Genomic DNA, 57,671 nt, shown 5'->3' with positions numbered 1-57,671 from the left:
CCAATAATTTTCATGATTGAGGAGCATTGTTACAGGGTCAGAGCATGCCAGATACGCGCATTTAGCTTAGATACTCATCTCGAGAATTTGGCGACTGATCTCTAATGAAACATTTTTATGTTCGCCTAGCTGTGTAAGATTATGTGATTTAAGTTGCGTAATGATGATCTCAATATCTGTCTCCCCCAGTCCATAATCGCTAAGACGAGTCGGCAATCCAAGTTGCTCAAAGAAGGCTCGAGTACGAGCAATAGCAGTATGCATACGTTGTTCTTCATCACCTTCGACAATCTGCCAGACACGAGCTGCATACTGTAGTAATTTTTCTCGCTTCTCTTGACGACGTACATGTAGATTGGCCGGCAACACAATGGCCAAGGTACGAGCATGATCAATACCATATAAAGCCGTGAGCTCATGTCCAATCAAATGGGTTGACCAATCTTGTGGTACCCCAGCTCCAATTAGCCCATTCAGTGCCATGCTAGCAGCCCACATCAAATTCGCACGCGTGTCATAATCTGCTGAATCTTCCAAGATTTTCGGTCCAATCTCAATCAGAGTTTGCAATAGACCTTCGGCAAAACGATCTTGTACTTGTGCATTCACAGGGTAAGTTAAGTACTGTTCCATGACATGAATAAATGCATCGACCACGCCATTAGCCAACTGGCGCGTCGGCAAGCTAAAAGTTTTATTCGGATCGAGTACGGAAAATTGTGGAAAAACATAGGGACTGCTAAATGACAATTTGGCTTGGGTCGATTTTCTGGTGACTACCCCACCGCTATTCATTTCTGAACCAGTTGCCGGAAGGGTGAGTACACTCGCAAAAGGCAAAGCTTGAGTAATTTTAGTACCATGGGTTTCTAAAATCTCCCATGTATCCCCTGTATAATTGACTGCTGCTGCAATAAATTTAGTACCATCAATTACCGATCCACCACCGACAGCCATCAAGAAATCTATCTTTTGTTCTCGAATCAGCTCTACAGCTTTCATGAGGGTTTCATAACTCGGATTCGGCTCAATTCCGCCAAATTCATGAATTTCTCTTGCACCTAATGCTTCACGTACCTCAGCTAAAGTACCATTCTTACGTGCACTTTCACCACCAAACAACATTAATACTTTTGCTTCTGTAGGCACATAGTCATTGATTTTAGCTATTGTATCGACACCAAAAATAATACGGGTCGGATTATAAAAGTTAAAATTCAGCATATTTTTATCCTAGGATGATCAGTTAATTGATTTGAAAAACCACCGTTATTCATCAAATAAACTTTAAAAAATTGGACAACACTGCGGCTTTTGCCTACACCATGTGGTGACTATACATAAAAATAGACCAGTCGTCTATTTTTATAAAAATTATTTCAGCTTGCAACTTTAGTGATGGTTAAAAAATCCAAGCTTGTTCTATACCGCTTTTATTATTGATGTATTTTCACGAGCGATTGTTGGATGAAAGGTATCAACACGTATGACTACTGACATGGTCATGAACGCATTGGCTAAAACAGAGGTGATTGAATATTTAAAAGCAGATTGGCACGGTTTAACAGATGTACAAATGCGACAGTAAATTAGATATATTGGTTCAATATAAAGCATGTACATGGGTGCATTCGTTTATTTACCCTGTTTTGATATTGACCCATGTAAATGATGAAATTAAGCCATCAAATAAAGTAGCCCAACTTGAATAAAAAGCCTCCGACAAACCTCACAGGGTTAAAGTGCTGCCTTTCATTCAAAATTTCAGGCAGCACACTCATACATTTAAGCGTCGGTTTAAGCTGGTAGTTTACTCGCCAAAACATCTACTTTTTCAATAGACGGTGGCTCTGAAAATAGCTCATCGGCCTGAGCCATCAAAGCAGCTGCAACCTTGCCAGATAAATGTGCTTCGCGACCCGCCTCATCAGGAAATGCATCAAAAATACCAAATGTTGTAGGTCCAAGACGTAGGCCAAACCACGCAACTGTCGCAGGTTCTTCCATTACAATAGGTAAACCGGCTTTAAGGAAAGCTTCCACTTCGTCTTCTTTACCCGGTTTAGCTTCAAGGCGGACATATAAAGCTGTTTTAAGCATGACTAAAACTCCACAATTGATTAGAATTAAAACGATTCTGACATTGCTAATGGATGCATGTCAGAAAGTTTTGTTGTATAAAAGTTAAAAAAAAATCCCATAGCTGAGCCAAAATCTGATTTTTTTATTTCGGCATAATGCTATGAATTTATTCAAGTTAATATCATTAACATTTGAATCAAAAAATTAAGATATGAGATGATTAAATTCAATCTTAGTTATATAAGGATCAATTGATTCGTCCTTAGCTTTATAAGCTGACCTCTTCATCTGGAAATTATATTGCTCAAGAGACATTCAAGAACAACATGTACATCCTCATATCTATGAAAGTTATTTAGCTAGGAATTTGCTGTGAAACTCTAGATGTTTCTCTATAAAGCTCGCAATGAAGTAATAGCTATGGTCATACCCTTCTCTTAGGTTAAGTGTAAGAGGATATTCTTGTTCCAAACAAATATCACTAAGAAGCTTAGGCCTTAACTGTTCTTCAAGAAAATCATCAGCTGTTCCCTGATCCACTAAAATAGGTAAATGAACTTCAGCGTTTTTGATTAATTCAATCGCATCATAGCTTTTCCATAAAGTTTCGGTTTCACCTAGGTAGTGTGTGAAAGCCTTTTTCCCCCAAGGTACTTGGCTAGGTGCAACAATTGGTGCAAAAGCAGAAATACTTTTATACAGCTCAGGATTTTTTAACCCAATTACTAATGCACCATGACCACCCATGCTATGCCCCATAATGCTTTGGACTTGATTGGTCGGAAAATTCAGGTCAATCAGATTTCTGAGCTCTTCCACAATATAATCATACATTTTGAAATGCTGTGACCAGGGTGCTTGTGTTGCATTCACATAGAATCCTGCGCCTTGGCCTAAATCATAATCTGCATGATCTGGTACATCCTCTCCACGTGGGCTGGTATCTGGTGCAACAATAATGACTTTATGTTCAGCCGCATACTTTTGTGCTCCGGCTTTAGTAATAAAGTTCTGTTCGTTGCAAGTCAGTCCTGATAACCAATATAAAACTGGCAACCGCTCATCTTTATCATGAGGTGGCAGATATATTGAGAATTTCATTGAACAGTTTAATGCTATTGACTGATGGCGATACACTTCTTGCGATCCACCAAAAGAAGCATGTTTCTCAATTATTTCCATAATCAATTACCTATGTTGAGCAAGACTTCATGAGAAATCGAGTAAACAAAGAGTCTGACATTCTCCACAGAGAATAGTGATAAAGATTTAAAATGTAGGCAGGTTTATTGAACCTATACACGATGCCTGCACAGTTAGATCTGTTTTACAGATAATGTGCCGTTTTAGAGGATTCCATGCATGTCATTCATGATGCACATGCATGGAATCGTATAAGGTCTGACGGAATTATTCGTAATGAATTACAGTACGAATTGACTTACCTTCATGCATTAGATCAAAGGCTTCATTGATCTGATCCAAGCCCATCGTATGTGTCACAAATGGTTCTAATTGAATTTTACCTTTCATGGCATCTTCAACCATTCCTGGAAGTTGCGTGCGACCTTTTACGCCACCAAAAGCAGAACCTAACCATTTACGACCAGTAACTAGTTGGAATGGACGGGTAGAGATTTCTTGACCTGCGCCAGCTACACCAATAATTACGGATTGTCCCCAGCCACGGTGTGCACTTTCAAGGGCTGCACGCATTACATTCACGTTACCAATACATTCAAATGAATGATCTACACCCCAGCCAGTCATTTCGACAATTACTTGCTGGATCGGTTTATCGTAGTCTTTAGGGTTCAAGAAGTCCGTTGCACCAAACTCTTTTGCCAGCGCAAATTTATCTGGATTCATGTCAACCACAATAATACGTCCTGCTTTAGCTTGACGTGCGGCTTGTACGACTGCTAGACCGATACCACCTAAACCAAAGACCGCAACACTATCACCTTCTTGTACTTTAGCGGTGTTGTGTACTGCACCGATACCCGTTGTGACACCACAACCTAGTAAGCAGACATGTTCGTGATTGGCTTCAGGATTGATTTTAGCCAATGATACTTCTGCCACTACTGTGTATTCACTGAACGTTGAGCAGCCCATATAGTGGTAAATCGGTTGACCATTATAGGAAAAACGAGTTGTGCCATCTGGCATTACGCCTCTACCTTGAGTTTCGCGAACGGAAATACACAAGTTCGATTTTCCAGATTTACAGAATACGCACTCGCCACATTCAGCGGTGTAAAGTGGAATTACATGATCACCTGGTTTGACGCTAGTCACGCCTTCACCAACCTCAACTACGACACCAGCACCTTCATGCCCGAGAATAGCCGGAAAAACACCTTCAGGATCATCGCCAGATAAAGTAAATGCGTCTGTATGACACACACCGGTATGGGAGATCTTGATTAATACTTCACCTTTCTTCGGTGGTGCAACATCAACCTCAACAATTTGAAGAGGTTGACCAGGACCAAACGCAACGGCAGCACGTGACTTCATGGAATAATTCCTTATACAAATCTATTTTAAATATGATTTTAGAATCTTGGCGATTTCAGCCAATTCTTCTTTTCGTTGTTGTTCTGTGGTTTCACCTGATACTAAAGTGTCTTTTAAATGAACCTCTAACATCTCATTCATTAAACCATTAATAGCACCACGCACAGAGCATATTTGTTGCAGAATTGCACCACATTCCACATTGTCTTCTAACGCTTTTTCAATCGCTTGCGTCTGACCTTTGATCTTTCTGACGCGTAGAAGAATCTTTTTTTTATCTTCAACCTGATTAGGCATCAGACCTCCTTATTTGCTAGCATTAATACTATAGTACCCCATAGTATAAAAAAAGCAATAATTTTTATAAATCGAAAAATCAAAAAGGTCTTTAGCGAAAATTTTCTATCCCTGTTTTTAGTTTTTTTAAATTAACATCGTAGAGCTTATGCGAAGGTCACAAAAAAATGGGACTTTTAGCTGCCATTTTTTATTTTGGCTCATGTTCTTTGTAATGCTGTGACCTTTTAGAATTATGTTTCAAATTTTAGCCACTTTGTAGATATTTTGAACGTTTCAAGCCTTGAAAATACTACCGACAGTTTAGATTAAACTGCCTTTACAGACTGTACTAGAATATTTTTAGTGAGCGGATGATATTTATTATTCATTATTTAGGAATTATTAAATCCTATAAATATCATTTATTGGATTAATTTACTTTGGTACTGTGCATATCATCCCCCAGTTAAGAATAAGGAACAACTATGAATAAGATGATGAATGCTCTTATCCTAGAAAATTTTGGTGATCATGAATTTACACGTGTAGAACTCCCTATACCTCAACCAGAGGCTGGGCAAGTTCTAATACGTATTCATGCCAGTGGTGTAAACCCTATTGATTATAAAATTCGTCTTGGTGAAGCACCATATGCTATGCCAGAGCTTCCTGCCGTGTTGGGAACAGATATGGCTGGGGTTGTAACTGCTATTGGTGAAGGTGTCACTCACTTCAACGTCGGAGATGAAGTTTACGGTCTGATTGGTGGCGTTCGTAATCTTCAAGGATCTTTAGCAGAATATGTTGTAGCAGATGCTGATCTGATCGCATTAAAGCCACGGAATATCTCTATGCGCGAGGCAGCAGTACTACCATTGACGTTCCTCACCGCTTGGGAAGGTTTAGTGGATAATGCGAAGGTCCAACCAGGGCAAACTGTACTGGTTCAAGGTGGTGCTGGTGGCGTTGGTTATATGGTGGTTCAGCTTGCAAAAGCACTTGATGCAAATGTTTGGGCGACTGGTCGTACAGCTGATCAATCACTGATTTCAGAACTCGGTGCAACACCTCTCGATTACACAACAGCATCTTCCGATGACATTATTGCTGCAAGCCCTGAGGGTCAAGGTTTTAACATTGTTTACGACACTGTGGGTGGTCCAGTACTCGAAGCTTCACTTTCCATGACAACTCACTATGGCCACATTACCAGCTGTGCTGCATTTGGTAATCATAATTTAGCGAGTTCATCTCTACGGTGTGCCACAATGTCTGGCGTATTCGTCCTAATGCCGATGTTAACAGGCAATCGCCGTGCTCATCATTGTGATATCCTTAAGATCGCGACTCGTCTCGTTGAGGAAGGTAAACTGCGTCCTATTGTTGATCCTCGTCATTTTACTCTAGACCAAGCGATTGAGGCTCATGATGCTGTTCAAGATCGCTCTGCCAATATTAAGGTAGTGATTGATGTCATTTAACGCACTTCAGGCCAAGACTTGGCGCTTCAATAGTATTGGAGATACAGATGTTCTGACATTAGAAACACTTCCTGTTGCTTTACCAGCAGCAGGAGAAGTTCTAATCCAGATGAAAACGATCGGACTCAACCGGGCTGATGTAATGTTTCGGCGTGGTACTTATATTCAAAAGGCAGTATTCCCTTCTCGTCTGGGATATGAGGGAGCAGGCATAGTTCTTGCGATAGGTGAAGATGTACGCCAATTTTCTCCAGGAGATGCAGTATCGATTCTTCCGACTGACAATCTAGCCAAATATGGGACATATACGGACAAGCTTCTGATTCCAGAAACTTTTTTAGTTCACAAACCTGATAGTTTAAGCTGGGAAGAAGCTTCTTCAATCTGGATGCAGTATTTGACGGCTTGGGGTGGTGTAATCCATGCTGGTGGAGTTTCGAAAGGAAAAACGATCTTGATCACAGCAGCTTCAAGTAGTGTAGGACTAGCTGCGATACAGATCGCTGAAGCAGCGGGTGCTAAGGTCATTGCAAGTACACAAACGATAGAGAAAAAGCAACGTTTACTGGATCTCGGTGTTAAAAATGTTATAGCCAGTGAAGATGAACCCGATTTGTATGAGGCGCTTGTTTCACGTTTGGGTGGAGAATATCTTGATGTCGCCTTTGATGCTGTAGGAGGGCCACATATTGAACAGATTGCAAAAGCGATGTCTGTGGGAGGAACTATGGTTATGCATGGTGCACTTAGCCCAGAGATCACACCATTTCCCCTTAAAGTTGCATTACGCAAGAGCTTAACCATGCGAGGTTTTTTGTTCCTTGAGGTTCTGCATGACCCTGTTCTAAGGGAGCAAGCCAGACGATTTATTCTTAGCAGTATAGGTGCAGGATATCTTCGTCCAGTGATCGACCGTTGCTTTAACTTTGAGGACATGCATGACGCTCAGCGCTATCTTGAATCAAATCAGCAAATAGGAAAAATTGTAGTTACTCTAGATACATGATGGTCTTATCTGATTCAGGTTTCTATATGGCCCAGCACTTCCACCAAGTAATCAAACAATGCTCGGATTCGCAAAGGTGTCGGGCCCCGCTGTGGACGATATAAATACAGGCGCCAAACAGGAGAGGTTTCCTCATGAAGTATCTGAATGAGCTTACCACTCCTAAGCCACGGCAAAACTAGAAATCCAGGCATGTGTCCGAATCCAACTCCAGCGAGAATAGCTTGAAATTCAGCTTCTAGATCATCTGTAATAAAACGGGGCTTTGATGGCGTAAAGCTTCGACTTTCGGTGAATGTCCATGGCCAGTAACGTCCTGTTTTATGATCGACTAATGCTGTTAGAGGGTATTTATCTAGGTCAATAATTTTTTTGGGCATTCCAACCTTATCAATTAACTCTGGCGTACCCACGGAATAAAAGTTCACTTTTGCCAATTCCCTTGCCACATATCGATTGTCCGGCAAAAATCCAAATCTGATCCCGATATCTATCCGCTCATCGATCACATCCGAGTGTGAATCTGTTAGCACACAATCCACGACAATATCTGGATAACGTGTGGCAAATTCTGCTAGTGCAGGTACTACCAATTTGCGCCCTAACACAGACGACACAGTAAGACGCACAGTCCCACGCATTTCATCTCGTTTTTCCTTGGTGTCTTTTACAAACAAAGCATCGATCGATCCCACCGCAAAACGTGCTTGCTTCGCCAGACGCTCACCATCAGCGGTAATTTTAATTTGTCGAGTACTCCTGTAAAACAGAATCTCTCCGCGCTGCTCTTCTAGCTCTTTTATTGCCCGTGTCACTAGCTGCGGGGAAATCCCCAGCTGAGTTGCTGCCTCTTTAAAATTGCGAGACTCTGCTGCGACACAAAAGATACGCATCATTTCCAATTTGTTCTGCATGTCCAATCCTGTGTTATGGCAATTATTCCGTAAATAGGAATTCTGAAAGATAATATTATTCATTTATTATATATAACAAGGCTGTAATACTTAACCCATCAAATATGATTGACAGATAGGTTGAAGGTTACTTGTATGAATAATATAGAAAATAAAGTTATTGTTATCACTGGTGCAAGTAGTGGTTTAGGTGAAGCTACTGCTCGCTTACTTGCTAAAAAAGGTGCAAAGGTTGTACTTGGTGCTAGACGTACTGAAAAATTAGAGGCTATTGTTCACGACATTCGTACTGAAGGTGGTCAAGCTGAATTTATTGGTATGGATATAACCAAACCACAGGAAGTACAAGCACTTATTGAAAAGGCATTAAGCGCATTTGGTCAAATCGATGTATTGGTAAACAATGCTGGATTAATGTCTATTGCACCATTAAGCGAGCTAAAAGTTGATGAATGGGATCGTATGATCGACATTAATATTAAAGGTGTTCTTTATGGTATAGCAGCTACCCTACCTGTTTTCCAAAAACAAAACTTTGGACACTTTATTAATCTCGCATCTGTTGCAGGGTTAAAAGTATTTAGTCCAGGAGGTACTGTTTATAGCGGTACTAAGTTTGCTGTAAGAGCCATCTCAGAAGGACTTCGTCATGAAGTTGGGGGAACAATTAGAACGACTACTATTGAGCCTGGTGCAGTTGAGTCAGAACTAAAATTTGGTTCTTCTCATAAAGAAAGTTCAGAGTTTGTCACTGATTTCTACAAACAAGCCATACCAGCTGACTCAGTCGCTCGAGCAATTGCTTATGCAATTGAACAGCCTGCGGATGTAGATATTAATGAAATTGTTTTGCGCCCAACGAGCCAAGAGTTTTAATTATTGAATAACAAAAAATGGGAGCACTTCGCTTCCATTTTTACTATATTTTTTTAAAGTTGTGGACAAATCTATGAAAGCCGTATCGTATGTTATAAATAACCATGATGATTTTAAAAATTCATTGGTAGATATTGAAAAAGCTAAGCCTACGCTTAAGGAGCGTGATGTACTGGTAAAAGTTCAGGCAATCTCTGTGAATCCAGTTGATACCAAAGTGAGAAAAAATTCGTCTGAAGCAAATAATCGTATTTTAGGTTGGGATGCCGTTGGGGAAATTATTGAAGTTGGCTCAAAAGTTACCTCGTTTAAAGTAGGAGATTCTGTTTGGTATGCTGGCGATTTAACCCGAGATGGTAGTAATGCTGAATTTCAAGCAGTCGATGAACGAATAATCAGTCTTAAACCCATTACAGTATCTAATGCAGAAGCAGCAGCATTGCCATTAACTGCAATAACGGCATGGGAAATGCTGTTTGATCGGTTTCAAATTTCAGAAACAGAAGTTGGCAGTATTCTAATTATTGGTGGTGCAGGCGGTGTAGGATCTATCGCTATCCAACTCCTAAAAGCAAAAACAAATCTGACCGTTATAGCAACAGCTTCACGTGAAGAAACGAAATCTTGGGTGGAATCACTGGGTGCCGACCATGTCATTGATCATAGCAAAGATTTAAATGCACAGATCGAGACACTAGGCATTGAAAAACCAAAATACGTATTCTCTACAAATCATACAGAAACATATACCAAGCAAATAGTTTCTGTGATTGCACCACAAGGCAAGCTTGGATTGATCGATGATCCACAAATATTTGATATTATGCCGTTTAAGACTAAATCTATTTCTATCCATTGGGAGTTGATGTTCACCCGTTCAATGTATGAAACCGATGATATTGAAAAGCAAGGTGATCTATTGCAACAGGTTGCCCAATTAGTTGACCAGCAAAAAATTAGAAGTACCCTCAACCAAAATCTAGGCAATATTAACGCTGCAAACTTGGAGAAGGCGCATAAGTTGCTTGAATCAGGTAAGTCAAAAGGCAAAATTGTACTAGAAAACTTCTAAAACAAACTCAAGGTGAAATAATGACTATTTCAGTAATTGCGAACATTAAGGCAAAATCAGATCAAAAAGAAACGTTAGAAGCGCTTTTAAAAAGTGTAATAGAGCCTACGCTTCAAGAAGAAGGATGCTTGAAATATGAGCTTTATATTAGCGAAAATGACTCGAGTAGATATTTCTTCTTAGAAGAATGGCGTAGCAGAGAGGATTTAAATATCCATCTAGCCTCTGATTATATTCAAAGTTTATTTGGTAATATCCAATCGCTCATTGAATCAAGTGATATTGTAGAAATCAAAAAAATATAGCTGTATTCGGACGTTATGATGAAGTATTCTTCAAATTAACATAGAGACTTAGAAAGCTAACAAAAAATGGGAGCTATAAGCTCCTATTTTTTCTTATTTTTTAGTAGTAACCTAGGATTCAACAAATTATGCCCCTAAGGGGAGCCCCCCCATACCCTACATTTTGACAACAATGTCATCGTTTAGAGGCAGCAAATTTACGAGCATCAGTCGGTACGACTGGTGATTCATATGATATTGCTTTGGCTGAGACTGTGAATGACTTATACAAAACAGAGGTGATTGAATATTTAAAAGCAGATTGGCGAGGTTTAGCAGATGTACAACTTGCGACACTAAACTGGGTAGATTGGTTCAATAAGGAACGTTTACATAGTGCGTTAGATTATGTGTCACCTTTTGAGTTTGTGGCCTAACTTAAATAAAAAGTCTCCGACAAACCCGGTACGGTTCAATCACATGAATAGTGCTATTTTGTAGTACCAGTATTTCAATATGATGAATCAAGGTGATATTAAAAGGCTCTCCCTTTGTATATAGAAATCAGTCCTTAAAGCTGCTTAATCAACCGTCTAACTTTCGAGGATCATATCAGGTTCGGCGGACACTTACCTGTCTACACATAGAAATTGCACCAATACCAAGTCCATCAGCGACATCTGCAAACTGTTTTTATATCAGGCATTAATTGGCTACAACCTACAGACAATTGGCGTATAAAACGATGTAGGGTTTTAATTTGAGTAAAGACTGGAATCTGGGTGGGTTGACCAGATAAATATTTTCCGTAGCCTTACCCAACGTAATCTGTACATCCAATCTTTTTAATGCCTCGAAGATCACTGCATCAGCGCCTTCTAGACAGGCTGGTATTATTTTTCCGGTCATTTGGTTTTTTCTTACTTTGGTATAAATACCATAACCCACTTTAATTAGCTCACCTTCTTGAACTAAGTTTCGCAGAGTTCTTTCAATTTGGTCATAATTTGCAATGTCATTAAAATCATTTCGCATAAATAAGTCAGTAAAACTACTTAACTGGCCGGCATTGTGGCCGGTGTCGGGTTTTCATCATCCAATTTAGGAAGCGAGCAAATTGCGTAAAACATAGTGCAAGATCCCACCTGCCTTAAAGTATTCCACCTCATTCAAGGTATCAATACGACACAACACCTGAAAATGGCTATATGTACCATCGGTATGTTGCACTTCTACATCCAGCATTTGATGCGGATGAATATCATCCGACAATCCTAGAATTGATAGGGTTTCATGCCCGGTCAGGTTCAAGATCTGCCGGTTCTGACCCTCCATAAACTGTAAAGGTAACACCTCCATGCCGACCAGATTAGAACGGTGAATCCGCTCAAAACTTTCAGCAATCACTGCTTTCACCCCCAATAGGTTGGTGCCTTTGGCCGCCCAGTCACGTGAAGAACCAGTGCCATATTCTTTCCCGGCAATAATCACGAGTGGGGTTTGTTCTGCCTGATAGCGCATTGCCGCATCATAAATCGAGAGTTTTTCTGCACTTGGAATATGCAGAGTATTGCCACCTTCCTCCCCACCCAGCATTTCGTTTTTGATGCGGATATTGGCAAAGGTGCCTCGCATCATCACCTCATGGTTGCCACGGCGGGATCCATAAGAGTTAAAGTCTTTTGCATCAACCCCCTGTTGCTGCAAATATCGTCCGGCAGGACTATCTTTTTTGATGTTGCCTGCACGGGAAATATGGTCCGTCGTGACTGAATCTCCCAATACAGCCAAAATCCGTGCCTGTTTGATCTGCTGAATTGGTCGCACCGGCTGATCAATTTCTGCAAAAAAGGGTGGATGTCGGATATAGGTCGATTGTTCATCCCAAGTATAGGTTTGACTTTGAGGAATCTGGATCGCTTTCCACTTGGCATCACCTTCAAACACTTCCGCATATTCTTTATGGAACATCTCAGTATTCAAGTTCTGCAGTGCGGCATCAATTTCCATCTGTGTCGGCCAAATATCTTTTAAATAAACTGCTTGCCCATCAAAGCCTTCACCTATCGGCTCAGCAGTGAGATCAGTTCGAATATTCCCCACCAAACCATAGGCAACAACCAAGGGGGGAGATGCTAACCAATTGGTTTTCACCAAAGGATGCACTCGTCCTTCAAAGTTACGGTTTCCGGAAAGCACTGAGGCTACATTCAAATCGAAACATTGCACAGCTTCTTCAATCGCTTCAGGTAAAGGTCCCGAATTACCAATACAGGTGGTACAACCATAACCTACCAGGTTATAACCCAGTTGATTCAAATAAGGCGTCAACCCTGCTGCATTGAGATAATCGGTAACCACTTTGGAACCTGGAGCCAGTGAACTTTTCACCCAGGGTTTCCGCTGCAAACCTTTTTCGATTGCCTTTTTGGCCAATAGCCCTGCTGCCAACATGACACTGGGATTCGAAGTGTTAGTACAGGAGGTAATCGCTGAAATCACCACGTCACCATGCTGCAACGGATATTTTTTACCCTCAATCATACAAAAAACATTTTCATGGGGCAGGTTGGCCTGTCTCGCTTCAACAGCCGTACCTCCCCCTCCTTCATTTTCCAGACGCTCTTTTTCTTCTTTGACCGGTTTCAAGGTCAGATCCATGAAGGCATCAAAGGTTCTCGGCACTTGTGACAATAGTACACGATCCTGTGGGCGTTTCGGACCCGCTAGACTGGCTTCTACCGTCGACATATCTAAAGCCAGCGTATCTGTAAAGACGGGTTCATCCCCCGGATTGCGCCATAATCCTTGCAACTTGCTATAAGCCTCTACCAAGGCAATTCTTTCCGGCTGACGTCCTGTTAAACGTAAATAGGAAAGCGTCACCTCATCAACCGGGAAAAAGCCACAGGTAGCGCCATACTCCGGTGCCATATTGGCAATCGTGGCACGGTCCGCCAAGGGTAAATCGGCCAGGCCATCACCATAAAATTCGACAAATTTTCCAACTACGCCTTTTTGGCGCAGCATCTGGGTAATGGTCAGCACCAGATCAGTTGCTGTAATCCCTTCTTTGAGTTTACCGGTAAGCTTAAAGCCGATCACTTCCGGAATCAGCATGGAGATCGGTTGGCCTAGCATGGCCGCTTCCGCCTCAATACCACCTACCCCCCAGCCTAACACACCTAAGCCATTGATCATGGTGGTATGTGAATCGGTACCGACCAAGGTATCAGGAAAGGCAAAGCGCTGCCCATCGACCTCATTGCTCCAGACCACTTGTGCCAGATATTCCAGATTGACTTGGTGGCAAATCCCGGTTCCTGGCGGCACCACGCGAAACTGATTGAGTGCCGCCTGCCCCCAGCGCAGAAACTGGTAGCGTTCGCCGTTGCGTTGCATCTCAATGGTAACATTCTGCTCAAAAGCTTGCGGGCTGGCAAAGTAATCGACCATCACCGAGTGATCGATGACTAAATCCACCGGTGACAACGGATTAATTTTTTCCGGATCACCGCCGGCTTTGGCCACTGCTGCACGCATTGCAGCAAGATCAACCACTGCAGGAACACCGGTAAAATCCTGCATCAGCACCCGTGCCGGACGATACTGGATTTCCTGTTCTGAAGTTCGGTCGTTAAGCCATCCTGCCAAGGCATGAATATGCTCGGTCTTCACCGTGAGCTGATCTTCAAAACGTAATAAATTTTCCAGCAAGACCTTTAAAGATTTGGGCAGCCGGGACAGGTCGCCCAACTGCACTTGCAATTTGGATAGGTTGAAAATCTGATAGTGTTCTGAACCGACGGTTAATGTTTCTAAGGTATTAAAACTATTGATATCAGTATACTTGGCCATCTAGCTTCCCTCCTGCTTGAGCTGTTATTTTTATGATCACAGTCAACCACTTCTTTACTTACTGTATGCTAACTGAGCGGTGGGTTTGTTATTATTTATTATCGGATTGCGCTAGCCAGTTAAATGCAAGGCTGCCAGGGCATTTTCCAGAGAGTTGCCGACAGTTCAAATCTGGCATCAACAACGTTTCTGCCCATCCTAAGGACATAAGCTAAATTGACCAGCGTATTACCTTGTTCTGTGTCTATAAACGTCGAAGTTTCTCTAATTCTTCGATTAAATCCAACATCATGGCTACAGCAGTAAAACTTGCATCAAAATCACGCTGTAAACGATACGCTTTTTGTGCACGTGCCACATCATCCACTAAAAAATATAAATCTGATGCATTTACGCGATTCGGCAAAATATCGTATTCAATCAGTTGCAGAATCCATTCAGGACTTTGACCACAAACTTGAGCAAAACTATTTAAATCATAACGTTGTTGCTCATCTACAACTTCTGCCTGTTGGATATCTTCTAAGACCACCTCATAATATTTAACTGTCGTCATAATTTTACTCCTTATGATGATCTCGGCTTAAATTTGGAGAATGCTGCTGCAAATGCTTCATAAGCCTGTTGTTCTTGTTCGGTTTGTGCAGGTGGTTGCACAATATCGAGGATGAGGAATAAATGCCCTGCATCTTTAGCAGGAATCCCCTGATTTTTTAAACGTAATTGTTGACCTGTTTTGGCATTTTTTGGAATTTGAATATTGAGTTGTTTACCATTGGGTAAACTTGCCGTAATCGATTGTCCAAGTGCTGCTTCCCATGGACTAATCTTCAGATGATGATAGACATCCGCGTTTTCAGCATAAGTTGAATCTGTAGCTTTATATTGGATTTCAATATACAGATCACCATTTTCACCCCCATGAATACCCGGTTGCCCCTGTCCGGTTAAACGAATTTTTTGCCCTGCTTTCATGCCTTTTGGAATTTTAATTTTTAAGACTTTACGCTGTACTTCTGCTTGCCCGTACGCATTGATAGTTGGAATCTGTAAAGTGACATTTTGAGTTGCACCATGGAATGCAACATCCAAATCTACTTCTAGAGTCGCGTGTTGATCATCACCTCTATAGGATGCTCGACCCTGATAACGCTGTTCATTGAAACCACCAAAACCGCCACCAAAGCGACCAAACAAGTCTTCAAACCCTGTAAAATCCTGTCCGCCCATATTTGAATAATATTGATGAGCATCCCTACCCTGGCTATTCTGTGGATGGTCTAATTCAAAATCATATTCTGCTTTTTTTTCATCATTACTTAACACATCGTAAGCAATGTTTAACTGTTGCATATGCTCTTCTGCATCAGCTTCTTTACTGACATCGGGATGATATTTTCTGGCAAGTTTACGATAAGCTTTTTTAATTTGCTCAACAGTTGCATCTCGAGGTACACCTAATATTTCATAATAATTCTTGGTCATCTCTGCCCTATTGGTGGTTTATGTTTTATTCATTATTCAATTTTTTTATAGCTAAAAAAACCTTTTAAAGATTTTTCTTGTTATAAATTATTTCTTTTACACAAGAAATAATTCTTTAAAATCATAGGATAATCTATATTTTTCTGACGACAGCCGCTAAATAATCTTGTCTTTTTTGAATTAGCCTGTTCGAAATCATGATTAGGATCAGTCTGCCTTTTGGTAGATAGCGCAAAATGGCTCATTTCAGGCGGTTATTTTTATCCTGCTGATCATGATCATTTTCGCGGCTGCTGGCGCATATGTGGTTGAAAACAAGGCGCAACCGGAAGTCTTTAGCTCCATCCCTGCATCCTGGTTGCCTAGTGATTAAAGATAATGAACAACAACTTACAGCCGAGGATATCCAACATTTAGGACAACGCTTCTGGCGCAAATCTGCTCAGCAGCACGGCCATGGTCTGGGACTGACATTAACCGCTAACCTGTTAAAACAATATGGTTATCTGCTCTCTTTTAATGCCCGACGGCCCTATGGGCTTCGCATTGAAATCAAGTGCGGCGTGTCTAAGCGTGACCTGCAAGCTTAGGAATATCCAGCCATACGGCTGTTGGAAAATACTGGGGCAGATACTCCTTTAAATATTGAATAGTATCCATCGCAATCGTCTGGTCCTGATGGTCATCAGTATGGTTAAATGCCACAGCATGAAGTGTGACTTTACGCTGTTTGAGTAGCTCCAGGCTCAGTAAAGTATGATTAATACTGCCCAGACGGCCTGAAGTTACCAGAATGACAGGATAATCGTGCGCTGCAATATAATCGATTGTCAGCATGTCCCGGGTCAGCGGCACCATTAATCCGCCTGCCCCTTCAAGCAAAACCCGGTCATAACGCTCGGCCAGTATAGTGGCTGCCTGCTGAATTTTTTCGAAATCGATTGAACGCCGATCTAGTTCAGATGCCAGATGCGGTGAGGCTGGATAGCTAAAAATTTCTGGCATGGTCAGCTTGTCATGATCTTCAGGCAGCAGTCCACACCCCATGATCATCCTGTGCTGCTCAATATCTTCTGAAACATCCACATTGCCAGTTTGAATCAGCTTTTGGGTAATGGTTCGAATCCCCTGTTCATTCCAGCTTCTGGCTAAAAAACCGGTGGCATAGGTCTTACCAATAGCGGTATCAATGCCGCTGACAAAATAGATTTTCAAACTCATAGAGCCTTCCGTGCAATCAGGTAAATGGGATGGTAAGTCAAAGGATAACCCTCTGTTTCCGGGATCTGGAATTGAGCATAATGGTGCTCGAACTGCGCAAGTGAGCTTTTGCTCCAACGAAAACCCTGAGCCGTTGCCTGCACACCGGTAGATTTCATGTGTTTTAACACATCTCTAGGCTGGGCAAAGTTGAGTTGGATCCGTTCTTCATTTGCCATCAGCAGTTCAAAGCCCTGTGCCTGCAAGATATTTGCTACAGTTTCCAGTGGTAAATAATCCAGACCCTGTCCTGTTAATGCTTTAATTTCTTTTAAATTGTCTTCTGCATAACTGGCAAAACAGAAGTATCCTGATGGGTTCAAGGCATTGGCCACTTTTCGGATTAAGGCTGGTAGCTCCTGAATCCACTGCAAGGCTGAACAGGACACCACCAAGTCTAAAGACTGCGGTAATGGCAACTGTTCGATATCGCCTATACCCCAGATGAATTGCTCAGTTTCAGGAAAATGCTGTTTCACTTCAGGATAAAGATCATTTAAAAACAACTGATCAACCCCATAATGCTGTAAAAAAGCATGGCTAAACAGACCTGAACCACAACCAATTTCTAGCGCACGTTGCATATGTGGTTGGGGAATATACTGTTGCATTAAATGAAGTAAATGTTGAGCGACATGGTGCTGTGCTACGGCATGCTGATCATAACTGTGCTGAGCCTGAGCAAATCGTTGTGCAATCAGTGTGTTGTTCATGGCTGATACTGCTCCAGTACACTAAAACAGTGCTGAATTTCCTGATTCTTTATTCCGTGATGCAAACATATCCGCAGTCGTGACGAGTTTTTGGGAACAGTGGGTGGACGTACAGGTAATACATAAAAACCATAATCTTGCAAATAGGCTGCTGAAGCTACGGTCTGATGCGTATCTCCAATAATGACCGGAATAATCTGGGAACTTGACGGACAGTCATAACCCAGATTTTTTACTGCCTGCTGACTGTATTGTGATAATGCAGTTAATGATTGACGTTCTGCCTGTAAGCCCTGTTGATGCTGAAAGATAAAATTTGTCCAAGCAATACAGATGGGAGGTTGGGCCGTACTGAAAATGAGCGGGCGCATTGAATTAATCAAATATTCCCGGATTATCGGTTCGCAGACCAAATAGCCACCAACCGAAGCAAGCGCTTTACCAAAGGTACCTACCAGGAAGTCGATATCCCCTATCACATTATATTGCTCGGCACAGCCCAGTCCACGTAAACCGCGTACGCCTACCGCATGCGCTTCATCAACATACAGCATGACTTTAGGATGCTGTTTTTTTAGCGCCACCAAAGCAGTTAAATCGGTTTCATCCCCATCCATACTAAAAATGGATTCTGTGACGACAATGATACGTTCGATCGTCTCATCTGAATGATATTTCAATAAAAGTTGTGCCAAGTGATCTAAATCATTATGCCGATATCGCACATAATTCGCTTTAGATAAACGGATACCATCAATCATACTGGCATGAACCAGTTTATCAGCAATGATTTGGGTTTTACTGTCTGCAAGCGCAGGTAAAATCCCGATATTCATATGATAGCCGCTATTAAACAGCAGTACCACACGGCCAAAGGCTTGCGACATGTTATGTTCAAGCTGTTCATAAGCGGGAAAATTTCCAGTCAGCAATCGGGAGGAACTGGCACTCATCTGCCGTTCAGAAACAGGAGTCATATCAAAAAATGCTTCCCGTAAATCCACTTGGCTGGCAAGACCCAGATAATCATTCGATGCCAGATTCAACATGGTTTTGCCGTTGAGTTCAAAATGGGCAGCACTGGTAATGTTGGATTTAAACTCGCGGTATTGCCCTTGTTGCTTTAATACATCAAGTTGCTGTGCAAAATGTTCGAGGTGATTCATGCTGCAAGCTCCAGGTGCTGAATCATAGCGATCATATGTTCCAGCAATGTCTGCAATTCGGCTGTAGAAATAATAAAAGGTGGCATGACATACACCATTCTGCCAAATGGACGAATCCATACACCACGACGAACACATTCTGCCTGGAATTCAGCTAGATTCACTGCCTGATGCAGCTCAACCACTCCAATTGCCCCAAGCACCCGCACATCTTTGACTACAGGATGCCCATCTAAAACATACAAAGTACTTAATTGCTGTTCAATACGCTGGATATTGGCTTGCCAGTCCTGTGCCAGTAAAAGCTGGATACTTTTTACTGCAACTGCACACGCCAACGGATTGGCCATAAAGGTCGGGCCGTGCATAAAAACGCCCGCTTCCCCCCGAGAAATGGTCTCTGCAACCTGCCTGGTGGTGAGCGTAGCAGACAAAGTCATATACCCACCGGTCAAGGCTTTACCTAAACAAAGTATGTCAGGGATGATATCGGCATGCTCATAGGCAAATAGCTTACCAGTGCGTCCAAAACCTGTCGCAATCTCATCCAGAATCAGAAGTATATCGTATTGCTTACACAAAGCTTTGGCTTGGCGTAAGTATTCAGGATGATAAAAACGCATCCCTCCCGCACCCTGAACAATCGGCTCAATAATCATGGCTGCAATCTGCTCATGCTTTTCTGCCAGTAACTGTTTCAGTGGCTGGATATCCTGCTCCTGCCATTCGCCATTGAAGCGACTTTCAGGTGCAGGAACAAAATATCGATTAGGCAGGCTTGAACCGAAGATTTGATGCATACCCGTGACGGGATCGCAAACTGACATCGCGTTCCATGTATCACCATGGTAGCCCGAACGTGTCGTGACAAAATTACTTTTTTCCGGTTGACCTTGGGCATGCCAATATTGCACCGCCATTTTCAAGGCAACTTCTACAGCAACCGAACCGGAATCAGCAAAAAAGACTTTATCAAGCTCAGATGCCGTAATCTCCAGCAGGATTTTCGCAAGTTCAATGGCAGGCTGATGGGTCAATCCGCCAAACATCACGTGTGACATCTTATTCAGCTGCTCAATGGCGGCCTGATTCAGCTCAGGATGACTGTAGCCATGAATCGTACACCACCAGGAGGACATACCATCAATCAGCGCCCTGCCATCTTCCAGATAGATCTGGGCACCGCTGGCGCTAGCGACCGGATAACATGGCAAGGGGGCAGTCATTGAGGTATAGGGATGCCAAATATGCTCTTGATCAAAAGCGTCAAACACAAAATTCATCCTGAAAAATTGTGGAAATATCGATCTTAGCCTGCTCAGTTAAAAATGCAAATGACTGAACTCTCTATCTTGCTGAAGCAACTGATAAATCATCCAGAAAATCCAGAATAGGTGTTAGCACCAATTCTGTATCGAACAGGATTGCATCATGTGCGGCCTCGATTTCTTTGACTTTGATTAAACTTTGTTGATAAAAGACAGGTTCTATGGAAACTTGGCAAGGAACTAGTGAATCTTGATTTGAAAATATAAACAGTATCTTCGTTGAACAGGTTTTTAATATCTCTACCAAATCTAATTGTTTTAAAAGATAAAGATGCTTTTCTTGATGATTTAAATCAATTAAAGACAGTTTGGATTGTAAATATTTTACCCGTTGCCGTGCATCCTTCGCTCCCATACAGACGAGATGACAAAAACGTTTCAATGTCGTTAACATGTCTAGTCGGGCGGCCTGGAGAAACTGTTCAAAATCAGTTTCAGGCATTGCTTGTTGCCAATCTTTATTGGCAACAAAACAAGGATTGGACATACAGGCAATGACAGGCTTTGCTACTCGTGTCTGCTGAAAGATTTCATTCGCCAAATATATGGCCAATTGTCCTCCTAAAGACCAGCCTATGAGCACATCATAATCTTGTGCGAGCTTTATCTTTTCCTGCAGGCTCACCGCATCAAAGGGGTCAAAAATATCAGAGATTGCTACTGTATGATCTGTCCTGAGTTTTTCAGAAAATTCTTTCAGGACGGTTGTCCCCAGTCCCCAGCCTGCAATCAATAATATATTCATCTGCTATTCCCTGTGAAAATACATTAGGCCTTCAAGCCATAAAATTTCTCGGCTAAAAATTATTGCTTTTCAAAAAAGCATGAAAATACTTTTAACCTAAAAAGAAAAAAGTGCCTGTCTTAACGCTAATAACCCAACGCCTAGATCTTTGTACGAATAAAGCGACCTAGGCCATGCCCTCTTTATTCACAATTTGGCAAGTTAGCCGATAGCTACAAGAAAAAACTGCTATCTCAGGCTGAAAAACGGGATAGTAAGAATATTCACATCGTGACGAGAACATTTAAGCCATATTCATATATAAGACAATCACACATCATGTTGTATCTTACGACTTATGACATACGGTTATGTCTTTAATCTCAAGAATAAATCTCTATACTTGAATAAATAATAATGGCATATGAAATTAATCATAGTGCTTTATATTAAAAATAATTTTTATTCTTTCTATACAAAAAATATTATTACTTCAAACTCTGAAAAACAAATATATATTTTTCATACATTATTCATGTAATTATTTCATTAACATCCTAAATTATTACTTTAAATAATTATTTTAATGGAAAAAAATTGGTTAGTAAGGACAAATCAAACTATTACCTTTTTGCCCATGGTCATAGTTATATTTATAGGACTAATTGGCTATGAATGGGTACGTACAGAACTGGTCGGAAGCTGGATTCTTTTAATTGGCTTTATTCTACTGGGACGCTTTTTAAATGTAGTTCAGTCCGTTGTACTGAGTATTGTCATTTTTATTACTCTTTTTATTTATATTTTATTTAATGTCCAGGCTGATAGCATGGATATCAATACTCGCTTCTTGCAGCTTTTTATTCTACCTTTAGCGCCACTTCTACTCAGTATTTACTATGAAATGATGTCGACCAACAGGCAAACCGACAATTTACTAGATACTTATCGTAAAAACCTGACCCATAAAACATTACCTATCAGTACTTATTTCTATACCCAAACTCAAGTTCAGGATATGTTAAATCTGAATCTGATTCCTCAATATGATGAAATTTATATAGAAATTACCAACCACAATTTATTAAGAGATATGTTGCAGGTGGATGAACTAAAACTGTTGCAACAAAAAATTATCCATGTGCTGGAAAGTAAGTTCGAAGTTCCTCATTTTTCCTTTACTGATAGCCGGCTCTCGGTCTTGCGCGTAATTATGATTGCCGATCGAGAATCTACTATTTCCAAACAACTGATTGAAAAACTCAGACAGATTGAACTGATTAAAACAGAGATTACTCATTTACCCCATCATCAGGGCCGACCCTCCTTGGAGGAACGCCTATGAGTCATATTTTGCATGTCTGCGGTCTGATCGTTTCAGTCAATACACTGCCTGACCCGGTACTGAGTTCTTATTATCAACAATATTATCAATGTGAGCTTAAAACAGTCGATCCGGTTCAGCAGCAAGATTCCTTAGATATTAAGCAAATTCCAGCCTATTTCCCAGCTCCCAGGAAGTTATGGCCGGTATTTAGCTTTGATCAAATACACTACGAAACTTATCAAAACATGAAAAATCAGGGTATTAAACCGGGTTTAATCATTCCTGAAAATTTCATGAAACCGTCAATCTACTTTCATATCAAACAGGAGGTTTCGGAAGGTGCTATCCCGATTCTTGATCTAAGCAGTATCGAACCGAATCGTTTTCGCGGACTTGCGACCCTCGCCACCAGTGCAGGTCTACGTCCCATGGCTGCCTATATACAGGATGGCTGGAATCCGAATCTAAAAACTTTACCTGCGGGACTTTACATTGTTCAGGCCAATCCAGGACAACTGCCTTTACCCGCCCGTTTAATTCAATCTGGTCAGCAACAATTTTACACCGCCTACCCACAAACTGCTTTCAATGGTACCGGAATTATCCTGAATCCTCAGGGGCCACTTGCCGAAAATGAGATTGCTTATCCTGAATTGGGAATTTCCTGGACCTTTTTAAATACACGCTTTGACAGCCAACTGAACCGGGTGCATACCAATCCACTCGGCTATGTCTTGCTCTCAGCAGGAATCGTAATCTTGCCATTACATCTGGTACTCTCGACCCATTACCCTAATTTATTAAGCTTCTGGGGTACCTCAACTTCCTGGGCATCCGTTGTTGTGATCGTTATCTTAATGCTCATCCTCCTGATCACCATGTTATGGCGGAGGTTCAAAAAATCATGAGCATGATCGATATTCTGTTTATTACCGGCTTTATCGGGATCTGGATTCCACAGGCCTTTTGGGCCTGGCTCAGCTTTTCTGCCTGGCGCTATTCGATTCGTGCCAGTCAGGAACTGACCAATTTACCAATACCTGAACGTTGGCCGATGCTGAGTGTGCTGGTGCCGGCATATAACGAAGCACTGGTGATTGAAGATACCTTACGCTCTCTAGCTGCACAGGATTATCCGGCTGAAAGTTATGAAGTACTGCTAATTAATGATGCCTCCAAAGACAATACCCAGGAAATTGCCGATCGTATGGCAGCCGAATTTCCAGTCATTCGGGTCATCAATGTGCCTAAAGGTCAAGGTGGTAAAGGTAAATCCAGAACTTTGAATAACGGACTCAAACACGCCCGCGGAGAATTGATTGCGGTTTATGATGCGGACAGTACGCCAGAGCCGGATTGTGTACGGCTGATTGCCCAGACCTTGCTGGCAGATTCTAGTTTGGTCGCAGTGAATGGCAAAGTCCGTACCCGCAACTGGAAAGACAGCCCCCTTAGTACCTTTATCGCTATCGAGTTTATCTATTTTCAGTGGATTTTTCAGGGTGGACGCTGGCTGCGTTTCCGTCTTTCCACCCTAATGGGAACCAATTATGTGATCTGGCGAGATGCACTCGATATTCTAGGCGGATTTGACGAAAAATCCTTGGTCGATGATACCGAAATGAGTTACCGGATTTTTCTAGGACATAAACGGATTAAATGGGTGCCTTATGCCGTAGGCTGGCAACAGGATCCGGGCGACCTGAATATTTTTATCAAACAACGCTCGCGTTGGACTCAAGGTAACTTTTATGTAACCCGTAAATATTTAAGAACAGCGCTCCGGCATCCTTTTCCAATCGGAATGGAGATCGGCAACAATATTATGTGTTACATCATTTTTGTGCCAGCCCTGTTCTTAAGTCATATGACGCTGGTGGTTGGCCTACTCGGTATTGATGGCACCACGATTCCTGGCCCATTTACCTTACTCTTCATTTTGGCGTTTATTCTTTATCTGGTCCAGATCTGGTTCACCCTCAGTCTGGAAAAAGAAGTGCCTAAACGATTTTACTTCTATGCCTTTATTGCCTATTTCACCTATTCACAAATCTTTCTCCTGATTGTCTTTAAAGCTGCCTGGGACATGTTAAAAGGCAAAATCAAAGGTGAAGGAATTACCTGGTACAAGACAGAACGAAAGAAGGAAAAAAAATGATCATGCACATAAAAACAGCTCCTTTGAGATTAATGTCTTCACTTATCTTGGCATTGTCTAGTGCACATCTCTATGCGGCCATCTGGAAGCTTGATGATGTAGTTGCGCGGCATGTAGAGCAAACTACGCCTTACTTTTTTTATGTTGGAAAAGGTGAAAGCTGGCAGGATGTCCAGTTCAGCAGTCAGTTCAATGTACAGGGTAGCAGTACGGTGATTGTCCGGTATGACAATCAGCTGATTCATCAACAAAATTTGAGTGGTAAAGGCACATTAAATTTTAGCCTCCCCCCTGCCGATAGCGGTTTTCATCGGCTGGATATCAGTATTTTACAAAAACCAGGACCTGGACAAAGTACTGCCAATATTTGTCTTGAATCAAGCAATTTACAGACTACCTTGACTCAACCAAATCTGAGTTATCAATCGCAGCGTAACAGCATGCAGCTGAATCAACTCCCGGATGTCCTGTTCAATAGTCAATTGAACCGACCAGAACCAGTACAGGCACTGCTAGGTTTTAATACGGCAAATTTCCTGGAAGCCACCATGATGAGTAGGCTGGCAACTGCCTGGAATTTTGCGACACCTGTGCAATGGCGGCTAAATACCACTCCTGAATCAGCACCTGATTTCATGATCAATATTCAGCGTTCGGCCGCAAAATTACCCGCAGCACGGATGAGTCTAAATCAGGTCAACCAGGTACCAAGTCTGACGATTGAATACTCTTCAGAATCCCAATTATTGATGGCCGTCAATGCCCTGCTCAATCAGCAATATCTAGCACAACTAAATACTGCAACAGCGAGTTTAAATGGCCCTGTCGCGCGACCAAACTGGGCCAGTGTACGCCGTTTTGAAAGCTTGGCCGATCTGGGCATTTCCGATTTCAAACTCGGCAATACTCCCAAAAATATTTCACTGGTCTTTCCTGCTGTTTGGGAAGTTACGGATATTTTAAAGGGTCAGCTTAATTTCCGTTCGCAAAGCGGACTCTTACAAGGCTCGACTTTACAAGTTTGGCTCAATGAAGTACTCGCAGGTAGTACCAGTCTGGCAAAACTGGATTCCAGCCCGGTTGAGCGGCAGTTTGAATTTGTAGGTGCAGATTATCCCTATACCAACAGCTTTAACATGACGGTGAGTAATAACCAGTTAAATAGCAATAATTGTCTACCTAATGCGGGTAATGCCTTATGGATTGATGCTAAAAAATCCAAGCTTAGTCTGCCTTACCAGATGAAACAGGGAGTTATCAGCCTGTCTACAGTTTTTGACAAGACTCCTGAAATTGCCATGAATACGCCTGTAGCCACCCCCATCGCGATCAGCCTGGCTCAAGTTGCCAAGAACATGCTGCTCAGTAATGATCCAATTGGTCTGAATATCACCCAGCTGAATCCAAGTACACCTAAAACTATTAATATCCTGCTGAATGCCCAGCGTTATCAATCCGAATTGCAAAAATACAGTCAGATTCTTTACTTACCTACTACCGCAAATGGTAGTTTGATCACCGTCAGAAACGGGAATTTCTGGATTTATAGCGACAACAACCTCGGGGTAGAAAATTTTGCCCGCTTCTGGCCGCAAATCCAGCAGAAAATCCCGAACAATACTGCGGCCTTGTTTATTTCTGCCCAAGGGCAAATTACCGTACTTAGTCAAACCGCTATAGAAAAAGCAGAAACCCCGATAATTGAACAGATTTCCATGCGAACTATTGCTATTATTCTAGTGATTGTTGCTGCGCTTATTATAGGGCTGCTGTTCTGGCGCAGAACCCGTAAGGCACAAAAAACCAAAGAAGAATAATGATGAAAAAATACCTAATTTTAGGCTTACTGGTGTTACTGGCAGTTCCTGCCTTGGCTTTTACTGGCTCTGCCTTTTTTATGGCACGTGCAGATGCTAAAGCGGTAACAGCGCCTAAAATTGAGGGTATTTTCTGGCAGGTTGACCAGATGAGTCACGCCTCCGGTAACTGGCACTTATTAGGCATCGATACCTTAGTCACTCAATGGAGTATTGTAGACGGACGCTCCTTTTTTAAAGAAATCCCCGGAGCCCAATGGCAACATCAGCCGGACTGGAATACGATTGCCGAACAACCCTGGTCCAAGCAGGTTATCCTAGGTCTGGCAGGGATTTTTCAGGAACCTGTGGCACGTGAAAATATTGACCAACTCTTTTTACAATCCCAACAGATTATTGAAACGTCTCTTCCAGTTCAGCCTGCTGCTTATTATTTTCCTGTAGAAGCTGATCCAAGCTGGCATGGGGTTGCCAATCTGGCACGTTATGTTGCCGAATTCCAGCGACCAGTCTGGATCAGCATTTATAGTGCAGACCGCAAATCACGGTTTTTACATTATTGGCTTGAAAGCTGGTTGCCTGATAATGCCCAAGTCTTTTTTCAGGATGGCGTCGGTGTGGGCACGCGTAGTCCCGAAGAAGCGGCGGTGATTTATCAAAATCTTAAACATCAGGTTGGTAACAAAAGAGTTGTGATTATTCTCGAAGCTTTCCGGCCTAAACCGGAAGGCGGCTTTCGTGCAGCTTATCCTTGGGAAATTGCAAAACAGTTGAAAGCTTATGCTGGAGAGCGTGTCTATATTTTTGACGGTCCACATTATTTAAATAAAGCCAGTGTGCTCTGGCTTTATTTGTGGATGAAAATCAATTACTAGGGTCTGTTGACATTTACTGTTCATAATTAAACCTATAAAGGTAGCCATAAAAATATACAGGCTAAGGCAACAGCACTTTGATAATTTCTTTTGAGCTTGTCATATCGAGTAGCTATTCCTCTAAATTGCTTTAATCTACAAAACATATTTTCAACTAAATGCCTGATTTTATATAAATACCAGTCCATATGATCATTGTTCGATTGGCTATTTATTCTCCTTGGTATAGTCGCTTTCGTCCCTGTTTTTCTGATCTGTTCACGCAGTGATTCTGAATCATAGCCTTTATCTGCGCAGACCACTTTTGTCTCTTTTAAGTCTAATGTTGATATTAAATCAGGTGCAACTTTGACATCATGTGTGGTTCCATCGGTAATCATGAAATCAACAGGATTGCCATTTGCATCAACAATCAAATGTATTTTTGAGGAGTTTCCTCCTACACTTTTAGAAATGGATTGATTCGCTATACCGGCAGAATGTTGATGAGCACGTACGTGAGAGCCATCAATAAAAATCCACTCCATATCGGGGCATGATGCTAATAATTTGAATAATCTAAGCAACTTACCACTGCTTGACCAACGATTAAAACGTTTGAAAATAGAGTTTGATTGACCGAAATAGGAAGGAATATCTCGCCACGGACAGCCTGTTCTAATTCTATAGAGAATAGCTTCAATAAAATTACGTAAATTTGAGTTGTGATGAATAGATAAATTACGCAAAATAGTTTTCAACTTTTGCCAGTGTTGATCTGTCAGCATGGTACGAGGCATAGCGAATAGTAAAATTGGGTTTGGCGATTTGATTTTACTACTTCGCTATTTTTTAAGCTAAAAGTGTCAACACACCCTAAGCTCTGACTATTAAATCTTGCAGCATCTGTTCCAAAATACGTTCCGAAGCATGACCATCACCAAATGGATTTTCGACTTCTGCATGTTGTCGATAATAGGCTGAATCATCCATGAGACGAGAAAACTCTTGTACGATTTTGGCCTGATTAGTACCGACTAGTATTCCACAACCTGCTTCAACCACTTCCGGACGTTCAGTTACATCCCGCAGTATGAGCACCGGTTTTTGATAGGTGGGGCTTTCTTCCTGAATACCGCCTGAATCGGTCATAATAAAATAGGCTGCACCTAAAACAGCCAGTAAGTCCGGATAATCCAGAGGTTTTAACAAATGTACCTGCGGATGATCCAGAAACTCGCGATAAGCAATTTCATATACCTGCGGATTGAGATGCACAGGCCAGGCAAAATGCAGCTCTGGATAACGGCGACATAGTGCATGGATGGCGGCACAGATATTTTGAATACCTTCACCAAAATTTTCCCGTCGATGTGCGGTCAGCAAGACCAGTTTATCTTGTTCACTTAATTTCAGCCCCATTCGCTCTAACCTTTGCTGAGACTGCTGAGAAGAAGATTGCATTAAATCACGGGCATGATAAATAGCATCAACCACGGTATTACCGGTAATAAAAATCTGCGGGTCTGGAATATTTTCCTGACGCAAGTTTTCTGCAGAACGTCGGGTTGGTGCGAAATGCCAGTGAGCCAAGCGGGAAACCAGTTGCCGGTTTCCTTCTTCCGGAAATGGATGCATCAGATCAAAAGAGCGTAATCCGGCTTCAACATGCGCCAGATGAATATTCAGGTTAAAGGCCACCAGAGCACCTGCAAGTACAGTGGTGGTATCCCCTTGCACTACAATTACATCACATTTCGGCATGTCACGATATACTTGATCCAGTTCGGTCAATGCCTTGCTTAATAGAATATTTAGACTTTTGCCGGGTTGCATGATTTGCAGATGATGATCAATCTTGATTTGGAAAAACTCGATCGCATCCTGTACCAATTCCAGATGCTGACCGGTAAATACCACATTGACTCTAAATCGTGAATCTTGCTGGGCTTTTAAGATGACTGGTGCTAATTTAATCAGCTCAGGGCGGGTACCAAAAATAAAAGAAAGATCAATCAGCATGGTTAAAAGCTCCAGTAATAAGTCAGTTCCACTCGGGTATTATCAAAAGTTCTTTTTCCAGACTCAGGTGCCCCATTTACATATTTGCCATACATCTGTTCAACACGTAGCTTGACCGGGAAGTCTGCAGGTTGCCAGGCTATACCCGGCCCCAACTCTGCCAGGTTGTTATAAAATTCGTTATTGGAATCATTAATCGTATGTAACTTCAGATAAGTCTGGATATTGCCTAGATGATCCCGGTTAAAGTTCCAACCGGTACGCAGGCGCAGGTCGCCAATTACATTATAATCTTCACGTGAATAGCTCGCTGCATTGCCATACAGTTCGGCAAAATACTGAGTTTTCTGGGTAATCGGACTATGACTGGTTTCGGAATCATGCCAATACCATTCCTGATAACCGGTCAAACCAAAATTAATACTTTCTCTGAATTTGTCTCGGTTTAAATCGATTAGATCATAACTTCCGCCGAGTTCCAGATATAGATAGAGCGGCCATTCCCAAGGACGGTAATTTGTTCCAACACCGACAATGGCTGCATTCTGGTCAATAATCTCAGGTCGTGCACCGCCGGTGGATTGGGTATCCCTGTTAATGCTGGCAAAGCCATAAATCTGGCCACGGTTTTCTTCTCCCCAATAACGTCCATAACGGAGCTTCAAGGGTAAGATAGCCGTGTCATAACGTCCTTCAAAAGAAGGAGAAAAATAGATATCGGCAAAGGTATTTTTAGTCTGACCACTTGTTGTTCCATTTAAATTAAGTACAGCCTGTTGGGCTTTTACTGCAGTTTCAGGATTTGAGGAACTTTGCAGTTTTTTAAATATTTCTAAAGCTTCGGGATTACGTTGAGCAGCATTCAACAGATAGGCTTTTTGCAACAACAATTGTTCATCATCTGGCGTTAATTCAAGAGTTCGATCAATATAAATTAAAGCTTCGGTATTATTATTTTTGCGCATTTCCAGATATGTCCAAGTTTTCCAGACCTTTGGATCTCGCGGTGATTTCTGGCTAATCTGCTGTAAAAGTTGTGTTGCCTGTTCAAGATCCTTTTGTTCAACTTGGTAATATTGTTCCCATAATATATAAGTTTCAGGAAGGGTCTCTGCTCGAGTTGATAAAGTTAAAATCATCAAGCAAATACTTGAAATAGTAGGTAATCTTTTCATTTTAATGCATGAATTAGAATATTATAGTTCACACTATAACAGCAATTTATTTTAAGCTTGGAGCGGATGAAATTAAGTTACCAAACTCTCTATTATTTTTATAAAAAAATACATGAACCGTACCGGGTTTGTCGGAGAGTCAATATTCTGAGTGGGAAGCACTGCTTCGCAAGGTTCGATGACAAAATTAAAATATACCCCTGAAATCAGAGAAAGAGCGGTTCAATTATTGATTGAATCTGAAAAAGATTATCCATCGAATTGGGCTGCAATCACAGCAATTGCGCATAAGATTGGTTGTACTCCTGAAACACTTCGTGCCTGGCATCAAAAGCATTTAGATCAGCAAAATCCTATTAAAGTACAACAGATATCTGATCAAGAAAAAATGAAGCAAATGGAACGTGAAATTAAAGAAGGCTCTAGACTAGCAGATTTGCACTTAGTTTTACCTAATGAGGTCCCACAACTCTGTTGCTAGCTCATTAGGCTCCCTCATCCAACGCCATTCTGTTTCTTTAAGATGATAATCAAAATACTCTTTTGATATACCGTTGAACTTTGCTAGCCTTCTTTTACAAAAACTCCAGAATGATTCTATTCCATTTATATGACATTGTCCTCTGGCAAATTCATTCGCTCCATGATTTACTCTAAAATGCTTTGAGTAACCAACATCTACCAAACCATTGTATCCACGCCAACCATCACTATAAATTACACTTTCAAGTGCAACTTTACCTCAGATAACTTGTTGTAATGTAGTCTTTTTACAATCAGGGACTATTTCTGTATAAACTCGACCATTCCTTTTAAATATTCCAAATACAGGTTGTTTTAAAGTACCTCGACCTCGCTTCAACTTTCCATGAAAACCACGTTGTCTTTTTGCTCCAAAATAGCTCTCATCAACTTCAATAGAACCTACAAACTTTGCTCTTAAATCTGTTTGATGATCGTAGATTGCTTCTCTAAAAAGCATGTACCAATAATAGTTGATGGTATTACGGTTCAAGTTAAGCAATAAGGCTGTTTTAGAAGCAGGAATATCAATGCAAAAGCACTGAATAATTTTTTTAATCTTATAGTTACTTAATTTGCTGTTTTCTATCATGATTCTGGACTAACATATCTATTCTGCTAGTCTAGAGCCTAAAGAATTAAAGCGTGCCAATGAAATTCTACGTAAAGCAGCCGCTTTTTTTCGCCCAGGCGGAGCTCGACCGCCCACACAAATAATGGTGGATTTCATCCATAACAATAAAGACTTATATGGTGTTGATGCGATTTGTAGGATTTTACCGATCGCAGCTTCAACCTATTACCGAACTTTAGATTTCGCTGACAATCCAGAACATCGAGCAAAGCAAGATTTACATGATGAGCATCATGCTGAACAAATTAAAAGAATTTGGAAAGAAAGTTCAGGTCGGTATGGTGTGCGTAAGGTCTGGCAACAATTGAAACGTGAAGGTTATGTTATGGCACGTTGTACAGTTGCTCAATTGATGCAGAAGCTAGCTATACAAGGTGTTTGGCGTGGTAAGAATAAACAAACCACCCGTAGCCGAGATGATCAAAAAAGAGCAGATGATTTAGTGAAACGTAATTTTAATGCTGATCATCCTGACCCTTGCGAAGCAGTGCTTCTCAGGTGAGTGACTTTACCTATATTCAAACAAATTCAGGCTGGGTCTATACCGCCTTTATTATTGATGTGTTCTCACGAGCAATTGTTGGATGGAAAGTATCTACACGGATGAATACAGATATGGTACTCGATGCATTAGAGCAAGCATTGCACGATCGAGGCATGCCAAAGAATGTGATTCATCATTCCGATAGAGATGTTCAATATCTTTCCATTCGCTATACCAATCGTTTAGAAGCTGCAAATTTACGAGCATCAGTCGGTACAACTGGTGATTCATACGATAATGCTCTGGCTGAAACGGTGAATGGCTTATACAAAACAGAGGTGATTGTATATTTAAAAGCAGATTGGCAAGGTTTAGCAGATGTACAACTTGCGACACTAAACTGGGTAGATTGGTTCAATAAAAAGCGTGTACACAGTGCACCGGGTTATGTATCGCCTTTTGATTTTGAAGCAATGTACTATGATAAGATTAACCCGTTAGGTCAGGTGGCCTAACTTAAATAAAAAAGTCTCCGACAAACCCGGTACGGTTCATAATGGTAGTTATGCGAAACTAGTAGGCTTTACGCGGAATTCTTAGCATATTCATCTTTTGTCTTATATCTTTTTTTTACCTATTGGTAAAATATATTCATAACTTATAGAGTAAAAAAGTAGGTAATTAAGAAAAAAATTACAGCGATTTATAAGCCTTATAGTTCCGGGAGAGACTATAAGGCTTTTTCTTTATCTTAAAATTCATATATCTATACTATTTTGATAAACAAAAGCATGGCTGAAAGCCATGTTCTGGGAATTCGTATAAGGGGGTATTATGTTAATTTTAGAAAATTTTAAGAATTAACTCTCAAGTAACTGCCCTATTTCCAACCTACTATATCCTCGCTCTTTTAGAACTAAAACAATAGCTTTTCTATAGTCATCAGAACTGGAGGTCTTATATTTTATGATTAATTGATTCTCTGACTTCAGTTCAAGGGCATTCTTATAGGTTAAGACTTCAGTAGAAATCTTATTAAAAATATTTAGATTAAACATACAGGTACTCTTCATCCTGTTATAGCGGCCCGACTACAACAAATACCTGCCTTAGCTTAGCTAGGCACCCTTGGCAGCAAGGATTACAAATTAAGAAAAGTTCTGCAAGTTTTCGAAAGCTATAAGGATGAATAATCAACTAAAATCATTGTTATTTAACATAATGGGCGTTATACGAACTTAAAAAATTGAGACTATAGCATTAATTTTTATGTATTTTTAAAATTTAAAGCCTAGCCAAGTGTCTAGGCTTTTTGATTTCGCATAACCGCCATTATGTTAAATGGACTGTAAATTGATGGATTTTTCATACTTTCTATTTTGAAAAAATTTGCAGATCCTTTTTTTAATTTGTAACTTGGACTGCCATCTCTTTCCTAAATAAATTTATACAGTGAATAAGACAGAGCTAAAAGAGCAGAGGACATCCACAGAATAAAGAAATATTCTCTAAATTTATAAAAAAATAAAATATGTATAAAAAATGCTGAAGTTATGACTAGGAAAATCCAAGTCATTATTCCCACTGGAAAACCGTGATCTTGACAGTTCAGATATAAAGACAGTACCAGAAAAATCACTGAGTATATTTTTAACAAAGGTTGAGAATAATGAAAGCTTAGAAAAGGATACCCAAGTTTTTTCATTCTACTTTGACTGGTCATACACAGCTGCATCATTGCAACCATGGCCCACAATATTGCAGCCAGACTCATTTGGCCACCTCACGCAGCTTTATTTTCTTGAAATAAAAACAGGCAAATATATATCCTGTGGCGATGAGCATCAATACAAGATCAACTCCTGCTACAGACCATTGCTGATGCAACACGGTATTCAAGAGGAACGCGTGAGGAGTCAAGAATATGGGACTAAATACTGTCATCCATAAAATAACAGCAGTGAGGATAAAGGACAAAACTATGGCTTTTTGCATTTTAGCCAGCATCGGAATGAATAGAATACCCACCCAGCTGATAAAGAATATGCTTAACTCATACTGAATCCGCTGTTCAAGACTGCCCGTCAAAATCCGGTTGGCTAAAAAATACATGGCTGTCGCAAACGGCAAGCCCAGAAAAGTAAAATAATTAAGGTAAGCAACCACATTATAACTTAAGGTATGTTGCTGTTTAATACGTTTCTTTTGCCATAATAAAGCTCCTGCGACCAGCATGATGCAACCGACGAGACCTAAACCCGCTAGTATCCCCCTCATCCATTGACTGGCGTAATATCCTAAATGAATACCATAAGTTGCCGAGCTGATTTGAGCGACAGGATGCAGATTTCTTTCGGAATTCAGATTCTGTCCGGTATTTGCTGCAAAAATAAATTGCGGATTATTGAAAGTAATTAATTGGTTATATCCATAATCGAACGTAATTAAGGCTTCCGCAGTATTTGGATTTTTGACTTCAAATTTCGCCAGTACAGCTCCATTACTTGCCTGTTGAGGTAGTTGACGGGAGAATACAGAGAATTCTTTTAATTGAAGAGCTGAATTTGCTGCCGATTTTGGCGGATTGATATATTGTATTTCACTATAAAACTTCTTTATTCCATTCTCGCCATAGTGTTTATTGATTCCCGCTGGCACAAGCAGATAGAAGAAGATCATAATCCCGGTAAAGGCCATAATCAGATAAAAAGGCAGAGTTACTACACCGGTAATATGATGCAAATCCAATAATGTACGCTGTCCCTTAAAACTCCGGAATACAAAAAAATCTTTAATTATTTTTTTATGGGTAAAGATCCCGGTAATTAATGCAATGAGAAATAGCACCCCGACAATAACCACTAGCGTTCTACCGACGACATCGGGCAAAGGATACAGACTGTAATGTAATTTAAAAAAGAAGTCGCCTCCCAGACTTTCCCGACCTTCTGTTAAAATTAATCCTGTATGGGGGTCTTGCAGTTTATGGTACTTATTGGTTTGGGCTTGCCATTCTAAAGTGTTAAAAGGCATTCGGGAATTGGCAAGATTCACTCGCCATCTTTTTGCCTCTGAGGCATGGGTATTTAAGTAATCATAGGCAACCTGGGCCGACTCAAAGGAACTAGGAGGCACTTTTAAATATAAAAAATTTTCAGGTTTAGACCAGAGATTAATTTCAGTTCTGAAATAGGCAATAGAGCCGGTAAAAAAAATCAGGAAGACCGACCACAATACAACGATACCTAACCAGCTGTGTAAAGTTGCCTGTATCTGGCGAAATTGCATTTAATTTTCTCCAAATTTTTTTATGATCCAATAGCTCAGCAATAAAATATAACTGAGATAATTGATGCTCTTTTGCCATAATTTAGACGGAATACAAGGAACTAAAACAATATAAAAAATGAGGAAAGTAAAACTTAGGAGGGCAGATAAATAGATATTTTCAGCTGTTGCAAAAGGTAAATAGTCAGGTAAAACCCAAGAGATCCATAAGCTATAGCCATAAGCAGCCAGGCAGATATAAAAAATTTCTTTAATAGATAACCACTCTGGTTTTTGTTTATCCATTGACCTTATCTTTCATCCCATCTCAGGAAGTGAAGAAGTATCTGTACGGCTACAGATACTTCCTAGGTGAATATTAATAATTAATGGTATAGCTTAGGCCAAAAGTACGACCCTCTGCAGGAATGGCCAACAGTGAGTTGCCATTAGTTACTGCTGCTTGCTGTGCAAATACATTTTTGTACTGCTTGTCCCAGACATTATAGACACCAAAATCGACCCGGCCTTTGGCTACAGGGAAATGAGCCAAGACATCCATCGTGGTATAGCCTTTAATATCTGCTGCACTATTGCTATCGGTTAAACCTGCGGCTATTAATGCTTGGTCATCTTTATAGGCTTCATTAGTGCCTTTGATGGCTAGCATTTGTGCACGTACACCATAACCCTCTTCATTATTCCACTCAGCAAACAGGGTGCCTTTCACAGGCGACACGGCAAAAGCATTCAGTTCATGCCATTGATCTGCTGCATCTTTATATTGTCCGCGTGTGTAGCCCAAGGTCCCACCCACCTTATAGTTGTCCATAAATGGATAACTTACCGTAGCTTCTGCTCCATAAATGCGTTGATCTGTATCTACCACATTTACTGAACGGTCAGCGTTGAACTGTACCACCTTATCGGAGGTATTATAGAAACCTGTTAGACCCAAGTTTAAGCCGTCGTCCTGATTTAAGCGCCAACCCAATTCGTAGCTGTTGACCGTGATCGGTGCAATACCTGACGTCGTTAAGGTATAGGCAGCTACATCACGCAGCACGCGTTGTACATCCGGATAACTATAACCTTGTGAAAAATTGGCATAAACTTGCTGCGCATCTGTTAACTCATAGACTGCACCTAAATTGAACAGGAACTTATCAGCATCGGTAGAGTCAGCCGCCATTAAAGTAACCGGATTGCGTGCGGTTAAATAACTGTCAGTGTCTGCCTGAACATACTGATAACGCACACCGGCCTGTACATTCAAACGATCCGTCAGTGCATAATCCCCTTGTACAAATGTGCCAATATTCTGGATTTCTGTATCAGGTCCGGAACCCTGTTTTTCACCTGTTGGTGTATAGACCAGACCATTATTACTTGGTGTATAGTAATCAGCCCACTGGTGATCTTTTTCCCAGTCATAGTCCAGACCATAAGTCAGTTTTAAATCTCGCTCGACCACCTGCAGGTCAGATTGAACAGTAGAGCGAATTCCTGCATAGTCCACATTGGATTGGCTTTGCTTTACATTCACGCCATCTTTGGAATAACCATACGGTACAAAACGCGCTTTTTCATTACGGTAATACGCTTCAACATTCAAAATTTGTCCCAGAAAATCCTGGTTTTGATACTGGGTATTAAACGCATAGCGTTCTGTAAAGGGTTGTTGATCTAAATTCCACCCTTTAATGGCTTTATAAGAAGGCTGTGTCCCGGTTTGCAGATAAGAATAGTCAGGACCATATTCGGTATCCTGTTCATCATTATAGTATTGTGCACCAAAACTTAAGCTTTGCTTATCGGTTAAATTAAAGTTTAAACGACCATTCACATCAAGCGTATCGGTATCCATCGTGCTGCCCTGCCAAGGGCTTAACGAGATACGGTCACCGTTACCATCAAACTGAGAACCCCGACTGGTAAAATCTACCCCTAAAAAACCGTCCATCTTGTCATGACTAAATGAAGCGGTTTGCCCCACCTGATAAGCCAAACTGTCACGACGGAAATTATCAGCCGATGTCAGGCCTAACTTGGTCTGAAAGCTGACCGGTTTCGATTTGTCCGCACGTTTGGTAATAATATTAATAATCCCGCCCGTCGCACCTGAACCATAAATACTGGTCGCACCTGAAACCACCTCGATATGATCAATCATATTCGGACTGATGCTGTTGAGCTGACGCGCCACATCGCGCGAACCCGTCTGTGAAACTCCGTCAATCATCACCAGTACATTCCGCCCACGCATGGTCTGACCGTAATTACTGCTGGTCCCGCTGCTTGGTGCCAATGAAGGTATCAGCTGCGCTAAAACATCTGCGACTTTTCGACTCGCTCCAGCCTGTTGAGCAATTTCTTCACCCTGAATGGTCTGTACAGTTCCTGCAACTTCAGCAATCGTTTTAGGGGTACGGGTTGCTGTTATCAAAATAGGAGAAAGCTTTATTGTTTGACCTGAACTTTCAGGCTCCTTTGATGCAGGACCAAACTCTTCTGCGTACAAATGTGAAGAAATAGCTACTGTAAGAAAACACAGACTAAATTGAGATAGTCGCATTTTTAAACCTTTTCACAAACATTAATAATGATGCTAATAATAGTCATTATCATTATAAATGTAAAATTTTTGTTACATTTTTACTTGTATTTTAACCTAGTATTTATTTTTTCAACTTCTGATGAATGAGAAAAAACTCTTTATTCAGATGTGTATATTTAGAGTATAGGTGAATGTAATACTGAGATTGAGATCCAAGCCAATGGGAAAATTAAGTTAGTTGAAAACTGGCAATGGCGTAATGGCGACTGTTCTACAGGCGAATCAATACTTATTGAAATCTAAGGTAGAGATAAATAAAGCCCTGATCTAGGGTCAGGGCTTCGCATAACGTGTATTATGTTAATTTTAGAGGAACTTTATAATTAAAGGATGCCAAATATGCTGTTGATCAAAAGCGTCCTGCACAGAATTTACCCCAATTATTAAAACTAAAACTGATATTAAAACTAAAACTGATCTTAGCGCGTTAAATCTGAAAATGAAACGTCAAGAGCTAATAATCTCTCTTTGCTTAAGCCAGATCGGCTAAAAATTTTAAAATTGGCTCAACGAGTAACTGGGCATCAAAAAGGATGGCATCGTGCGTGCCCTGTATTTTTACCAAATTCAGATTTTGGGTTGTTAAAAACACGGATTCTTGACTAACTTTGTAAGGAACCAACATATCATTCTCGGAAAATATAAATAGCATCTTGACTGAATGATTTTTTAAGATATCCACTAGATTTAATTGCTGCAATAGATAAAGATGCTTAACCTGATAGTTTAAATCAATACTATTTAACTGTTGGTGCAATAATTTTGCACGTTCACGCGCTGCTGCGCCAGCTAAAGTGACCAAGGTACAGAAGCGCTGCATCCCGCGTTTTGGATCAGCCAGTATGGAGGATTTAAATTGTGTGTATTGTTCAACTGGCATTGCCTGTGGCCATGCTTCGTTGGCCACGAAACAGGGATTTGACATACAGCAAATCACTGGCTTGGCAATTTTCAATTGTTGCTGGATTTCATTAGCCAGCAAAAGTGCCAACTGTCCACCCAAAGACCATCCCATCAAGACATCAAAAGAACTCGCCTGCCTAACTTTTTCGGCCAAAATACTTTCCACGTTAGGATCAAAAATATCCCATACTTCAACTTGATACTGCTGCCGTAACTGTTCTACAAACGGGGTTAAGACCGCTGTTCCTAGCCCCCAACCCGTAATCATCAGTATCTTCATTTTGTCTGCTCCAATAAAAAGGGACCAATTCAAGTTGAAATGATCCCTGTTTGTTACACGATTAATTAAGCAGGTTGCATCGCATCTACAGCCAATTCTTTAGCTGTTTTCTTGGCAGCTTCAGCTTTTAAGCCTAATTTAGCAAACAAGGCTTTGTCTTTACCTTCACCACTGTTCGGGGCAGTAAGCAATTTATCACCTGAAAATAATGAGTTAGCTCCAGCCATAAATGCCAGTGCCTGATCAGAGTCAGAGAGAGATTCACGACCTGCCGACAAGCGGATATAACTCTTCGGCATAATAATCCGTGCTACCGCAATAGTACGAATCCAGTCAATCACATCCAGTTTTTCAACATCGGCCAGTGGTGTACCTTCAATAGGAACCAGCATATTTATGGGCACCGAACCCGGGTGAATCGGCATAGTCGCTAGTTCAAATAATAAACCGACTCGGTCTTGTACGCCTTCGCCCAAGCCGACAATACCGCCACTACAGACATTAATTCCGGCATTACGCACATGATCAAGCGTATTTAAGCGGTCATCAAAGCTACGTGTACTGATGACATTGGCATAATATTCACGTGAGGTATCAAGGTTGTGGTTGTAATAATCTAGCCCTGCATCTTTCAGACGTTCCGCTTGTGAGGCATTCAGCATCCCTAGGGTCATACAGGTTTCCATGCCCAGTTTCTTGACTTCCTGCACCAATTCCAGCACATACGGCATATCGCGTTCATGCGGGTTACGCCATGCTGCGCCCATGCAAAAACGGGTCGAGCCGGAAGCTTTGGCCTGTTTGGCTTCAGCAATCGCCTTTTGTACTTCTACGCGTTTTTCAATTTCCAGATCAGTATCATAATGTGCAGATTGCGAACAGTATTTACAATCTTCCGGACAACGGCCCGTTTTAATTGAAAGCAGAGTACTGACCTGAACAGTATTCGGTTCAAAGTTTTGGCGATGAATTTGCTGTGCCTGAAACAGTAAATCCATTAAAGGCAAGTCATAAATTTCTTGTATTTCGGCACGTGACCAATCATTACGGATCATCTTGTCTGCATCATCTAAAATTCCATTAAGTAAATCATACGCTGTTTTTTTTATTTTTCTTTAGCGTTTTCTTTCATATTCATTGCCTGCTTAAAATAGCTTTAGTTTATCAAGCTATTTTGAAAGCTTATTTAACTCGAATCCTGCTTAAGCCGATGATTCCTTAATTTGAATTGTTGGCTTATTTTGATGAGTGAGTTGATATGCACATAGTGAGGCGTAAATTCCACTCAGAAACCCATGAAGACTACGTGCTTTACTCGTTACTAAATTGTATTGCCCCTTCAATAAACTGAATAATGTTTCTATCTTATTGTGTTGTCTTAGGTGATATTCATCTGATGCACAAAGTTGAATAGCCTGCATATTCTTTCGATGATAAATAATTAAATCAATAACTTGATATTTCAATCTAGTTTTTAATTCTTGGCTGATGTAACCTAGATCCCCGTAAAGTTTTACTTCTACACCAGCAACCAATTGCTCAACCATTTTTATGTCAGCAACATGTCCATTCGATAAAGCAGAACAGGCAATTTCACCAAATTGATTCATCGCAATATGTAATTTACAGCCATAAAATCAGCCCATTGAGCTTCTACCACGTGATGCAATTTGGACTAATGATTTATGATGCTGAATACTTAGAGTTTTACAAACTGGCAGAGTTGTTGAATCAATCCATAAATATTGTGTACCTTGGCCTTTCATCAGTGTCACATGTAAAGCGTGTAGAGCTAATTCATGCATATTGATTAGATGAATCATCCTTTGATAGCAAGGCAAGTACTTAAATAAATGGCTTTTACCTTCTTTTAACCAGGTAAAAAAAGGCTTTGAAATTATTGAAATGAGAGCATTTGTACCAAATGGCAATAAAGCAGATTTCTGAAATTGTAAATTGAGCAGTTCTGATTCTTAAGGAACCACGGTTTTGTTTGAGAAACTCTCAATAAGTTGATTCAAATTTAAGAAAAATCATCAATTACGCAGAATAATTCGGTACTATTGAACATCAGAACTAGAGTTGTGAGTTTGGTGTGGTAACTCAACTGATGGCTCTAGTCCTCTTATTTTTCAAGTCAATTTCTTATCCGCGATTCGGGTTAATTAAGGATGTATAAGCTTCCTTTTTTATAGACAAATGTACAAGAAACAATACTATAACTTTACACTAGTTCTATCTACGAACCTTTGATTTATACTAGCCGGATAACATTACCGGCTTTAAATCAGTTTAGCGACTTTATGAACTTAAAGAAAAATAAAAGACAGTTTGTCTGGGGTTTAAATCTGCTTGCATCGATGATGTATGGCAGCTTTGCTCATGCACAGAGCATCAGCTTTCAGGACGCTGAACGTCAGTTGTTGCAAAATTCTTATAGCAGCCAAGCCTATCAAAGTCTGGAACAAGCTTCAAAACTTGAAGCTGAAGCAGTGAAAGGTATAGGTCTGCCACGAGTCGACCTGAATGTTCGTGCCTATGCCTTTCACAGTGAAGTCGATATTCCATTAAAGCAATTTAAAAATAATCTGGAGAATTCACTCTCTCAAGGCGTGAATGGCCGGCTTAATGAGTGGGAGGCCAGTAATGGCGTGGATCTACCTGCAGGTATTACCGATCCACTGCGTGATGGACTTAACAATACTATTCATAGCGGAGTTGGTCTGATTCCGGATACGTCTAATGTCATCCTTGAAGATCAGGTGATTCGCCCCACTGTTTCCGTGATTATGCCAATATATACTGGAGGCCTCACCCGTAGTGCCAAAGAAATTGCCAATATTCAGGTCGGTCGTAGTCAGCTCAGCAACAAACAGCAGCAAGATACGCAGCGTTTTGAACTGATTCAAAGTTATTTTAATGTGCAGCTCCAAAAGCAACTGCATGCAGCTGCGCTGTTTAATCTGAATGCCATGCAGCAGCATTATCGCAATGCCTTAAAAATGGAACAGCAAGGTTTTATCAGTAAAGGCCAGCGCATGCAATTTGAAGTAGCACGCAATAATGCCGAGCGCAGCCAGCAAAATACGCAGGCCAATTTGAATGCTGCGCTGTTCCAGCTCAATAATCTGCTTCAGGAAAGTAGCATCACTGAGCTTTCGACGCCTTTATTTGTCAATAAAACTGAGCCACAGGCTTTAAATCATCTGCTGAAAACCTTTAGTCAGAACTCTGCGCTGATTCAAAAAATGCAGCTGGATACCCAATTGGCCCAAGCCAATGTGAAAGCCCAGCAAGCAGCTAAAAAACCGAATATTTTTGCTTTTGGTGAATATAGTCTGGATCAAAATGAAAACTGGATTGTCGGAGTTGCCGCACGCTATAACCTGTTTTCCGGGATCGATAAAAACAAAAATATTCAGGCTGCTGAACTCAAACGCTCTGCCACAGAACTGCTCACTGCACGCACCCAGCAGGAAATTGAAAATCTGATTTATAAATCTTATAGCGAAGCACTTAGTGCACAGCAAAGTGATGCGCTTCTGGCACAAAACTTGAAAGCCGCACAGGAAAATTTACGCATCCAAGAATTGTCCTTTAAAGAAGATATGGGTACCGCCATACAGGTCATCGATGCACAAAATATGCTGAGCGGACTACGAGCCGAAACTGCCTTGAATGCTTACAAATATGTGATGTCACTGGCCACACTATTACAAAGCCATGGCTCGATTGCAGAATTTCCGAACTACATCCAACATACCAACACTCACTATATTCGCTAATGGAGCCGAACATGAACGAAGATCAACAACCCAATGATCCTGTGAATGAAGCGGCTTCATCCAGCGATACAGAAAAATCGCCTGCGCAACAGGTAGAAACAAAAACTGAAATAGAAAATAACGCGACGACTTCGACCGAGCAACAACAAGCTCCTGAAATCGCTAAAAAGAAAAAATATTTATTGCTCGCCCTGATTCCAGTTCTGCTGGCAGTCATCGCTTTTGGATTATGGAAAAGCTACCAACCGGCTCCGCTTGAATTGCAGGGTCGTGTAGAAGCTGAAACAGTTCAGGTGGCGACCAAAGTGCCAAGCCGTATTGAAGAAATTTATGTAGAAGAAGGTCAGCGGGTCAAAAAAGGCGATGTACTGGTGCGCTTAAACAGCCCGGAAATTCAGGCCAAAAAACAGCAAGCCGCAGCGGCTTTACAATCTGCGCTGGCCTTACAATCGACTGCTGAACGCGGCTCGCAGGAAGAAAATATCGCCAGTCTGTATGCCAACTGGCAAGCGCTGAAAGCACAGCAAAATTTAGCCAAAGTTTCTTATGAGCGTGGTGCAAATTTATTGAAGGAAGGTGTGATTTCACGCCAGCGCCGTGATGAATTGTATGCAGCCAGTCAATCAGCAGCGCAAATGACAGAGGCGGCGTATCAGCAATATGCACGTGCCAAACGTGGCAGCACTTCGCAGCAAAAGAGTTCCGCCGATGCACAGGTAGATATTGCCCAGGCTGCGCTGGATGAAGCCAATGCTTTAGAAGCAGAAACCCAATTAGTAGCACCTGTAAACGGAACGGTGTCTAAAACCTATGGCAAAGTCTCGGAGCTGGTAGCCACCGCAGTCCCTGTGGTCAGCCTGATTGAAGATCAAATGTGGGTGAGCCTGAATATTCGTGAAGACCAATATGCCCCGTTTCAGAAATTGAGCAGTATTGAAGGTTATATTCCCGCCCTAGATAAAACCGCCACTTTTAAAATCAAGCAGATCAGTGCTGAAGGTGAATTTGCCACCATTAAGACCACACGCCAAACCGGCGGTTATGATGTGCGAAGTTTTAAGCTGCATCTTGTGCCCACACCAGCGATTCCTGAACTGAAAGTTGGGATGAGCGTGTTATTTAAACTGAAAGAGACCCGATAATGTGGACGGGTATATGGCGCGAACTGCGCTATCTGCTCCGCGAAAAATGGGATCTGTGTCTGGTCACGCTCGCACCTGCACTAGTGATTATTTTATTCAGCAGCATGTTTGCTCAAGGGAAACCGGATCATTTACCGATTGCGATTATTGATCAAGACCAGAGTGCGCTGAGTCAAAGCATTTATCAGCATGTGGCGCTGAATCATACTCTTAAAATTGCTACGGTGTCGGAACAAACAGCTGAAATTGAGCGCCTGTTAAATCAAAATAAAATTTGGGGTTATATCCATATTCCCAGCGGTGCCGAGCAACGTCTGGTTCGTGCCCGGGATGCTGACATCAGTATTGCCTTTAACCAGAGTTATTTCAGTATCGGAAATACCATTTCCTCTGCCATGCTGGTCAGTACCCTGCAAGCACTGGCTGAATTTAGCGGACAGCAATATCTGGGCAACCGGCTGCCTTCTCTCGAAGCACCGTCACCGCATATCAAAATATCGCCGCTGTATAATCCACAACTGAATTATGAATTCTATCTGGAACTCTATGTCATTCCGGCAATTCTGCATTTACTGTTGTGTTGTTGTGTGGCATTTTCCGTCGGTCAGGAACTGAAGCGGCAGACCTTAACAAGCTGGATTAGCAACTCATCCATCTGGATGGCATTGCTGTCTAAGAACCTGATCTATGTGGCTATTTTTAGTCTATGGACCTGGATCTGGATGTTCTGGCTGATTGAAATTCGCGGCTGGTTTGTTGCCGGCTCGCTCGCTCTGATTCTATCGGCACAATTTCTGCTATATAGCGCTTATGCATTTTTAAGCAGTGCAGTGGTTCTAGCAACCAAAGATTTAAGTAAATCTTTTGGCATCATTGCGGTCTATGGTGGTTCATCTTTAAGTTTTGCCGGTGTGACCTTACCTTTAAATAATGCGCCCCTATTCACCCAGTTCTGGTCCAATATTATTCCGTTCACGCCCTATGCCAAATTACAAACTGAACAATGGGTGATTGGTAGTCCATTGCATATTTCACTGCAAGCTGGATTAATGCTGCTGATCTATGCCCTAGTCTACGCTCTGCTGGCTTATCTGTTTCTTAAAAAAATCGCCAAAGGAGCAACACCATGAAATCCCTTTGGTTTTACTATCTACAAAGCTTTAAAGATATCGTCAGTCACGGCACGATCTTTACCACGCTGATTCTATCTGTCTTGTTTTACAGCTTTTTTTATCCAACCGCTTATCAGGCACAGCAGGCTGAAGCCTTACCGATTATTATTGTCGATGAAGAACAAAGTAGCTTGAGTACCCGCATTATTGGTCAGGTGGCACAAAGCCCCAATGTCGAAATTCAGGCGATTACCGGAAATTTTGCCGAAGCCAAACAATGGATGGAATCTCAAAAAGCCGATGGTATCTTGTTACTACCGGACAATTTATCGCAAAGCTTAAGGCATGGTGAAACAGGCGGAATTGGACTGTATTTAAGCACGGCCAACTTTTTAGTGACCAAACAAATTGGTCTGGGCTTAGCTACATCAGTTGAGCAAACTTTGGCAGATTATACTGAACGCTTTGGCAAGGTCTCGGATTTTTCACCTGCCCTTTCTGTGCATCAAATTCCTTATTTAATCCGCTGTCCGGCTATGGCAGCTATGTCTTTCCTGCGGTTGCACCTTTAATTATTCACCAAACCATTCTTTTGGGTTTGAGTATGCTAATTTTAGTATATCGGGAAAGAAAAGTAGAATTAAACGCAAATGCATTGATTGGGATGTGTTTAGCGGTCTTTACTATTGGCTGTCTGGGATGTTTCTATTTATTCGGCTTTAGCTTCTGGCTATTTGATTATCCACGTGGTGGCAACCTGTTCGGGATGCTACTGGCTGTTCCAGTTTTTATCTATACAATAATTGGCATGACCTGCCTATTCGCCAGTTTTCTGGATTTGCCGGAACGTGCGGGTCATGTGATTGTATTCACTTCCATTCCACTGTTCTTTTTATCTGGTGCGGCCTGGTCGCATGCTGCAATGCCTATCTGGATGCAAGTCGTTGGCGAAATCCTGCCTTCCACCCAAATTGTGCAGATGTTTATTCAACTCAATCAGATGGGTGTACCTACAGAGCTAGTCTTGCCTAAATTGCTTTATCTCGGAATGATCGGAAGCTTGTGCTTTTTCTTGGCTTATCGACGTTTAATTTTAAACTGTGGAACTTTCTAGCTAGGTGTTTAGTCCCAGATTTTAATGGTGTAATATTCTCAGAGAAATGGAAAGATGCAGCACTATGGGACAAGTTCTACACAACAGCGCCACAACGACACAGACAGTGCGTCGAGCAATACAAAATAGTTAAGAGAGCTTAATAACGCTAGCCAAGCGTTACGGCATCAATCAAAAGACTGTCGCAAAATGGAAGAAACTTACTTCAGTAGATGATCTTACAACCGGGCCAAAGAATCCTCGCTCAAGCGTGTTATCGCCTGAAAATGAGGCGGCAATTGTTGCTTTTCGAAAACGCACTTTGTTGCCGCTAGACGATTGCCCTTATACATTGCAGCCGAGTATTCCTTATCTGACACGCTCGTCGTTACACCGCTGCTTGCAGCGGCATGGTATTTCATGACTGCCTAAGGTACAAGGTGATCGGCCTGTCAGGAAGCGCTTCATAAGAAATTGAGATCTTTAGAGAGGAATGAATTATTAAAATCAGTCAAACGGCTAGGTCGGTCACTTTGGAAAAAATGGTCTGGTTATCATCATCGAAGTTTAGTGGAAACCAAAATGCATTGCATCAAATTATTAGGCGATAAATTAACAGCAAGGAGTTTTGCTAGTCAGGTGGATGAGATTCATGCACGTGTAGCAGTTTTAAATAAATTCACAGAATTAGATCGCCCTAATACCCAAGTTGTCACTTGAATTTAGCTCAATTAGGGCAGCATTGTCTTTCAAACCTTTGTGCAACAAAGTCCTTCCCCTGATTGATATTTATTATTTAGTTTCCCAGTAATATGTTGATTCTTTTGCGACTTATTGGCCTTTTTTTGCGTATTGACCTGATGTTATGGCCCTTGGCACTTCTCGCCCTATTGTTACACCAGAAAATTACCCCTATTCATCAAAAGGCGGTCAATAAAATTCACGCCAAACTAAAAGTTACGCAACAGGAATCATCAACATGATATGGATTGCAGTGATCGGTCTGCTTTGGCTAAGCTGCTTTGCCTTTTATACTGTAAGTGCAAAGCAGATTCTAAAAACCCGAAAATCTCGGTACGCTTTTTTAGCGAATTTTCCTACGTACACTAAATTCGCAGCAGGTATTTTCTTATTCGTTGCAATGGTTTTATTACGGACCCGGTTTAGCTCCAGTATCAGCTTTGTGGCTCTATGGATATTTCTAAGCCCTGTACTGTTTATCTTTATCTTAAAAATGAATAAAGCACTTTAGTATTTATTTAAAATCAGAAAGTAGCAAACAGCCTAGTGCGCTACTTACATGCCCTCTATTGAACCAATCTACTCAGTATCTGCTAAACCTTGCCAACCTACTTTTAAATATTTCAGATTCATTATTTTGGCTAGAATCAAAAACTTAAATTGGTAGGTATTTGGTAGGTAGGATTCTTTTTAACTTCATCCAATACTCATATTACGGTGAGGGTCACCGATAAAATAATCAATGAATGGTAGAAGGAATCACACCATGGCTTTTAAAAATATTTCAGATCAAACTAACGGTTTTTATATTCCCTGTGTTTCACTTTTTGGTCCGGGCTGTGCTAAAGAAATCGGGATAAAAGCACAAAATTTAGGTGCCAAGAAAGCGCTGATTGTAACTGATGCGGGGCTGTTTAAATTTGGTGTTGCAGATGATATTGCAAACTATTTGAAAGAGGCGGGTGTTGACAGTTATATTTTCCCAGGCGCGGAACCCAATCCAACTGATATTAACGTGCATCATGGAGTTACAGCTTATAATGAAAATGCCTGTGATTTTATTGTATCGTTAGGTGGGGGTTCATCACATGACTGTGCCAAAGGCATTGGCCTAGTCACTGCAGGTGGCGGACATATCCGTGATTATGAAGGGATTGATAAAAGTACCGTCCCGATGACACCACTGATTGCAATCAATACTACAGCAGGGACAGCTTCGGAGATGACACGTTTCTGTATCATTACCAATACCGATACCCATGTGAAAATGGCGATTGTAGATTGGCGTTGTACACCACTCATTGCGATTGATGACCCTAAACTTATGTTGGCCAAACCTGCAGGGCTGACTGCGGCAACAGGTATGGATGCCTTGACGCATGCAGTAGAAGCCTATGTGTCTACAGCAGCAAACCCAATCACTGATGCCTGTGCAGAAAAGGCGATTACCATGATCAGCGAATGGCTTAGCCCGGCAGTGGCGAATGGGGATAATCTGGAAGCACGGGATGCCATGAGCTATGCCCAATATCTTGCCGGAATGGCCTTTAACAACGCCTCTTTAGGATATGTGCATGCGATGGCACATCAGCTCGGAGGCTTCTACAACTTGCCGCATGGTGTTTGTAATGCAATTCTGCTCCCCCATGTTTGTGAATTTAACCTGATTGCTTGTCCTGAACGTTATGCCAAAATTGCCCAATTGATGGGGGTGAATACAGAAGGCTTAACCGTAACTGAAGCAGCTTATGAAGCGATTGGCGCCATTCGTCAGCTTTCGGCTTCAATTGGTATTCCATCTGGGCTGACGGAATTGAATGTAAAAGAAGCTGACTTGGCCATCATGGCGGAAAATGCACAAAAAGATGCCTGCATGCTGACCAATCCACGTAAAGCCAGCCATGCCCAAGTGGTAGATATTTTTAAAGCGGCGATGTAGTGCCTCAATGTAAGTCTTCTTTCCAATCATCTGACTTACATTTTTAACAGCCCCTGTTTCACTTTCTGAGGAAGTGTGCCAAGAGCAGACATGCATTTTCCTGTTCCTGGCTGATCCTTTTGCCTTCATAAGAGGATAAAAACGGGGGGTGTTTCTTTTTTATCAAGCCCCTTTCATTATAATTATCGACATTAATCCCATGGTAGAAAAATGCCAAGATTTTTTTAGCCCGTTTCAGCCACAAATAAAATTTCATAGCGTATTATCTTACGATTATATTTGATCCCTGAGGAATAAACTGCGCGTCCTTCAAATGACATGAAGGTGAGCGTAGCTGATTTTAATGAAGAGCATCCCATCAAGCAGCTAGGCAAACTGGGTAGCCACTGATAAAAATTTTAGGATCAGGTTCAGTCTAAATCAATAAGTAAACCCACAGTAAGCAAGGATAATACTTAATATTCCAGAATTTTCCTATTTTAACTGTTTAGCTTTGTACCGACAGTTACATCAGCTTTAAAGATTTTTATATTTTAACAGAGTCTGATGAACGGGATGGATTTTGGGCATCAGTTCAATCAGGCGTTCTATAGCATCAATCGCTTCAGGAAAATGTGCCACATGTTTCAGCAGGACATCGGTTTCATTAGCCTTGAAAATGGCATCGCTCAGGCGTGATTCCAGACAATCTCTCCAAGCGCATAGAAATGGACTTTCTGTTCTAGCCAGAAATACGCCGGTACATAATTTCAAGGCTGAATCAATATATCCAGCATCTAGGGATTGCTCCATCATTAAAAAGTCAGCCTCTACATCCGCCAATAAACGATAGGGTCTGGAACCTAGCATACCACCTAGTACATCGCGTAACTGTGACATTTCTGCTTTTAAAGTCCCTATACTGACCTTGCGTTCGCCATATAAGGCCTGATGCAAGGTATCTAGACTCAGGCCCTGCGGACATAAGGCCAGAATGGCTAGAATTTCAATCTGTCGAGGGGTCAGAACTAGCACCTTGCCATTAAACAGCACTTGAGGTACTGAAAAAGCCCGAATAAACAGGCGCTGCTTCTGGCATTCTAGTAGAGCCGACTGGATGATCGTAGCACAGCGCTCCGCAGCTAGTAGTGCTAAACTGTTATGCTTTGGCCAGGTAGTTGACAGATCAATGACACCTAAGACCTGTTTTGAATAGGGATCAATAATCGGAGCAGCGTAACAAACCCAATCATGAATGGAGGACATGTAATGTTCACTGGAAAAGACACAGCTGGATTGTTGAGTTTTTAAGGATAATGCCAATGCATTGGTTCCGACTAGCTCTTCGCGCCATTGTCCACCTTCAATAAAATGTACACTTTCTGCGGCACTTTGCATTTGCGGGCTGGACGCTGTCCAGATGATAGTGCTGCCTATATCACCGACTGCCAACACCATCGATGACTGCTCTGCAATATGTTTCAAGTCTTGTGCACAATGGTGTAGAGCATAGGCTAAAGTTAAAGAAGAAGTGGTCTTTTTTATATCTGTCAGTGGTGCTGCTAAACGATTCTTAGGGATTTCAGCCGAGGATGAGCGCTGCCAAGAGCTGGCAATACTCTGTCCCAGCTGTTCTGCATGCAGGGGAGATAAACTGCTACTTTGCCGAAGCTGATCGATATTGTGCCTTTTTTGCGCCAAATCTTGTTTTGTCATCATTCCTTATTCTCACAACAATTCATGATTTACATCCGCTGTAATCGTTATTCTTTTAAAATAGATGAAAAGATCGTGAACATGCTAGCTCCAACCTTTTTCCAACCTTACCTCATTTATATTAATCAAATAAGGTGCAGAAGTACCTTATACCAAAGCTGTAGAAGCGGTTTTGCCATACGAAAATAAGCAAAGGAAATAAATATGCGTTACATCGATCCCAATCAACCTGGTTCAAAAATTCAATTTAAAGCACAATACGATAATTTCATTGGCGGCGAATGGGTCGCTCCGGTCAAAGGCGAATACTTTGACAATCTCTCTCCAGTAGATGGCAAAGTCTTTACCAAAGTACCGCGTTCTTCTGTAGAAGACATTGAATTGGCCCTGGATGCAGCGCACAAAGCCAAAGAACAATGGAACAGAGCATCGCCGACCACCCGCTCCAATATTCTGTTGAAAATTGCCGACCGTCTGGAACAAAATCTGGAAATGTTGGCTGTAGCAGAAACCTGGGACAATGGAAAACCGATCCGTGAAACGCTGGCTGCCGATATTCCACTGGCCATTGACCATTTCCGTTATTTTGCCGGCTGTATCCGGGCTCAGGAAGGTGGCATTTCCGAAATTGATGAAGATACTATCGCCTACCATTTCCATGAACCGCTTGGTGTAGTCGGACAAATCATTCCCTGGAACTTCCCGATTCTGATGGCCGCCTGGAAACTCGCGCCAGCCTTGGCTGCAGGCAACTGTATTGTGCTGAAACCTGCAGAACAGACTCCGGTCAGTATTCTGGTGCTAGCTGAACTGATTCAGGACATTTTGCCGCCGGGCGTGTTGAACATCGTCAATGGCTACGGGGTCGAAGTCGGCCGTCCACTGGCGACCAATCCCCGTATTGCCAAGATTGCCTTTACCGGCTCGACTGCCGTCGGCCAAATGATAATGCAGTATGCAACTGAAAATATTATTCCGGTAACGCTGGAACTTGGCGGTAAATCACCAAACTTGTTCTTTGCCGACATTATGGATCAGGAAGACGATTATCTGGACAAAGCTCTGGAAGGCTTTGCCATGTTTGCCCTGAACCAGGGTGAAATCTGTACCTGTCCTTCCCGTGCCTTGGTACAGGAAAGTATTGCCGATGAATTTCTGGCGCGTGCAGTAGAGCGGGTGCAACGGATTAAGACTGGTCATCCGTTAGATACCGACACCATGATTGGTGCGCAAGCCTCACAGGAACAGCAGGACAAGATTCTGGGTTGTATTGCCACTGGCCGTGAAGAAGGCGCACAGATCCTGACCGGTGGTGAAGCACGTCATGAAGTGGGTCAAGGTTTCTATATTGAACCGACCATCTTTAAAGGCACCAATGACATGAAAACCTTCCAGGAAGAAATCTTCGGGCCTGTACTGGCTGTGACCACCTTCAAAGACTTCGATGATGCGATCAAGATCGCCAATGATACGATTTATGGACTCGGTGCCGGTGTCTGGTCACGCTCAGCGCATACCTCTTACCGTGCAGGCCGTGCTATTCAGGCCGGCCGGGTCTGGACCAACTGTTATCACATCTACCCTGCCCATGCGGCTTTCGGTGGTTATAAAAAATCAGGGATTGGGCGTGAGAATCACAGAATGATGCTGGATCATTATCAGCAGACTAAAAACTTGCTAGTCAGCTATTCGACCAAACCAGCCGGGTTCTTTTAAGAAGTGAAATAAAAGCGAACTTCGGTTCGCTTTGAATGTATGGTAGCTAGCTTTCACAAAATATCAGCAACATCTTCAAGCTGCGGCCAATTCAAATAAAGTTTTTAGTCTATAAACACTTTTTTTTAAAGGAAAGAGCATCACCTCAAATTTCTATTTGCAATAGTGTCATTTCAAGATAATGTCACTCTATGAAGATTTCGCCACATCCTCCAGCCATTTAGTGCAAGAAGAATAAAGAGAAAATAGAGTACAGCTGTTAAATACAATGATTTATGGGTGTACATACCGACATAAATTACATCTAGAACACACCATAATCCCCAGCTTTCAATATATTTTTTGGCTGCCCAATAACTTGCCACCAAGCTAAAAGAGGCCAACATGGAATCCAACCAAGGGAGTGATGCTGTGGTGAAATGAGCAAATAAGGCGCCAATTGCCAGACCGGCGACAATACCCACAATCAGACTATATACCCAGATTTTTTTATTCAAATAGCCAATCTGCACGGTGATAGCCTGATCATGATTTTTCTTCGACCAGCTATACCAGCCATACAGTTGCATCAAGATAAATACGGCTTGTAATGCTGCGTCTGCAAATAAATTGACACGATAAAAAATAATCATATATAAAAATACAGCGACAATATTCACCAACCAGCAGACTTTATATTGTTTGGAGGTCAGCCAGACACCTAAAACGTTTAAAATGAACGCTGCAATTTCTATATTTTCCATAGCAATATAACCTGATTAAGCAGCCAATTTAGAAGTTCAGATTGAATGACAAGGTTGCTGTACGCGGCGAACCCAAGAATAAATAATCATCACCCAAAAATTCACCTGCATCACGCCAGTATTTTTTGTTGAACAGATTATTAATATTCAAGCGCAGCAATGCATCGGTCGTATTCAGCTTAAATTGATAAGCAGCGCCTAAATCAACCACACTATAACCCGCGACTTTCGCAGTGCCCTCTTTATTGGCATATTTGCTGGAACTGTATTGACCACCTGCCAGAACAGTGAAACCTACAATGCTCGGTACGTTATAGCGAAGATGCGTTGCGAAACGAACTTTTGGCACGTTTTGCGCTTGATGATGGCCATATTCAACCGCTTCCACATTTTCTAAACGGGCTTTGATCAAGGCTAAAGATGAAGTTAAGGCCAGATGATCGGTTAATGCACCATTCAGTCCGAGCTCCAGACCCTGACTATGTTGTTCGCCTTCCGCAACAAAATAGCGAAGTCCTGAAATCGGCTTGCTATATTGGTTGTCTTGGCGTAAATCAAATAGCGAGGCAGTCAATAAAAACTGCTTGATCTGTTGTTTGAAACCAACTTCATATTGCTCTGAATAGATCGGCGCTAGAGTTTCAGCAGCATTCGCTGCAAACCAAGGCGCTGTTTTTCCATCTGACAAGCCTTTGGCATACGAGGCATAGACGGTAGTCGATTCCAAGGGGCTATAGCTGATTGCGAATTGCGGTAAAAATTTAGCTAAATCGGTATCGCGGACTTTTACCCGATCTGCATCATATGCTTGTTCATCCAGCTTGATCCATTTTCCGCCAATCAAAGTGGTCCAATGTTCATTCCATTCAATACGATCTAAGGCTGTGAATGCGGTTTGTTTACTTTTAAGCGCTTGATACTTTTGTCCAACATCAACAGTTGTTGGCTCAACATCAGTAGTTTCTGTATAAATATTACCTACACCAATCCATTCATAGACATCACCGAAACGATCACGTGATTTATTGGTTTGTGTAATATCAAAATTTAGATAATGTTGCGCCCAATTGGTAGCAATCACCCCATCCAATTTGACTTTAAATTGGTTGGTTTTAAAAGTGTCATCTGGATTTTGATAGTCGTAAATATCATACTCGCCAGCTTTACCAAACGTGTTACAGGAATACGCTTCTAGACAGCCTTCCCGATAATAACCATAAGCAAAGCTTGAATAGTCATCAACTCTGGATTTACTGTGGGCGGCAACGAGTCCCAAGTTCCAGTCATCATTCAAAGCATAACTATATTTTAAACTGCTATTCAGACTATCGATCGTGACCGGTTTGCCCCAAGTCTGATAACCCAGCAATCGATCCCATTTCACATTTTCTGGGACTTTGCCATCCAGTAATTGATAACCTGGCACTGATTTTTGTTCGGAACGCTGTGCTTCTAGATCAAGTTCTACTTTGGATTGCGCTGACATCTTCCAATCTAAGGCCAATGCCGCTAAATAGCGTTCACCCTCCACATGATCGACATAAGAATCCATCTGTTCATTCACCAGATTGATGCGATATCCGAATTGTTGCTCATCACCCCAAAAACCACCGAGATCAGTTGCCACTGAAAACTGTCCATGTTGGTCAGCAGAGAATGTCAGGGCCTGGATATCTTTAGGTCGCTTGGTGACATAATTGACCACACCACCCGGGGTCGACATACCACTTTGAATCGCGGAAATGCCTTTTAAAATTTCCACACGTTCTTTGTTTTCAAGTGCAACATTTTGTTCACCACGAATCACATTGCCATTAATGAGGTAGCTTGATGCCAAATCGAGTGCAAAGCCACGCGAGACAAAGTTTGGATAATAGCCAATTGCAGCATAGCCCTCACCGATGGCTGCATCATTTTTTACAACATCGCTCAGCACACGCGCGTGTTGTTCAGCAATGAGATCTGCAGTCAAGATAGAGACCGATGCAGGTATTTTTTGAAGACTGTCCGTACCCAAACCTTCAATATTCACTTTGGCACTTGAGTAAGGCATGCTTTGATCGGCTTTGATCACAATCGTGTCAAGCTGTTGAACATCGTCTTCAGCATAAGTCAGCGGGGCTAAACACAGCGGTGACAGAATGATCATTTTTAAAGATCGGGTTAATACATTCTGTTTGAGTTGACGAGTGTTCATACGAAACCTTATGTCTGTGAAGTGGGTGATGATGCTGGGTTTAGAGAGCATTGAGAAGCTTGCAATTCATCTTGAATGAGCCGAGTTAAAGTCTGGGTAAATTGTTGGCCTTGTTCGCCAATGAACCAGTCTACATGACCGATAATCCAGTCGTAATAAGCCGCATCTGCATGGTTGAGGTTGTGGGTAATACCCACAAAATACTCCAGCTCTGAAAAAGCGAAATCCAGATGCACGATTTTCAGCAGTTCTGGCAAAATACTAAAATCTTCTTGTGGATGTATTTGGGAAAAATAAGCATGGAGAAAAGCGGTTAAACCGGCTTCATCAATCGGAATATGTGGGTTCTGCTTTAATTCCAACCAATCAATGAAATTACGTTCAATCGTCACAGCCAGATCATAAAGTGCCGAATTTCGGTCAGATAAACCAAAATCAATTACGGCAGTAATCTCAGCTTTGGCATCTGGCGATGACCAAAATAGATTAGAAGCGTGTAAATCGTTATGGGTCCAAATTCTGCTTGCTTGTTGCAATACAGGCTGAATACGCTGGTGAACCTGTAAGATTTGATCTAAAAAGTAAGGATCCAAATTTTTGTCGGCAAAGTAACGGCTTAATTCTGGACTGTTTACAATGCGCCGTTGAATGGCTGTAACGATATTTTCACTGTCTAAAAGTTGCTGATTGGACACTAAATAAGATGCTGATCGGCCTTGCTGCTCAGGAAAATCCTGCATGGCCATATGTAACTTTGCCAGCAATTGCCCAGCTTTCGCAGCATGTTCAGCATAGAAAAAAGGTTTCCAGGATTGCTGATCTGCATACAGATCTAAGCCGGCTGCTTTTGCATAGACTTCATAGGTCCAGTCACCTAGCTCTAAAGCAGTCAGACCTTGATTTGAGCTAATCAATGCTGCAACAGGAATTTCTTTGCTAGCTAAATGCTGAAGAACAGCATGCTCCTGTAAAATATCGCGGGCACGACGAAAGGAACAATGGCTGCGCTTAATCAAATACTGATGCGCGACTGCTTCATCCCTGATCACAAAATCCTGCTCCACCTTGACCAGAGCCGCAGATGAAAATGGCCGGGGACTATACCACAAAATCTCAAAATGACCTTGTAAACAGGAATAGTGCTGCTGCAGGCTTTGTAATTCTGGATCAGAAATATGTGCCCAGTCTTTATTTTCCCAGGCATTGCCCATACCATGACCTAAATCATTGGTAATTATGGTCATCATCACTATTCCTGAGCTAGATCATTATCTAATAATGGAAAATCATCGTTTAGGCGAACATGCAAACAGTATTTTTAAATACATTTAATATTGAAGACACGCCCTAAAGTTAAGTGGTACATACCAGTATTAAATTGAAGGCAAGTTTAGCCTTATAAATATAAAAATAGAATAGATCTCTCGCATAAATCAAAAAATGATCTTCTTTTTGGTTAATATTCGAACTCCAGATTTCTTAGCATTCGCGCATAATCTGCGGATGAAATATATCGATTCAAACAAGCTTTCTTATCCTCAGTTCAAGCGATAACGTAGTTTTGAAATGTACCGTAATTCATTTTCATGACTTCACTAAGTAGCTCTTTAAATCCCTGTTTATCAGCAGCAAATTCTACTAGTGATTCATTGTTCAGATCAGTAACACATGCCATGGTCGAAATGACCTGTACACTATGAGCTTTGAATAACCCTCTCAAAATTTCATTTGAATGATTTTGGTCTTTAATGAAGTTCTTTAACGGCTCAGCAGGGATTGCCCAAGTATCGAAGTCTTTCATCTGTATCTGACGAACTTCAATGTCATTGATTTTGATGCTTCGATTCGTTTCTAGAAAAAAATCATTCATAATGATGTCTCAAATTAGATTTTAATGACAAAAAAATACCCTGATGGTTATCCCATCAGAGCTAAATATAAAATTATTTATTTCTTAATTTGAAATACTTTGATCAATCAGTTTCTCAATAGTATTAGAGGCAACATCATTAAAGTATGCACACTCACACTTAACTTCTTCTATTGTGCATTAATGGAAATACGATCCTCTTGGCTAACATATGATTGATGAAGCATATTTTCATATTCTTTCAATGTTTTTTTGCAGTACAGTATTTGGATCCTTTTCCCAATAACCAATACCCAGCTTACCATCAATATTTGCAGCGTAATATTTAGGTTGATCATATTGAACCGTACCGGGTTTGTCGGAGACCACTTTTCTTGAGATGAGAAGCATTGCTTCGAAAGACGTAGCGAAGCGTAGTATCCCGATGACAATATTAAAATATACCCCTGAAATCAGAGAAAGAGCGGTTCAATTATTGATTGAATCTGAAAAAGATTATCCATCGAATTGGGCTGCAATCACAGCAA

47 protein-coding genes, 13 pseudogenes and 1 other annotated feature are annotated in these 57,671 nt (G+C 41.4%); of the genes and pseudogenes, 28 read left to right on the top strand and 32 right to left on the bottom strand.

The genetic code is table 11. The features are described from left to right. Positions 1–66: 66 nt before the first annotated feature. Entirely contained in the window at positions 67–1,224 is a 1,158-nt protein-coding gene (locus F897_RS16235; RefSeq protein WP_005237579.1) for an iron-containing alcohol dehydrogenase, read from the bottom strand. Positions 1,225–1,408: 184 nt separating this feature from the next. Here F897_RS16235 and F897_RS18235 point away from each other — a divergent pair. Next, positions 1,409–1,712: pseudogene (locus tag F897_RS18235) on the top strand (hypothetical protein); the annotation flags it as partial. 85 nt (positions 1,713–1,797) lie between these two features. On the opposite strand, the gene F897_RS16230 reads toward F897_RS18235, so the two are convergent. From F897_RS16230 to F897_RS16215, 4 genes are all read right to left on the bottom strand, one after another. Then, on the bottom strand, positions 1,798–2,100 hold the full coding sequence (locus F897_RS16230; RefSeq protein WP_004780089.1) for a putative quinol monooxygenase: 303 nt from the start codon (positions 2,098–2,100) through the stop codon (positions 1,798–1,800). Between the two features lie 333 nt (positions 2,101–2,433). Continuing rightward, the gene (gene fghA, locus F897_RS16225) at positions 2,434–3,264 is read right to left on the bottom strand and encodes an S-formylglutathione hydrolase (protein ID WP_005093660.1); all 831 of its coding nucleotides are present in this window, start codon (positions 3,262–3,264) and stop codon (positions 2,434–2,436) included. 228 nt (positions 3,265–3,492) lie between these two features. Next, on the bottom strand, positions 3,493–4,605 hold the full coding sequence (locus tag F897_RS16220; RefSeq protein WP_000842149.1) for an S-(hydroxymethyl)glutathione dehydrogenase/class III alcohol dehydrogenase: 1,113 nt from the start codon (positions 4,603–4,605) through the stop codon (positions 3,493–3,495). A gap of 21 nt (positions 4,606–4,626) precedes the next feature. Continuing rightward, positions 4,627–4,902, bottom strand: coding sequence for a metal/formaldehyde-sensitive transcriptional repressor (locus tag F897_RS16215; protein ID WP_001133624.1), 276 nt, complete (start codon positions 4,900–4,902; stop codon positions 4,627–4,629). A 467-nt stretch (positions 4,903–5,369) separates the two neighbouring features. Between F897_RS16215 and F897_RS16210 the strand changes: the two genes are divergently transcribed. Next, entirely contained in the window at positions 5,370–6,365 is a 996-nt protein-coding gene (locus tag F897_RS16210) for a zinc-dependent alcohol dehydrogenase family protein (protein WP_005237578.1), read from the top strand. Continuing rightward, a complete protein-coding gene (locus F897_RS16205) occupies positions 6,355–7,371 on the top strand; it encodes a zinc-dependent alcohol dehydrogenase family protein (RefSeq protein ID WP_005237577.1) in 1,017 nt (338 codons plus the stop codon). The genes F897_RS16210 and F897_RS16205 overlap by 11 nt, the downstream gene beginning before the upstream one ends. 14 nt (positions 7,372–7,385) lie before the next feature. Here the strand turns inward: F897_RS16205 and F897_RS16200 are convergent, their stop codons facing one another. After that, complete coding sequence (locus tag F897_RS16200) at positions 7,386–8,285, bottom strand: LysR family transcriptional regulator (RefSeq protein WP_005237576.1); 900 nt, start codon at positions 8,283–8,285, stop codon at positions 7,386–7,388. A gap of 135 nt (positions 8,286–8,420) precedes the next feature. On the opposite strand from F897_RS16200, the gene F897_RS16195 reads away from it, so the two are divergent. From F897_RS16195 to F897_RS16180, 4 genes and pseudogenes are all read left to right on the top strand, one after another. Then, complete coding sequence (locus F897_RS16195) at positions 8,421–9,161, top strand: SDR family oxidoreductase (RefSeq protein WP_004780096.1); 741 nt, start codon at positions 8,421–8,423, stop codon at positions 9,159–9,161. A 73-nt stretch (positions 9,162–9,234) separates the two neighbouring features. After that, positions 9,235–10,233: a zinc-binding alcohol dehydrogenase family protein gene (locus F897_RS16190; RefSeq protein ID WP_005237575.1), complete on the top strand. Its 999-nt coding sequence runs from the start codon at positions 9,235–9,237 to the stop codon at positions 10,231–10,233. A 20-nt stretch (positions 10,234–10,253) separates the two neighbouring features. Beyond that, a complete protein-coding gene (locus F897_RS16185) occupies positions 10,254–10,538 on the top strand; it encodes a putative quinol monooxygenase (protein WP_005237574.1) in 285 nt (94 codons plus the stop codon). 176 nt (positions 10,539–10,714) lie between these two features. Further along, positions 10,715–10,954: pseudogene (locus F897_RS16180) on the top strand (integrase core domain-containing protein); the annotation flags it as partial. A gap of 283 nt (positions 10,955–11,237) precedes the next feature. Here F897_RS16180 and F897_RS17860 read toward each other — a convergent pair. The 4 genes from F897_RS17860 to F897_RS16160 all read right to left on the bottom strand — a co-directional run bounded on the left by F897_RS17860 (position 11,238) and on the right by F897_RS16160 (position 15,860). Further along, on the bottom strand, positions 11,238–11,552 hold the full coding sequence (locus tag F897_RS17860; RefSeq protein WP_005237573.1) for a DUF6088 family protein: 315 nt from the start codon (positions 11,550–11,552) through the stop codon (positions 11,238–11,240). Between the two features lie 66 nt (positions 11,553–11,618). Further along, the gene (acnA, locus tag F897_RS16170) at positions 11,619–14,375 is read right to left on the bottom strand and encodes an aconitate hydratase AcnA (RefSeq protein WP_005237572.1); all 2,757 of its coding nucleotides are present in this window, start codon (positions 14,373–14,375) and stop codon (positions 11,619–11,621) included. Positions 14,376–14,619: 244 nt separating this feature from the next. Beyond that, the gene (locus F897_RS16165; RefSeq protein ID WP_004780103.1) at positions 14,620–14,931 is read right to left on the bottom strand and encodes a chaperone modulator CbpM; all 312 of its coding nucleotides are present in this window, start codon (positions 14,929–14,931) and stop codon (positions 14,620–14,622) included. 11 nt (positions 14,932–14,942) lie between these two features. Continuing rightward, positions 14,943–15,860 (bottom strand): DnaJ C-terminal domain-containing protein, encoded by a 918-nt coding sequence (locus F897_RS16160; protein WP_005237571.1) that lies wholly within the window; start codon positions 15,858–15,860, stop codon positions 14,943–14,945. Positions 15,861–16,092: 232 nt separating this feature from the next. On the opposite strand from F897_RS16160, the pseudogene F897_RS17585 reads away from it, so the two are divergent. After that, positions 16,093–16,215: pseudogene (locus F897_RS17585) on the top strand (ion transporter); the annotation flags it as partial. Beyond that, positions 16,211–16,450, top strand: a pseudogene (locus F897_RS16155) (ATP-binding protein); the annotation flags it as partial. The pseudogenes F897_RS17585 and F897_RS16155, both read left to right, overlap by 5 nt. Here F897_RS16155 and bioD read toward each other — a convergent pair. The 5 genes from bioD to F897_RS16130 form a co-directional block, all read right to left on the bottom strand. Next, positions 16,428–17,081 (bottom strand): dethiobiotin synthase, encoded by a 654-nt coding sequence (gene bioD, locus F897_RS16150; RefSeq protein WP_004780106.1) that lies wholly within the window; start codon positions 17,079–17,081, stop codon positions 16,428–16,430. The pseudogene F897_RS16155 and the gene bioD sit on opposite strands and share 23 nt — an antisense overlap. Further along, entirely contained in the window at positions 17,078–17,833 is a 756-nt protein-coding gene (bioC, locus tag F897_RS16145; RefSeq protein WP_004780108.1) for a malonyl-ACP O-methyltransferase BioC, read from the bottom strand. The genes bioD and bioC overlap by 4 nt, the downstream gene beginning before the upstream one ends. After that, the gene (locus F897_RS16140) at positions 17,830–18,999 is read right to left on the bottom strand and encodes an 8-amino-7-oxononanoate synthase (protein WP_004780110.1); all 1,170 of its coding nucleotides are present in this window, start codon (positions 18,997–18,999) and stop codon (positions 17,830–17,832) included. Before F897_RS16140 ends, bioC begins: the two co-directional genes overlap by 4 nt. Then, entirely contained in the window at positions 18,996–20,273 is a 1,278-nt protein-coding gene (gene bioA / locus F897_RS16135; RefSeq protein ID WP_005237570.1) for an adenosylmethionine--8-amino-7-oxononanoate transaminase, read from the bottom strand. Before bioA ends, F897_RS16140 begins: the two co-directional genes overlap by 4 nt. A gap of 73 nt (positions 20,274–20,346) precedes the next feature. Further along, positions 20,347–21,072, bottom strand: coding sequence for an alpha/beta hydrolase family protein (locus F897_RS16130; protein ID WP_004780114.1), 726 nt, complete (start codon positions 21,070–21,072; stop codon positions 20,347–20,349). Between the two features lie 565 nt (positions 21,073–21,637). Between F897_RS16130 and F897_RS16125 the strand changes: the two genes are divergently transcribed. Genes F897_RS16125 through F897_RS16105 form a run of 5 tightly spaced genes read left to right on the top strand, consistent with a single transcriptional unit; the run spans position 21,638 to position 27,228 of the window. Next, positions 21,638–22,396 carry a hypothetical protein gene (locus F897_RS16125; RefSeq protein ID WP_004780115.1) on the top strand — a complete coding sequence of 253 codons (759 nt, stop codon included), beginning with the start codon at positions 21,638–21,640 and terminating at the stop codon, positions 22,394–22,396. Further along, positions 22,393–23,286: a hypothetical protein gene (locus F897_RS16120; protein ID WP_005237569.1), complete on the top strand. Its 894-nt coding sequence runs from the start codon at positions 22,393–22,395 to the stop codon at positions 23,284–23,286. Before F897_RS16125 ends, F897_RS16120 begins: the two co-directional genes overlap by 4 nt. Next, complete coding sequence (locus F897_RS16115; protein ID WP_005237568.1) at positions 23,283–24,536, top strand: glycosyltransferase family 2 protein; 1,254 nt, start codon at positions 23,283–23,285, stop codon at positions 24,534–24,536. The genes F897_RS16120 and F897_RS16115 overlap by 4 nt, the downstream gene beginning before the upstream one ends. After that, the gene (locus F897_RS16110; protein WP_005237567.1) at positions 24,533–26,353 is read left to right on the top strand and encodes a hypothetical protein; all 1,821 of its coding nucleotides are present in this window, start codon (positions 24,533–24,535) and stop codon (positions 26,351–26,353) included. The genes F897_RS16115 and F897_RS16110 overlap by 4 nt, the downstream gene beginning before the upstream one ends. After that, positions 26,353–27,228: an alpha-amylase family protein gene (locus F897_RS16105; protein ID WP_005237566.1), complete on the top strand. Its 876-nt coding sequence runs from the start codon at positions 26,353–26,355 to the stop codon at positions 27,226–27,228. Before F897_RS16110 ends, F897_RS16105 begins: the two co-directional genes overlap by 1 nt. Before the next feature lie 32 nt (positions 27,229–27,260). Here F897_RS16105 and F897_RS16100 read toward each other — a convergent pair whose 3' ends face one another. From F897_RS16100 to F897_RS16090, 3 genes are all read right to left on the bottom strand, one after another. Further along, positions 27,261–28,007 carry an IS5 family transposase gene (locus F897_RS16100; RefSeq protein WP_005237565.1) on the bottom strand — a complete coding sequence of 249 codons (747 nt, stop codon included), beginning with the start codon at positions 28,005–28,007 and terminating at the stop codon, positions 27,261–27,263. A gap of 76 nt (positions 28,008–28,083) precedes the next feature. Then, entirely contained in the window at positions 28,084–29,229 is a 1,146-nt protein-coding gene (wecB, locus tag F897_RS16095; protein ID WP_004780123.1) for a non-hydrolyzing UDP-N-acetylglucosamine 2-epimerase, read from the bottom strand. Positions 29,230–29,231: 2 nt separating this feature from the next. Then, the gene (locus F897_RS16090) at positions 29,232–30,368 is read right to left on the bottom strand and encodes a tetratricopeptide repeat protein (RefSeq protein ID WP_004780124.1); all 1,137 of its coding nucleotides are present in this window, start codon (positions 30,366–30,368) and stop codon (positions 29,232–29,234) included. Positions 30,369–30,582: 214 nt separating this feature from the next. Here F897_RS16090 and F897_RS16085 point away from each other — a divergent pair. Then, positions 30,583–30,843 (top strand): annotated as a pseudogene (locus F897_RS16085) (transposase); the annotation flags it as partial. A 9-nt stretch (positions 30,844–30,852) separates the two neighbouring features. Here the strand turns inward: F897_RS16085 and F897_RS16080 are convergent. Continuing rightward, a pseudogene (locus F897_RS16080) lies at positions 30,853–31,518 on the bottom strand (IS1595 family transposase). A 34-nt stretch (positions 31,519–31,552) separates the two neighbouring features. On the opposite strand from F897_RS16080, the pseudogene F897_RS17290 reads away from it, so the two are divergent. Further along, positions 31,553–32,559, top strand: a pseudogene (locus F897_RS17290) (IS3 family transposase); the annotation flags it as partial. Further along, positions 31,600–31,717: a sequence feature (AL1L pseudoknot), on the top strand. Its footprint overlaps the pseudogene before it by 118 nt. Positions 32,560–32,904: 345 nt before the next feature. On the opposite strand, the gene F897_RS18000 reads toward F897_RS17290, so the two are convergent. From F897_RS18000 to F897_RS16045, 5 genes are all read right to left on the bottom strand, one after another. Beyond that, positions 32,905–33,102 carry a hypothetical protein gene (locus F897_RS18000; protein ID WP_004779908.1) on the bottom strand — a complete coding sequence of 66 codons (198 nt, stop codon included), beginning with the start codon at positions 33,100–33,102 and terminating at the stop codon, positions 32,905–32,907. A gap of 377 nt (positions 33,103–33,479) precedes the next feature. Beyond that, on the bottom strand, positions 33,480–33,818 hold the full coding sequence (locus tag F897_RS18150) for a DUF3325 family protein (RefSeq protein WP_005237560.1): 339 nt from the start codon (positions 33,816–33,818) through the stop codon (positions 33,480–33,482). Continuing rightward, positions 33,815–35,332, bottom strand: a complete 1,518-nt coding sequence (locus F897_RS16055; protein ID WP_005237559.1) for a PepSY-associated TM helix domain-containing protein — start codon at positions 35,330–35,332, stop codon at positions 33,815–33,817. The genes F897_RS18150 and F897_RS16055 overlap by 4 nt, the downstream gene beginning before the upstream one ends. Further along, positions 35,333–35,617 (bottom strand): hypothetical protein, encoded by a 285-nt coding sequence (locus F897_RS16050; RefSeq protein WP_004779917.1) that lies wholly within the window; start codon positions 35,615–35,617, stop codon positions 35,333–35,335. It lies immediately after the preceding gene. A gap of 73 nt (positions 35,618–35,690) precedes the next feature. After that, on the bottom strand, positions 35,691–37,886 hold the full coding sequence (locus F897_RS16045; RefSeq protein WP_005237558.1) for a TonB-dependent receptor: 2,196 nt from the start codon (positions 37,884–37,886) through the stop codon (positions 35,691–35,693). A 165-nt stretch (positions 37,887–38,051) separates the two neighbouring features. Here F897_RS16045 and F897_RS18255 point away from each other — a divergent pair, with 165 nt between their 5' ends. After that, positions 38,052–38,171 carry an avidin-fold protein gene (locus F897_RS18255; RefSeq protein ID WP_465221558.1) on the top strand — a complete coding sequence of 40 codons (120 nt, stop codon included), beginning with the start codon at positions 38,052–38,054 and terminating at the stop codon, positions 38,169–38,171. 229 nt (positions 38,172–38,400) lie between these two features. Here F897_RS18255 and F897_RS16040 read toward each other — a convergent pair whose 3' ends face one another. The 3 genes and pseudogenes from F897_RS16040 to F897_RS16825 form a co-directional block, all read right to left on the bottom strand. After that, on the bottom strand, positions 38,401–39,111 hold the full coding sequence (locus F897_RS16040) for an alpha/beta hydrolase family protein (protein ID WP_005237557.1): 711 nt from the start codon (positions 39,109–39,111) through the stop codon (positions 38,401–38,403). Positions 39,112–39,176: 65 nt separating this feature from the next. Beyond that, positions 39,177–40,166: a biotin synthase BioB gene (bioB, locus tag F897_RS16035; protein WP_004812090.1), complete on the bottom strand. Its 990-nt coding sequence runs from the start codon at positions 40,164–40,166 to the stop codon at positions 39,177–39,179. Positions 40,167–40,313: 147 nt separating this feature from the next. After that, positions 40,314–41,182: pseudogene (locus F897_RS16825) on the bottom strand (IS982 family transposase). Positions 41,183–41,414: 232 nt separating this feature from the next. On the opposite strand from F897_RS16825, the gene F897_RS16025 reads away from it, so the two are divergent. The 9 genes and pseudogenes from F897_RS16025 (at position 41,415) to mdh (ending at position 48,923) form a co-directional block, all read left to right on the top strand. Further along, on the top strand, positions 41,415–42,896 hold the full coding sequence (locus F897_RS16025) for a TolC family protein (RefSeq protein ID WP_005237555.1): 1,482 nt from the start codon (positions 41,415–41,417) through the stop codon (positions 42,894–42,896). A gap of 11 nt (positions 42,897–42,907) precedes the next feature. Continuing rightward, complete coding sequence (locus F897_RS16020; protein WP_004779929.1) at positions 42,908–44,038, top strand: HlyD family secretion protein; 1,131 nt, start codon at positions 42,908–42,910, stop codon at positions 44,036–44,038. Then, positions 44,038–45,168: an ABC transporter permease gene (locus tag F897_RS16015; protein WP_005237554.1), complete on the top strand. Its 1,131-nt coding sequence runs from the start codon at positions 44,038–44,040 to the stop codon at positions 45,166–45,168. Before F897_RS16020 ends, F897_RS16015 begins: the two co-directional genes overlap by 1 nt. Then, positions 45,165–46,264 (top strand): annotated as a pseudogene (locus F897_RS16010) (ABC transporter permease). Before F897_RS16015 ends, F897_RS16010 begins: the two are co-directional and overlap by 4 nt. 64 nt (positions 46,265–46,328) lie before the next feature. Continuing rightward, a pseudogene (locus F897_RS17285) lies at positions 46,329–46,664 on the top strand (IS481 family transposase); the annotation flags it as partial. Between the two features lie 50 nt (positions 46,665–46,714). Further along, a pseudogene (locus tag F897_RS17280) lies at positions 46,715–46,963 on the top strand (IS5/IS1182 family transposase); the annotation flags it as partial. A gap of 49 nt (positions 46,964–47,012) precedes the next feature. Continuing rightward, a pseudogene (locus F897_RS18145) lies at positions 47,013–47,226 on the top strand (PepSY-associated TM helix domain-containing protein); the annotation flags it as partial. Beyond that, positions 47,223–47,495: a hypothetical protein gene (locus tag F897_RS18140; protein ID WP_004779934.1), complete on the top strand. Its 273-nt coding sequence runs from the start codon at positions 47,223–47,225 to the stop codon at positions 47,493–47,495. The pseudogene F897_RS18145 and the gene F897_RS18140, both read left to right, overlap by 4 nt. Positions 47,496–47,750: 255 nt before the next feature. Next, positions 47,751–48,923 carry an iron-dependent methanol dehydrogenase gene (gene mdh / locus F897_RS16000; protein ID WP_004647793.1) on the top strand — a complete coding sequence of 391 codons (1,173 nt, stop codon included), beginning with the start codon at positions 47,751–47,753 and terminating at the stop codon, positions 48,921–48,923. A 516-nt stretch (positions 48,924–49,439) separates the two neighbouring features. Here the strand turns inward: mdh and F897_RS15990 are convergent. Next, positions 49,440–50,621, bottom strand: a complete 1,182-nt coding sequence (locus F897_RS15990; protein ID WP_004779935.1) for a hypothetical protein — start codon at positions 50,619–50,621, stop codon at positions 49,440–49,442. A 201-nt stretch (positions 50,622–50,822) separates the two neighbouring features. On the opposite strand from F897_RS15990, the gene exaC reads away from it, so the two are divergent. Then, positions 50,823–52,334 (top strand): acetaldehyde dehydrogenase ExaC, encoded by a 1,512-nt coding sequence (gene exaC / locus F897_RS15985; RefSeq protein ID WP_004779936.1) that lies wholly within the window; start codon positions 50,823–50,825, stop codon positions 52,332–52,334. 173 nt (positions 52,335–52,507) lie between these two features. Here exaC and pnuC read toward each other — a convergent pair whose 3' ends face one another. The 4 genes from pnuC to F897_RS15965 form a co-directional block, all read right to left on the bottom strand. After that, the gene (gene pnuC / locus F897_RS15980; protein ID WP_005237551.1) at positions 52,508–53,077 is read right to left on the bottom strand and encodes a nicotinamide riboside transporter PnuC; all 570 of its coding nucleotides are present in this window, start codon (positions 53,075–53,077) and stop codon (positions 52,508–52,510) included. 28 nt (positions 53,078–53,105) lie between these two features. Then, on the bottom strand, positions 53,106–55,274 hold the full coding sequence (locus tag F897_RS15975) for a TonB-dependent siderophore receptor (protein ID WP_005237550.1): 2,169 nt from the start codon (positions 55,272–55,274) through the stop codon (positions 53,106–53,108). A gap of 8 nt (positions 55,275–55,282) precedes the next feature. Then, complete coding sequence (locus F897_RS15970) at positions 55,283–56,518, bottom strand: phosphotransferase enzyme family protein (protein ID WP_171065479.1); 1,236 nt, start codon at positions 56,516–56,518, stop codon at positions 55,283–55,285. A gap of 299 nt (positions 56,519–56,817) precedes the next feature. After that, complete coding sequence (locus F897_RS15965; protein WP_004779940.1) at positions 56,818–57,144, bottom strand: hypothetical protein; 327 nt, start codon at positions 57,142–57,144, stop codon at positions 56,818–56,820. Between the two features lie 424 nt (positions 57,145–57,568). On the opposite strand from F897_RS15965, the pseudogene F897_RS18230 reads away from it, so the two are divergent. Continuing rightward, a pseudogene (locus tag F897_RS18230) lies at positions 57,569–57,671 on the top strand (adenylosuccinate lyase); the annotation flags it as partial.

This window comes from Acinetobacter variabilis, from assembly GCF_000369625.1.
Taxonomy (GTDB): domain Bacteria; phylum Pseudomonadota; class Gammaproteobacteria; order Pseudomonadales; family Moraxellaceae; genus Acinetobacter; species Acinetobacter variabilis.
The sequence above is the reverse complement of the archived record's forward strand: the minus strand, read 5'-3'. Positions and strand labels throughout refer to the sequence as shown.

Excerpts from the sequence above, each read along its gene's own strand:
- F897_RS16235 (WP_005237579.1), bottom strand. The coding sequence starts at position 1,224 with ATGCTGAATTTTAACTTTTATAATCCGACCCGTATTATTTTTGGTGTC.
- F897_RS16230 (WP_004780089.1), bottom strand. The coding sequence starts at position 2,100 with ATGCTTAAAACAGCTTTATATGTCCGCCTTGAAGCTAAACCGGGTAAA.
- fghA (WP_005093660.1), bottom strand. The coding sequence starts at position 3,264 with ATGGAAATAATTGAGAAACATGCTTCTTTTGGTGGATCGCAAGAAGTG.
- F897_RS16220 (WP_000842149.1), bottom strand. The coding sequence starts at position 4,605 with ATGAAGTCACGTGCTGCCGTTGCGTTTGGTCCTGGTCAACCTCTTCAA.
- F897_RS16215 (WP_001133624.1), bottom strand. The coding sequence starts at position 4,902 with ATGCCTAATCAGGTTGAAGATAAAAAAAAGATTCTTCTACGCGTCAGA.
- F897_RS16210 (WP_005237578.1), top strand. The coding sequence starts at position 5,370 with ATGAATAAGATGATGAATGCTCTTATCCTAGAAAATTTTGGTGATCAT.
- F897_RS16205 (WP_005237577.1), top strand. The coding sequence starts at position 6,355 with ATGTCATTTAACGCACTTCAGGCCAAGACTTGGCGCTTCAATAGTATT.
- F897_RS16200 (WP_005237576.1), bottom strand. The coding sequence starts at position 8,285 with ATGCAGAACAAATTGGAAATGATGCGTATCTTTTGTGTCGCAGCAGAG.
- F897_RS16195 (WP_004780096.1), top strand. The coding sequence starts at position 8,421 with ATGAATAATATAGAAAATAAAGTTATTGTTATCACTGGTGCAAGTAGT.
- F897_RS16190 (WP_005237575.1), top strand. The coding sequence starts at position 9,235 with ATGAAAGCCGTATCGTATGTTATAAATAACCATGATGATTTTAAAAAT.
- F897_RS16185 (WP_005237574.1), top strand. The coding sequence starts at position 10,254 with ATGACTATTTCAGTAATTGCGAACATTAAGGCAAAATCAGATCAAAAA.
- F897_RS17860 (WP_005237573.1), bottom strand. The coding sequence starts at position 11,552 with ATGCGAAATGATTTTAATGACATTGCAAATTATGACCAAATTGAAAGA.
- acnA (WP_005237572.1), bottom strand. The coding sequence starts at position 14,375 with ATGGCCAAGTATACTGATATCAATAGTTTTAATACCTTAGAAACATTA.
- F897_RS16165 (WP_004780103.1), bottom strand. The coding sequence starts at position 14,931 with ATGACGACAGTTAAATATTATGAGGTGGTCTTAGAAGATATCCAACAG.
- F897_RS16160 (WP_005237571.1), bottom strand. The coding sequence starts at position 15,860 with ATGACCAAGAATTATTATGAAATATTAGGTGTACCTCGAGATGCAACT.
- bioD (WP_004780106.1), bottom strand. The coding sequence starts at position 17,081 with ATGAGTTTGAAAATCTATTTTGTCAGCGGCATTGATACCGCTATTGGT.
- bioC (WP_004780108.1), bottom strand. The coding sequence starts at position 17,833 with ATGAACAACACACTGATTGCACAACGATTTGCTCAGGCTCAGCACAGT.
- F897_RS16140 (WP_004780110.1), bottom strand. The coding sequence starts at position 18,999 with ATGAATCACCTCGAACATTTTGCACAGCAACTTGATGTATTAAAGCAA.
- F897_RS16130 (WP_004780114.1), bottom strand. The coding sequence starts at position 21,072 with ATGAATATATTATTGATTGCAGGCTGGGGACTGGGGACAACCGTCCTG.
- F897_RS16125 (WP_004780115.1), top strand. The coding sequence starts at position 21,638 with ATGGAAAAAAATTGGTTAGTAAGGACAAATCAAACTATTACCTTTTTG.
- F897_RS16120 (WP_005237569.1), top strand. The coding sequence starts at position 22,393 with ATGAGTCATATTTTGCATGTCTGCGGTCTGATCGTTTCAGTCAATACA.
- F897_RS16115 (WP_005237568.1), top strand. The coding sequence starts at position 23,283 with ATGAGCATGATCGATATTCTGTTTATTACCGGCTTTATCGGGATCTGG.
- F897_RS16110 (WP_005237567.1), top strand. The coding sequence starts at position 24,533 with ATGATCATGCACATAAAAACAGCTCCTTTGAGATTAATGTCTTCACTT.
- F897_RS16105 (WP_005237566.1), top strand. The coding sequence starts at position 26,353 with ATGATGAAAAAATACCTAATTTTAGGCTTACTGGTGTTACTGGCAGTT.
- F897_RS16100 (WP_005237565.1), bottom strand. The coding sequence starts at position 28,007 with ATGCCTCGTACCATGCTGACAGATCAACACTGGCAAAAGTTGAAAACT.
- wecB (WP_004780123.1), bottom strand. The coding sequence starts at position 29,229 with ATGCTGATTGATCTTTCTTTTATTTTTGGTACCCGCCCTGAGCTGATT.
- F897_RS16090 (WP_004780124.1), bottom strand. The coding sequence starts at position 30,368 with ATGATTTTAACTTTATCAACTCGAGCAGAGACCCTTCCTGAAACTTAT.
- F897_RS18000 (WP_004779908.1), bottom strand. The coding sequence starts at position 33,102 with ATGTTTAATCTAAATATTTTTAATAAGATTTCTACTGAAGTCTTAACC.
- F897_RS18150 (WP_005237560.1), bottom strand. The coding sequence starts at position 33,818 with ATGAGTCTGGCTGCAATATTGTGGGCCATGGTTGCAATGATGCAGCTG.
- F897_RS16055 (WP_005237559.1), bottom strand. The coding sequence starts at position 35,332 with ATGCAATTTCGCCAGATACAGGCAACTTTACACAGCTGGTTAGGTATC.
- F897_RS16050 (WP_004779917.1), bottom strand. The coding sequence starts at position 35,617 with ATGGATAAACAAAAACCAGAGTGGTTATCTATTAAAGAAATTTTTTAT.
- F897_RS16045 (WP_005237558.1), bottom strand. The coding sequence starts at position 37,886 with ATGCGACTATCTCAATTTAGTCTGTGTTTTCTTACAGTAGCTATTTCT.
- F897_RS16040 (WP_005237557.1), bottom strand. The coding sequence starts at position 39,111 with ATGAAGATACTGATGATTACGGGTTGGGGGCTAGGAACAGCGGTCTTA.
- bioB (WP_004812090.1), bottom strand. The coding sequence starts at position 40,166 with ATGATCCGTAATGATTGGTCACGTGCCGAAATACAAGAAATTTATGAC.
- F897_RS16025 (WP_005237555.1), top strand. The coding sequence starts at position 41,415 with ATGAACTTAAAGAAAAATAAAAGACAGTTTGTCTGGGGTTTAAATCTG.
- F897_RS16020 (WP_004779929.1), top strand. The coding sequence starts at position 42,908 with ATGAACGAAGATCAACAACCCAATGATCCTGTGAATGAAGCGGCTTCA.
- F897_RS16015 (WP_005237554.1), top strand. The coding sequence starts at position 44,038 with ATGTGGACGGGTATATGGCGCGAACTGCGCTATCTGCTCCGCGAAAAA.
- F897_RS18140 (WP_004779934.1), top strand. The coding sequence starts at position 47,223 with ATGATATGGATTGCAGTGATCGGTCTGCTTTGGCTAAGCTGCTTTGCC.
- mdh (WP_004647793.1), top strand. The coding sequence starts at position 47,751 with ATGGCTTTTAAAAATATTTCAGATCAAACTAACGGTTTTTATATTCCC.
- F897_RS15990 (WP_004779935.1), bottom strand. The coding sequence starts at position 50,621 with ATGATGACAAAACAAGATTTGGCGCAAAAAAGGCACAATATCGATCAG.
- exaC (WP_004779936.1), top strand. The coding sequence starts at position 50,823 with ATGCGTTACATCGATCCCAATCAACCTGGTTCAAAAATTCAATTTAAA.
- pnuC (WP_005237551.1), bottom strand. The coding sequence starts at position 53,077 with ATGGAAAATATAGAAATTGCAGCGTTCATTTTAAACGTTTTAGGTGTC.
- F897_RS15975 (WP_005237550.1), bottom strand. The coding sequence starts at position 55,274 with ATGAACACTCGTCAACTCAAACAGAATGTATTAACCCGATCTTTAAAA.
- F897_RS15970 (WP_171065479.1), bottom strand. The coding sequence starts at position 56,518 with ATGACCATAATTACCAATGATTTAGGTCATGGTATGGGCAATGCCTGG.
- F897_RS15965 (WP_004779940.1), bottom strand. The coding sequence starts at position 57,144 with ATGAATGATTTTTTTCTAGAAACGAATCGAAGCATCAAAATCAATGAC.